Raw genomic sequence first — 47,112 nt, 5'->3', positions numbered from 1 at the left:
CGAGCGCAAGGCCGAACACTTCCTCGCATTCGTCGGCATCGCCAGCACCCTCATCTGCTACCGCCGATGCACCAAATGAGACGACGTCTAAGTGTCACCGTTCACCTGGACCGTTGTCGGACCAGCTCGGCTCATACGGACATCTGGTTGACGAAGCCGAGGGAGCGCAGGCCCTCGGTGATGCACAGCCGGTCGGACGCGCCGCCCACCTCGGTCTGCAGCAGCTGGTATTCGGCGCCCTGGTGATGTCCCCACTGCATCGCGGCCCGCCACAGGGCCCGGCCGTAGCCGTGGCCGCGGTACTGCGGCAGGACGCCGAAGTACTGCGGCAGCAGGCGCAGCGCGCCCGTCGCGTCGGTCATAGTCTCCATGGGGCCGATGGCCCCGGCCACGCGGCCGTCGTGCAGCACGGTGAGGACCGGGCCGACCGCGCCGGCCTGCATCTGCTCGTGAAGGAAGGCGAAGCCGTCCGCCGCCATCTCCTCGGCGAACACGTCGAATCCGGCCTCGTCGGACAGCTCCTTGGAGTCCTGAACAAGTACTTGGGGCGGCACACCGGGGCCCGCGGCGAAGCCCTTGAGCTGCACTCGAGTGCCGCCACTGTGGGCGCGGTCCTCGGACTCGTCGGGGCCGCGGAACCAGACCACGCGGGCCTTGCCCGCACCGTGCACAGGGGCGAGCCTGCCCGCGAGGTCGGCGCCGGCGGACAGGCTGCTGTGCCCGGTCCCGTAGACATGGACCTTGACCGTGCCCGTGCCGCGCTCCAGGAACGTGGGCATGAGGGTGCGGTGCACGTTGTGCTCAATGCCGTGGACCAGGAGACGCTCGGCCTTGGTCTCGGACCAGCGGCGGTCCTTGTCGTACGGGAGAAACCGGCCGGTTCCGGCGGTCTCCACGACGGCTTCGAAAAGGTCGGGGATCGGGTCCTGCGGTCGTACGGGGCCCAGTGTCGGCACGTACGGAACGGGCATCACGGGCTCGATCCAGCCCCACTCGAAATGCATGTGTGCACGCTACTCAGTGGGCGCACACGCCGCAGGCCCTGACGCGCTTCACGTCAGGGCCTGTTCAATCACGACCGGTTCACGCGCTGATCAGGTCAGTGCGGGTTGTCGTCTCCCGCGTTGCACGAGCACTTGGCGCTGTCCATCAGCTCGTCCAGATCCGCGACGACCGTGACCGCGATGACCTTGGGAGTGGGGGCCAGGACGGGGCGTGTGAAGTACGGCGGCTCGCCAGACTGGGACGGTCCGCCGTCCGGGAACGGGCGCCTCGGGGAGATCTCAACTGCTACTGCGGTCATGCGTTCACCCTCGCCTTCTTCTGTCCGTGCTGGCAGTAGCTCGCCAGCGGAGCCTTCGCCTCCTGGTAGTGCTTGGCCAGGGGCCTGCAGACCGTGCAAGAGCCGGAGAGGCTGCAGCCTGTGCAGCCTCCGGTGCGAAGCATCAGGCGGTCCGCGATCGCGCCCAGCCGGGCAAGGCCCTCGATTCCCTCGTGGGGGAGGCTGATCTGGTCGTCGCGGCCGATCTTGCAGATGGACACCAGGCCATGCGGGTCCATGTGGAAGAAGGTGTGTCCGGCGTTGCAGCCGGTGAACTGCTTACGCATCCGCAGGTGTTCCTTGGACTGCGCGCCGAGCACCTCGCCTCCCCCGTAGTTGGTCGGCGTCATGTTCGTGTACACCTCACAGTCCACGCCCCAGGACGTGCACAGATCGACCATCGCCTGCTCCTCGTGGGCGTTGTCGTCCGTGACGATGACGCTGACGCGCAGCGGCAGCCGCGCCGAGCGGGCGGCGTTCATGCCCTGCACGAACAGGTCCCACGCGCCCTCGCGCTGCGTCAGCTCGTCGTAGCTGGCCTTCGTGGACCCGTACATGGAGACGGTGACGCGATACGGCGGGCACTCCTTGAACAGGTTGAGGAGATTCGCCCGCCACAGCAGGGACCCGTTGGTCGAGAGGGTGAGCATCATGCCCAGTTCGTGGGCCTTGCGCCAGGACCGCATGAAGTCCTTGTCCAGGGTGGGCTCACCGCCGGTGACCTGGAGCCACAGCACCCCGGCCTGAGCCATCAGTTCAAGGCAGTGCTGCTTGCTGGGCCAGTCCATGCCCGACTGCACCTTCAGGCCCAGATAGCAGTGCTTGCAGGCGTAGTTGCAGCCAAGGTTGACCTCCCAGCTCGCCTTCGAATAGCCCCACGGCGATGGCTCCCGCACGAGGAGAACGTCACCAGCCGGGTGGTCAGACACGTCGAGGTCTGTCCACTGTCCACGGACGGCCTCCGCGAGCCAGCCGGGGACCGGCTTGGACGGGTCGAGTAAGCGGAGCTGCTCGTAGTTCCCTTCAGGAAGCAGGGCGCCGCCTCGGTGGCCCGGTCGTACGAGAACGTGCTGTTCCAGGAACGGGCTCACGATCAGGGAGTGCATCGGTAGGGTCCTTCCGCTAGAAGTGCCCGCGGCGGCAGTACGACAGGTCTCGGGTTGCCGGGGCGGGTGTCAGGAAGCAGGCCTGAGGCCCTTGGAGACGAAGTGGGAACGAACGTTGTCCGTGGGGCCAGTCATCGCGCGAACGCGCCGTATCCAAGGGCACCCATTGCGATCAACAGAACGGCGAGGTAGACGGCCTGAGCCGAGGCGGTGTGCCATATCGGGATGGCCCCATTCAGCGATTCTGGGGCTACTTCGGGCTCTACCTCGGCCCAGACGCGCTTGCCCCACCGGAACCTGTCGACGCCCCACTGCGCGGCCGTTGCCTCCACCAGGAACAGGCCTCGTCCGTGTTCTTCGAACTCGTCTGCGTCGACGGTGACCAACACCGACGTCGAGGCGAGATCGACGACTGCTACGCGTACTCGGGTATCGGCAACGCGGGTGACGGTCACGCGGATCGAGTGGCCCTTGGCGTGATGGACCGCGTTGGTCACCAGTTCACTCACCACCAACGTGGCCGTGTCGGTGACCTCGTTCAGCCCCCAGGCCTCAAGGGCGCGACGCACGATTTCGCGCGCCGGTCCGGCGGACTGCGCTTCGCGAGGGAAGACGTCGGTGAACAGATGAGAGTCTTCGGATGTGGTGACGTCCCGCATCACAGGCCCTCTCCCTGATTGTCGGCAGCGATGACCGGCCCGCCGTCCAGCACCTGTGCAAGGAAGGCGTCGTCGTCACACTTGGTCCGGCGGATGGGGAGCGCGGTGACCAGCATCCCGCAGCACAGCAATGTCTCCGCGTCCTGGGTCCAATCCCATCGGGAGTGCCGGGGATCGGGGACGGCGGGCAGGAGCCACTGGCCGGCGGTACGCACGCGCTCCTCACCGGTCACCACCACCTGAACGCCAGGTTCCGATCCGGGTCTGGTTACAGCATGTGGGGTCACCGCTCGGCCTCCGTGGTGGAGAGCATCAGCCGATCGACAGACCCGCTTCGGATGGATCCATGCAGAACAAAGCCCACGGCCGGCGGCCTCCCTCTAATCTCGTTTCTGGGGATGACATCGACGGTATGGAGTCGGCGCAGCCTCTTTAAGTGACTGTGAGTACAGGTGACTTGCTGTCCAAAGCACCGGGAAGGGCCTCCATGCGGCCAAGCCTTCACCGAACCCCGACCGGCGGTACGGGTTCGGCTTCACGAGCACGAACAGGCCTGATCAGCGGGTACGTCTTACGGGTCATCCGAGAGCAGCTGGGCTACACGCAGGAGGAGGCCGCAGGGCACCTGCGGGTCAGCATCGACACCATCGCCGGCTGGGAGACCGGGCGGCGTCCACTCCCCTCCGTGCCCGTCGGGCAGATGCTCACGACCCGGTCGCGCCTCATGCAGATGGGCACTCCGCCTGCGCTCCTGCAGGCACTCGAGCGTGGTCTGGAAGCCGACGTCCTCCTGGCGAGTGTCCTCGACGAACAGGACCCCGGCGACGAGAGCCCGCTCGGCGTGATGGTGATGCAGCGGGACCTGGCCGAGGTTCTCGCATGGCCACTCAACGGCGTGCCACCCGGCCCGGTGCGCACACTGCCACCCCCGCCACGCTCACGGCGTGGGCCGGCCCCAGCCGCGCCCGAGCTGACCTCGGCGGAGCGCACCCGCTTCTTCGGCGTGATGCGAGATACCGCAGAGCAGGCCCGCGGTGAGCGCGAGTTCCTTCTGCGCCGTCAGGCGCTCTACCTCTCCGGGTACGACGACGCAGCCGACAGCGCGGACTGGCTCGCGCATCAGCAGCGCACCGAGCGGCCTGGCGACTGGCTCACCTCTTGGCTCAACGAACGTTCCGTCGCCGCCGTCGCGGCCCGGCACGGCGACCGCGACCGCATGGCCCACTTCATCGACCACGTACTCCTGGACGACGATGCCGGCGAGTCCGCCAACCTCTCCTACTGGGCCTACTGGGTCGGCGAAATGACAACACCTCAGCTCAGCGACGACTTCATCGCTGACGGATCCCCTCAGCCATGGCCAGGGGACAAGCTCCTGACGCATCTGGTCGGCGGACTCTCGCCCATGCACGGATACGTGGACCTGAACATCCACACCCTGTGGTCCCTTCTCCAGATCCGCCCCAACCTCCTGCGATCCGGGGCCGCTTCCCGCGCCCTTCGCGACAAGCTGCCGGTGATGTTGGATAGCCGTGAGCTCTCCTCGCGCGGTCAACGCGAGCTGGAGAGCATCCGGTACGCGATCCGCCTCGCCGAGGCGTGAGAGGAGCCCACGGTGGCTGACGACGACCTGACTCCGGTAGCGCGATTCCTGTACGAGGCAGGAACGCTCAAGCACACCAAACGCACCGGCTGGTGGATGGGCGGCGTCAAGGACCCTGAGTCCGTCGCCGAGCACTCCTGGCGGGTCGCCGTGATCGCCTCGATCATCGCCAAGCTCGAAGGCGCCGATCCCGCGCAGGCTGCCTTCCTCGCCGTCTGGCACGACACCGGCGAGACTCGCACCGGGGACGTCAACCACCTCGGAAAGAAGTACACCGGCGGTGCCGAGGCCGACCCTCGCGACATCGCCGACGACCAGGTACAGGGCTTCCCGGCGGGTTTGGCTGGCGCCGTGCGCGATCTGATCGGCGAGTACGAGGACAAGACCTCTCCCGAGGCCGTCTGTGCCCGGGATGCCGACAAGCTGGAGTGCATGATCCAGGGCATCGAGTACCGCGACCAGGGCTACGTCAACATGCAACGCTGGATCGACAACTCCCGCGGCCGGATCACCACGCAGTCCGGCCAGGGCCTCGCCGACGCCGTACTCAAGACCGGCTCACTGGACTGGTTCCGGGCCGCCCTCGGCGAGAAGCCCTGACATGCGCCACCGTCAACGCCGGGACGCGCCATGGAGGCGCGTCCCGGGTACAGGCATTCGCCGACTCATGCGTGACCGCTACGATCACCGCCCATGGTCGATGCCCCGTCCGCGACGCCTCCGTGATCGCAGCCCTCGACGACACCGGCAAAATCGCCATCCTCCGCGCCCCCTTCCCCGACCACGGGGGCGACTTCCTGTTCCTCCCCGGAGGACGACGCGAGGGCGGCGAAGACGCACTCACCTGCGCAAAGCGTGAGCTCAAGGAGGAGGCTGACGTCACCGCATCGTCCTGGACCGCCCTGGGCAACTACGCCATGACGCTGGCCTTAACCGCCCGTATCCATCTCTTCCTCGCCTAGAACCTGACCCTCGGGCCACAGGAACTCACCGAGAATGAGCAGGACTTCAAACTCGACTGGTGGCCGCTCGGGTACCCATCGCGCCGCGAACAGGGGCACCCCCTCGTCGAGGCACGCAGGACGGCGGCAGGCGCGCGCTCCCGGCCCGCGAGCGTATTCGTCACGCGGGCCACGGGATGGAGTCGACCATCAGGCCGAGTTATGGGGAGGCTCCCGGTGGGAGCGAACTTGGCTGCGATGACTCTCTTCCCCAGAGCGCGCGACACCCATGAACCTCGCCGAACCGCTCCCACCCGCGTTCAACCTCTCGATGCAGCCCGCAACGGCCACCGCCGAAAAGCCGCATACCGCCCACCCGAAATCGGAACTGGGGTCAAAATTTCGCATGGCCCCATAACTCAGATTCCAGCCAAGGGGACCCCGCTCCCGACCCCACTCCCACTGGGAGCGACCCCCACCAGCACGAAGAGCGCAAGCACATACCCAAAAAGTCACCCATAGGACGGGGAGCCAGCGGTAACAAACCGGGCACGGATGTGAACACGCGCGCAAGGAATCGAATATGTGCGCATCGGCCCGAGTGGGAGCAAACAGACAAGGGGACAGTGGGAGCCCGCTCCCACTCGCCGCGCTCCCACTGGGAGCGTGGGAGCAACAGAAAAAGGGCCGTTCGAAAACGGCCCTTCACCTGCGACGTTCGATCGTTCGAACTTGTCGGGACGACAGGATTTGAACCTGCGACCCCTTGACCCCCAGTCAAGTGCACGATTCTGGTTCGGAGTTCTGAAGCCCCATTGACGCTAGTTCGACGCCGTATGCAGATTTACATCGCCGCTGGGACCCCTCACGCGGGAGATCTGCCGCCATTGCCGACCCGCCGGGCGCGCGGGGTGGGGCTGCTGTCCGCCACCTACTGGATGGTGCGTCCCTTCCTCGGCGGGCGTCCACTACGCTGATGACGTCAGGCCCCCGAGCGGCGACGCACAGGTCTGCCTGCGCCGTAATCAGCGCGATCTGCCGATTCTGTGGCACATCTACCGGAACAGTTCTTCGAACTCGGCGCCCACTACCGGCTCAACGAAGACATCGACACCCTCGTCGACCTCGGCGGCAACACCGGCCTCTCTGCCTCTTACCTCAGGTCTCTGTCACCGTGATGGCAGGAACCGAGCGCAGAGACACCGCTATGAGAGGGGGAGCTGGTCGGGTTCCGCCGAGAGGCCTGCCGCGTCGGAGAGGTCTGGGTCCAGGCCCTCTGCACCCTCATCGGAGCTGGAGTCATCTGCGCCTTGGGCCGCCGCTTCCCTCTCAGCCGCCTCATCCTCCGTGAACATGGGGAGTACATACGCCTGCGAGAGTCCTGCCATGTGCAAGGGGAGCGGAAGTGAGAGGGGAGCTGGATAGTCCGGCGCCTGGCGCAGTTGATGCATCGCCAGCGCAAGCGCCTCGGGCTCGTCCGGCCTCTCGGCCAGGGTGTCCTCAGCAGCGCTCTCCGGGTGGCACCCGAGAACAGCGATCTCGACAAGAGCCGGGTTCCAGGCGCCGGTCCCGGCCTGGGACGTCAGATTCCCCGCGGCATTGACCCGAGTAGCGATCCTGTCGAGCGCGGGCGAGATCGCGTAAGTGCCGGGGCGCTCCGTAGTGCTGTAGAAGACGCGGTCGTCCGCTGACCGCCGTTCATTGTCTTTGACCGGCTGCGCCCAGAAGCCTGCCGGCTGGCCCTGAGCCTTGCCTGGTTCGGCCAGACCCCACCACTGCGCGGCCTCCCGGCCTCCTCGCCCGCGAATCCTGATCAGGCGCAGCTCGTCGTCCAATCGCCCGGCCGGCGCGTGCCCCAACTTGAGCAAGTCCCGTACCGTGTTGCCGTCCTGCAGCCACGGCCAGTGCAGTCTGCTGTTCTGCGCATGGGTGATGAGCACAGTGGGCTGGTCCCGCAATGAGTACAGCACCCGCTGTAGGAACGTCGCCGTCTCTTGGCGTTGCTCAGCCAAGTTGGTGCGCCACCTCTTGGGGGTGACCCTGAGCTCCTCGTCTTCCTTGCCATCACGCTGCCCTGGAATGGTTGCCGCGCGAACGGCACCGGCATCCGGGTTGATCTCAGCCTTCTTCACCAGTCCGAGGAGAAAGGCCGGATAGGGAATCCACTCGCGTGCGTCGTCGTCCCAACCCTTCACGATCGCAAGGCCCTTGGTCTCGGGAAGCGGGGTGACGAGGACAGCGACAGGCATGTGCTTGGGAAGTCGGGTGGGGCCGTCCTTGCGTCGTTTGACCATCCACAGTGCGACGTACTGAAGTCCGTCGGGGAGATCACCACCCAGCGTGTGCTGGGGCAGAACACGCACCCCGAGCTGCCGCAGTCCGTCGAGCCAGGCGTTGTGGGTCCGGTGATCCAGGTTGTCGGCATTCTTGATCTGCGGATCGGTCGACGGGGTGACGACGAATTGAGTCAGCTGACCGGCGTCGGCGCAGCCAAGCCGGATCGCGAACTTGGGGTCGGCCCCGCTCGGCCGGAATGTGCTGCGGTGGGCGATCTCGACCAAGGCCAGTCCAGGTCGGGACCGATCGGATCCGTCCTCGCTCAGCCACGCTCGTAGCTCGCGACGGCGTGCGCTGATGGCATCAGCGATCCGTCCCTTGCCCCTTACCCCGGTGTCAAGGCTCAGCCGTTCGCCGAGCCCGTCGACCAGCGGAAGGCAGCGCAGACGCAGCACGAGCTCCGGAGTCCGCCACTGCAACACCACAGGAGCGCCGGGCCTTGCCTCGTCGAAAGTCTGGTCCGTAGTGCCCGTATCGCTCGCGTCACCATCGAGTCCGAGTGTCTGAGCGAACGCGATGACGGCCTGGTGCCTCAACTCGACGGTCTGCCACAGCAGCCGAGCCTCCACTACCGGAAGGCCGCCCTGCCCGGAGTCCAAGCCCGTCATACGGGCCAAGGTGGCGAGCGCGGTACGGCGGGCCAGGGCGGCGCGCAGCTCCTCCGCCTTTTTCTCTGCGTCACCTCGCGGTTTCGGGCGCCGGTTCTCGGGAGCACCAATGCCGCGACCACGCCCCCGCACCAGATCAGGCACGCGTACGACGCCTTCCGGCAATGCCTGTTCTGCCCATTCGGTCAGCTGGGACCTCTGGTGGGGCATGAGGCCGGGGCCCACTTCGTGGCTGCCCATACGAGTGCTGTGGACCACTGCGGCGCGTACGCCGGGTCCGTCTCCCATCCAGGCGACCGGTTCGGCCAGGAGTTGGTCGGGGCCCGGGAAGTGGCCCGCAACACTCAGGCGGTGCAGTATGCCCGCCGCGTCGTTCTCCACCCAGGCGAACGTATCGCTCGTGCGCTCGTGCTTGAGCCGGGCCAGGGCGTATCGCTCGGTGCCGGGGGCCCCAGGCAGCCAGGGGGTCTTCGGGCGTAGATACACCGTAGTGGCCTGACGGTACGGGAGTCGCAGACGGCCGCTGTCCGCCCTCGGGTGGGTGGCCCAGCGGCGTACCCCCCAATGCAGATGGAGCCGGGGGCGGGGCTCGAATGGGGTGGTGTGCAAAGAGATGCTGAGGACGATCGAGAACCACCATTCCTTGCGCTTGATCGTACGGTTCAGCGGCTGGGACATCAGTTCCGCACCCTGATCGCGAGGGCCTCGGGGAAGAGCTCGGAAGCGCAGCAGGCCCCCCTCGTACGGATAGGGGTCGAGGGTGAGGATCCGGCGGGCCAGCGCATCAGTGGCGAGCTGGAACTGCCTGGACTCCGGGGCGGCCGTGCCACCCATCGTGACGGCGGTGCTCAGCAGATCCACACCGTGAACCGCTTCCCACGCGGGTAGTTCCCGCTTCAGCTCGGCGCTGGTGCGAAGCAGCAGTGCTCGCAGACCAGGATCGCTGTCCGGCCCTTGCGGACCGAGGGTGCGCATCCAGGTGTCGAGCAACTGTGTCAGCGTGCTGCCGGGCAGCGGGTCGGGGGTGTCGGCGGGCACGTACAGCCAGAAGTCCTCGGCGGGCAAGGGCCCGGCACCGATGGGAGGTCGGGGTCGCGGCCTGACGATGACATCGGGCGCGAGTGTTTGGAGCACGCTGTCCAGGCGCCGGGTGGGGATCGTCTTGTGCCGCGATTCCTCCGTGCGGCCGTAGTTGTGCAGCTCCAGAAGTCCTTCTTGCCGGTGCTCGGGGAATGCGAGGGCGCGAAAGTCCGCGGTCCATGGGGTCGCGCTCCCGGCCAGCTGGTAGGCAGCTCGGCGGATCTCTTGGTACATGTCGATTCTCCCTGATTTCAGGCATCTTCAATGCGAGTCGAGGCTGCGCAAGGCCTCGTACAGCGGTTGGTAGAGCAGCCGCACCAGCGCGGGATCGCCCTGATCGGGAAGGGCGCCCGAAACGTCGTCTCCGGCGAAATAGGGCTCGAGTACGTCCTGGAGCCTGACGAGAAGTCCGGGGTCCTTGAGCCAGCGTGGGCCCCGCAGCGGGGGCGCAGGCGATCCTTTGGCGGCGAGGCGGGGAGCAAATGCCGCGTCGACGAACACCACGCGCGCGGGCACCCCGCCGCGCACCAGTCGTCCGATCACCTGCCAGATGGTGACGAGCTGGTCCCAGGCAAAGGACTGTTTCTCGGCCTCGGACAGTGCCGAGTAGATGTAGGGGCGCGACAGCAGATGCCGCCACACTCCACGCGCAGTCTTCCGGAATGCGTTCCCTGCGTCGTCCAAGTCGGCCGCCTTGCCCACTAGTTCGCTGAAGGTTCCCTGAGGCAGGCCGGGGTGATCGCGCACGAAGCGTGTGGCCCAGTCGTTGATGGCGAAGATGGCGAGGGAGAGGTCATCGGGGCGGGGATGGGGGCGCACCAGGAAGAACACCGTCCCGAAGGCGGCTACCCGCTCCTCGCCGGGCTGTTGTGGATCTGTGAGGATGTTGTGTCCGCGCTCGACGGCCAGCAGGGGTGCCACCAGGAGTTCGGCGTCCACATCGGCCGCGAAGGAGGCCACATCTCCGCGGCGCACCGAACCGGCACGGGATGTGGTCGGCCCGCCCACCGAGGGCTCACCGGCGATGGCGCTCTCGAGCTCGGCGTCATCGGCGGCGAGTACGCGCACCCGGCCGTGCCAGCGCGGGATCTCGTTGAGCAGATCAGCCGTCACAGCGGCCTCCCGATAGCTGCCCACAAGCAACAGGGCCCGTCGTCGACGCTGGTCCGGGATCTGTGCCAGCTCGTACTGCAGCGGGCCGGCGCTGCCGTCCCGGCCCGGCCGGGCCAGCTTGTGGACCAGGGTGCGCAGGACGTCCTCCCGCTTGTCGGGGTGCTGCCCCGACAGACGAATGGGGTTCCCCGCGTCGTCGTACACGAACTCGGTCCGGAACACGGTCCTTCGGATCGCGTGCAGCGCTTCCGGTTGAGGCTTGAGCACAGCCTGGACGGGTGCGAGGACATGGGCGCGCGTGGATGTGCCCGCCCAGCTCGTCCCGGACATCAGAAGTACGTGCGGACCGGCCGCGGGGTGCTCAGGCCCGGCGCCAAGTCGAGGCAAGGACAGCAGGAGTTCACGGCCGACACCGGCGCAGCGGAAAAAGCGAAGCGTGCCGGTGCAGCGCCCATCGCGGTCACGGGCGCTCCCCCGCTCGTCCGGCAGGTACTGGAAACCCAGCACGTTGCCCATCGGAGCCTCGGGCAGCAGAGGAGCGTAATCGAGCGGCGGGCGCCGGGTCAGCTCATGGCCTCCCGGGTCCAGACGCAGGGCCGCTTCCACCTGCGGCCAGAGGAAGGTGAGGCGGTCCAGGCGTTGGTGCAGCGCGGCCAGCACCAGAGTGAACTCGAGCCGCCGCGCGTTGAGTTCAAGCCACTCCTCACTGAGCGCAACGTCCCCCGGAGCGGGTTCCACCTTTCTGGGATGCGCGGACAGCCGACGTTGCTCCGGCCCTGGTGCCTCATCGAGCAGAGCGTCGAGGAGGTCGCGTACCCGCTTGCGTGTGCGCTTCGCGTTGAGCGTGTGCAGAACGTCGTGGGCAAGCCGGACCAGAGCGTCCGTGTCTGTCCCGTACGGTCCGCGATCACCGAGGGGATCGTCACGGAACACATCGAACAGCTTGGTCACTTCGTCGCGGCGACCTGCCCATGGTTGACCGGCAACGGCACCGGCCTCACTCGCTCCCGCGCCGAGCCCTTCCTCGTCCTCATACAGTTCGCTCTCGTCATGGAGTTCGGGCTCGCCATCGTTCTCATGATCGGCTTGCATTTCCTCGTCGGAGGGAGCAGCGGACAGGGGATACCAGGCCTGGAGGAGCTTCTCCTGCAGAGTCCAGGCGCTGAAATAGTCGATCTGCGCCCAGTCCCTGAGCTGTTTGTCGCCGATGAGCATGGCGTAGAGCCGGTCGGCCGCGGAGCCGACCACATCGAGGGCGGCGGACCAGCGTTCGACGTCCTGATCGGACAGTTGCAGCCTGCCCTGCCCTGCGAGCTCGGCGATCTCGTGCGTCTGCAGTTGATCCAGCCAGGACTCGGGTCCGGTGGTGACCAGGGTGGCCGAGGGGGCGAACATCTGGTCCAGTTGCATCTGGACCCGGTCGGCCTCGTCGACGATCATGATGTCGCTGCGCAGACAGGCAAGTTCCAGGTAGCGCAGACGCTCGGCATTGAGCTGGCGTGGCACCGCGGTCTGCACAAGGCTCGCAGGGTTGGCCACCCAGATCAGGGCGTCGACGAGATCACGTGACGTCGAGTGCCGAGGACAGGCGCTCCAGAGTGGGCAGGAGTGCGGATTCCGCAGTTCTGCGGCCTCTGACGTTTCCTCGGCCTGCGGGGTCTTTCCCGCCCCACGGGCCCGCAGCAGCTCCCTGGTGGCGCTCGCTTCGGAAGACTCCTCCGGTACTTCCAGCTGGCGTACAGGGTGCAGCCCTCCGCAGGGGGCATCGGCGTAGCGCAGCGGTTCGCTGGCTTCCAGGCCCCGCAGCGCATCCAGAGGGCATGCGGTGCTCAGGTGAGCGAATGTCCGACTCGTGTGGGCCAGCAGGGAGTGCTGCCCGCGGGCGGCGAGCCGGCGATGCAGCCGTTGGGTGTGTTGTTCCCGGGTGGTACCGCCCTGGACGAGCGCGGCTCGCAGACCTAGGTCACACAACAGATCGGTCAGCGTGAGCTGTTCGGCGACATCACCGACAACGAGCGTGGTGCGCAGGCCCGCGCGGTGGGCCCACACGGCCACAAGCATCATCAAGGTGGACTTGCCGGCACCGACCATGCCGACCAGGTGCGTCAACTGGTCGAGGGTGAGCCGGTGCGCCTCCACGAAGGCGGTCCCGTCTGCTGTACGCGCATCGAGGTGAAGTCTCGACAGGCGGTCGGCCCAGTGGCCTGCCTTGAGACCACGCCCAAGCTCCTCTGTGTCCATCCACCGTGCGGTGGCCTCGAGTTCAGCGAGAGGAATGCTGAGCGGTTCACCCCGGCCTGGGCGGCTCGCGCCGAGGTCGTGGCCGGCGGCCTGGTCGAGCACCAGGTCGGCGGGCACGTCGACGGAGGCATGTCGGCGCCGGTCCATGAAGCGGTAGGCACCTTCGGTCGCGGGCGGGAGCGGATTCTCGGAGAAGTCCGGGAGCCTGCCGAGCGCCTTGTCGTACACGGCCAGTCGATGTGCCGCCACCGGCGGACGGACCCTCCTGGCAGGACCGCCGTTCCCGGGGACCCGGTAGGCACGGAGCCGCTCGGGCAGTTCGAGGTAGGCCTCCAGACTCTGCCGCCACATACGCCCCCGGCGCATCGGCCAGAGCAAATGGCGCGCCGCGGCCAGCGCCAGGCGATCGGCGGGACCGTCGGCGATCCCTGCCGCCTCGGCGAAGGGGTAGCCGCCCAGGAGCACCCATACGCCGTCCGCGGCACGACCGGGGTCGAGGGTCTCCAGGAGCCTCAGTCCAAGCTCGACCTGGCACAGCAGAGCGGGCTTCGTGCCTACGTACTCCGCCGGCCAGGGCTTCAAGTCGTCGACGAGCTGTTGGTACCAGCTGCTGCGATCACGCATGGTCTGATCCGTTCTGTCTGGTGATCGACGGTGCGATGCGCGCGTCCGGGCCGCGTTCGCCCCGCAACCGGGCCTGCGCGGCCTTCTTGAGCCTGGTGTCCGTCAGGAGGCGGAGTCCGCCTGCGTTTGAGCCGCGCTCCGCCGCGAACACATCGAGATAGTCACGGCGCAGCTGCACTCGGAAGTGTGGAACCACCCAGCAGGCCTCGTTGTAGGGCGGTTCCCGGCGCACCACCGTGGCCGCCTGGCCGAGGAGTGCCGGATGGGCCCAGTCCTTGACATCGATCGCCCACACGTGCCCGTCGGGGAAGGTGACCCGAAGGTCGTATGCGTCGAACCCGGGCCACATCTCGACGGTGAGCCCCAACCCGCGCAGCTGGCGTTCGAGATCCACCTCCGCTCGGCCGGGACCAGTGACGAACTGACGGAGTGGACGCCGGAGTTGACGCAGTTCACCCACGTCGACAGCGTGCAGCGCGCGCCCGTGCGGTGGTGCGCCCTGATAGCGGCACTGGTCCCGCTCACACCACCAGCCGCCGTCGGCAAGAGGTGTGAGCAGTGTCAGGCAGCGTCGACAGCACACATAGATGCCACTTCTCTGATGGTTGACGGGCACCGGTGCATAGATCTCCTCGATCAGGAACCTGACCGGATCGAGGAAGAGATCGGTGCTGAGTTCGAACCAGTTCGCCTCGGTCAGTACCGGGCGGGTGACCAGAAGCCTGCGGAATGCCGTGTAGGACTCGGGGGACGACGCGTCGCGGCAAGCGCGCATGGCCGCGCGGATCACCAGCCGGTCGTACTGCCGCCCCGTGCTGTCCCCGCGCCCCTTGACCGCGAGTTCGTGGCAGAGCTGCGTCGGTTCTCCCGAGCGTTCATCGATCAGCCTGTCCTCGGCGGCGAACACCCGATGGGGCAACCGGTTCAGCGGCCAGCTGCCCAAGGGGCGGGCGCGGCACCAACGCATCAGCTCGGGCACCCCGGACGGGGGTTGCGCACCGTTGCGCAGGCACTCGAGTACGAGCGCGTTGAGGGCCCGCTGGGCTTCTGCCGGATAGGGAAGCGTGAACGAGTCGAGCCGCCCGACTTCTTCCAGTCGCGCGACAGCGGTGGCCACGTCGCGCAGCAGGACGACATCGGGGTTGGCGAACCAGTCCGGGCCCGTCTGCTGGTCATCCATGAAGCCGGTGTCCTTCCTCAACAGATCCGGTACCGACGGACGAGGGGGGTGCGCTGGGCAGGCGCGGGTGGTCGGTGACGTACGCCGTACCGGGCTTGCACCAAGTGCGCGCCTGGCAGCCGTGGCAGTGCCGACCGGTCCTGGGCTCGTACGACGTGTCGTCCAGGAGGGGCTGCGCCAGATCGGCGATGACCTCGCGAGCTTCGGCGACGTTCTCTGGTCTACTCGGGTCGATGCGCTCGAGGCGGCTTTGCCCCGGGCCCTCTCGCAGCTGCTCGAATTCGACCCAGGAGCGCCGAGGGTCGGCATCCAGGGCACCTGCCGACAACAGCAGCACCCCCAAGGCGAGTTGGGGATAGGACCGCATGAGGGAGCGCCGCTCCCACAACGGGGCGGACGATGTCTTGGTCTCCCGCCACAGACACCGGCCACGGTGGGTGTACACCAGATCAGGCACAGCCAGGACGACGACGTCGAGCTCGGGCACGTACGCGGTCACACGGTGTTGCACCAGCACCTGCTCGTCGGGGCCGATTCCGTTCAGCGGGCACAGGTCGCGGTGCTCCCGCAGCATCCCTGCCGCTTCCCGCGCGAGCCGGCCGTCCAGGCCATGAGCGGCCGGCATCTCCGCTGCGCCGGCCGCCGGCAGGTCGCGGCAGCCCTGTGTCGGGCGCGTCGCATGCCGCTCGTTGAGCCATGCGTCGACGGCACGGCCGCGGCGCGCGCCGTCGTTCTCCTGAACCAGGTCATCGAGATGCAGCTGCCGTACGAGGTGGTACTGGGCGGGGCACTCGCCGTGCAAGCGCAGGTCCCAGGCGGAAAGGGAACGGCGCCTGCGTGTCGGCACCGTGGGCGAGCCGCCCCACAGGCCAGGAGTCCGACGCAACGCACCGCACTGACTGATGGCCTTGCAGTCGACGCAACTCTCCCCCGGCTGGGTGTCGACCCCTGTCGCAACAGAGTGGAAGGCGGGCGCTGCGGCCTCGGTGAACTGCTGGTGCACGTCGTCCGGGCCCCAGTCGAGCAAGGGGGTCACGCTGCCGTCCGCGCAGCCGAAGTCGAAGACGCGCACTCGGTCTACAGGCCGCGCGACGGCCATCGCAGTCTCGGGCGGTTCAACACCGAAGCGGCGACGTGGAGTTGGCAGCCCTCTCGCCACGACGTGGGCGATGGCCGCCTTCTCTGCCGCGGCGCGGTCCGTCTTCGCCCGCCCGAGGGAGGGGACCCACAGATCCCGTACGGCTCCGTCCGCGGAGGCGTACTGGCGCCCCCAAACGGTGTGCTCGTACTGGCGCGCCCCCCGCATGTCAGGCGTCCGACTCCTCACGGTGCGCCACGTCCAGCTCGGCCGGACAGGCGCGGTGGCGGGCAGACCGCCCGCTTGCGCCTGGGCCTGCTCCGCGCTCCGCGCGGCGGCGTACCGCTGAAACGCCTCGATGGTCCACATCAGCAGTGCGGGGTGCACGGAAGCACCCCGGCCGCGGAACGCCCCACGGGTACGGCGGAGTTCCTCAAGTACGCGCCCGAGTGGCCATCCCTCGTGCTCCCAGAGGTCCAAGGCGGCGAAGAGCGGGCCGGGAGCGAACTGCTCACGGGGCGTGGGACGAAAGGGCACGGGCGGGACGGCAGCGAGCAACGGCCGCACTGCCGTGTACAGGCGCGTCGGGCAGGCCGCGGGGCTCGGGCGGGCGAGCCTAGGGCTCACCTTGATCAGCCAGCTTTGTCCAGTGGTACCCGGCGGGTTCTGCATGGCTCTCCCTGGTAACAGCAGCCGGACAGGGCGCGCGAGACGGCATCGACATCCTCCGAGCGCACAGCAAGAATGGCATACATCTGTGAACTAAGTCCATGCATGACTCTTGATCTCAAACATTCACGCTACTCTGGTGGACGCCAGGTAATGCAGGCGTACGGAGGGGCGCAGCGATGAACATGGGCTCACAGGAGATGCGGGCGGGAGACGTCTTCGCCGGGCGCTACGAGCTGATCGAGCCGATCGGCAAGGGCGGCATGGCTCAGGTCTGGCGCGCCAAGGAGTTGCCGACCGGACGAGACGCCGCGGTCAAGGTGCTGCGCCCGGACTCCGAGGACCTGGAACAGCTGGATACCCAGGAGCAGCTGGCCGAACTCGACATGCTGCGCGGCCGGTTCCGCCGTGAGGCCACCCTGCTCGGCAGGCTCCGCCATCCTGGCATCCCTGAGCTGTACGGACAGGGTTCACACCAGGGCATGCCTTACCTGGCGATGCGCCTGGTGACGGGGCTGACTCTGCACAAGTTCCTTGCCGAGCATGCTCCGCTCCCCCTTGCCGTGGCGGCAGCTGTTGCCGCGCAGGTGGCCGATGCCCTCGCCTGTGCACACACTCACCCCGTGGTCCACCGCGACCTGAAGCCTCAGAACATCATGATCTCCGACGAGGGCGTGGGGACTCTTCTCGACTTCGGCATCGCGAAACCGCTGGAATCCGGCGCCACGCAGTACACGAGGCACGGCTCTACGCTCGGCAGTCGCGGGTATCAGGCGCCCGAGCAGATCCTGGAGAAGGAACCCACCGCGCTCACGGATATCTACTGCTTCGGCTGCGTGTGCTACGAACTCTTCGCGGGCCGCCCGCCGTTCGTCATCGACAACGAGAAGGGGCTGATCGAGCAGCACTTGCGCGCCACCCCTTTGCCGCCGAGTCTGTACGCGGCGGGAATCCCAGAGGTCCTGGACGACCTGATCCTGCGGATGCTTTCCAAACGGCCCGAGCGGCGGCCCGCCGTGGGCGAAGTCCTGGACGTCGTAAGTTCGTTCACACCTCGCCAGGGCGACCCGGAGCCGCGCCCCCGGCTGCACCCCGACCCCACCGCGCCCTTCCGCCTCCCCGCTGCGGCTCCGGCTGAGCGACCGGCTGCGCCTCCGCCTTCCTCCAGCGGATACGAGGAGTGGCTGGACGCCCGTGAGATCGAGGGGCTCTGCGAAGCGGCGGAGGGGGAGATCGACGCCGGAGTTCCGGATGACGCTGTACGGCGTATCGCAGGTCTCGCTCACCGGGTGCGCAAGGAATGGGGATCACGACGACCGCTGGTCCAGCGGGTGTGGAGTCTGGCCGCGGAGGGACTGCGCCTTGCCGGTGACTGCGGCGCGGCGGCAGATCTCTACCGTGGTATCGCCGATGGCCTGGTACACGGCGACGGCCCCGAGGCTCGCGCCGAGCGGGGCATCCTCCGGCTCCGCGTTGCGGAGTGCCGCCTCGCGTTCGGTGAGATCGAGGCGGCGATCGGCGTGATCGAGGAGACCGGGTATCTGGCGGCGAGACTGCCCGCACCGCTGGGTGCGCGGGTCGACGTGGTGCTGCGTGAGGTCGAGCTGGATGTCACCGAGCGGCTCGCGGAGCCGGGAGGCGCCCAGGGCTGATCCGGCCGCGCGCGACGACTTTTGGTCGGACAGGCCGTGAACCGACCGACCTCGTCACGCCCCACCGGAAAGCCGCCCGGCGGCCAACCCGTCGCTGACATCGCGTACAAGCCCCCTGCCGAGAGTGTTCAGCCGAGCGACCAGACCCTCGAAGGCGGCCACCTGCCTGAAGGCTTCGCTGTAGTGCTGCTGCTCGGCCAAGGGAACCTGCCGAACCAGCAGTTTGCGTACGTCCACGCGTGAAGAGCTCGACGCGTGCGTACCCGCCTGCCGCGCGTTGGTCGGTGCGCGCAGAGAGCCGGCGAGGAACCAGGCGTCGAACTTCTCCGGGTGCACACGCAGTGCGTACAGCTGAGCTCCCAGGGCCATCGGCGGGCCTTGATGCACCCACGCGGAGAACGCCCGCGCCACCCCGGCCACGACCACGTCGCCCGGTTCCGCGATCACCGCACCGCCCGCCTCCGCGTCCGCAAGAGAGATCCAGCTGCCGGGCTCCGAATCCTGCAGGAGGTCGGGGACGGTGAGCAGGGATACACCGTTGTCGCCCGGCATCCCCTCCGAGACGGTTCCGCCCGCCGGCTGCTGCCCCCCGCGGAGTGTGAGCGCGCCCGCCCTGGCAAGCTCCCCCACAGTCGTCGTGGGCTGGGCACCCGGCCCGTCATCCGTCAGGTCCAGCGAGCCCAGCCGACCGGCCGTGTCACCGAGGCCCGCGACCAATCGACCGAACTCGTCCCAGGAATCAGCCAGTTGCCTTGCAGAGCCGCGGTCGCTCGGGGAGACGTGACGTCCTGGCGTGAGGTCGACCTCGTCGTCGAGGAGGTCGATGACGGCCACTTCGGCAACGTATTCGGGCAATGCCGCATCACTGCCCCCCGGGGCCTGCGCCACCTCGGCCACGGACCGGACGAACGCGCCCAGCGACTCCCAGTCCAGTACAGAATCCCGCGTCAACGTACGCGGGAACCTGGCGACCCCGTCGGCAAGCAACACCTCACCCGGCCCCTGTGGCCCGTCCCCCGCCGCGGGCGCCCGCAGCACCCACAGGTGCAAGGACACACTGTGCGGCGCGGCACACCCGGCGGGCAGCGCCACGACGGCCCGCAAGGCCCCGGTACGCAGCAGCGAGCCCCGAATGCGCCGGCCCGCCTTGCGTGTTGCCACTGCGGGAGGGAGCAGGACCACGGCGGCGCCGCCGGGCCGGAGTCTCGCAAGGCAGTGCTGGACCCAGGCGAGTTCGGGTTCGGTACGCGGCGGCATGCCGTGCGCCCACCGGGCGTCCGTGGCCAGGTCTTCATAGCCCCAGTCACGTTCATTGAACGGCGGGTTGCACAGCACAATGTCCGCCCGCACACCGGCGAAGGGGTCAGCACGCAGGGAATCGCCTGCCTCGATGACAGAGGACAGCCGCCCGTCGCCGGAGTCCGACATCAGCGCGAGGCGTGCGCCCGCCAGAGCGGCCAGGGTTGGATCCCTGTCGCAACCCATCAGCTCGACCGGGGAGTTGGCGGTGGACGCGGCCAGAAGGTGCCCGGTACCGCAGGCGGGATCGAGCACCGTACGGTCTCCGCCCCCCGAGTCCGCCGCCCGGTCCCGGATGCGGTCGGCGAGGTCGGCCATGAGTGCGGCCAGCGGTTCGGGAGTCGTGCTGATCTGCCGCACGTTGACATCCAGCCAGCGCCGCAGCAGAAACTCGAACGTCTCGACCGGCCCCTCCTGCCTCCCGAGCTCCACAGCCTCGTCGACCAACTGCCGCGCAGAGGCGGACAGTCCACGCGCGTCTACGGGCATGCGCTTCCGGCCCGCGCCGCTCATCAGCCACCCGGCGGCAGCCACAGCAAGACCTGTCTCCTCACGGCTGCCGAGCGCCTCGAACTGGGGCCAGAGCCACTCACGCTCCGATGCGTTCTTGAGCTTCTTGTTCTCCCGCAGCCATGCCTTGATCTCCACCAGCGAGAACTGCGGGCTCACATCCGTGCCGCCGATGCGCGCCGGAAACGACTCGTGCCGACGGCGCCAGTTGCTCACCGCGGCGCGCCCCACTCCCGCAAGCCGAGCAATTTCGGCCAAGGTCACCGGCACAGCGCGGGACGAAGTCATCTGGGCTCTCCAGCCATCTAAGGATCAACTGCCGAACCTCGGCGTACGAGGGGCGCAAACAAGCCAACCGCTCCCCATTCTCCCCGCCAGGCTACTACGATCGTTGACTCTGTTCACAGTTCCTACGCGGTGAATTCGCACCGCTTCTACCCCTACGATCAGTCCCGCACGCACCTGCTGACCAGACGCCCGAAAGGGGAGGCATGCGCGCCATCGGAGAAGGAACCGTGCTCAGGGACCGGTACCAGCTGGACCGCGCCCTCGGCCGGGGCAGCATGGGACACGTCTGGCAGGGTCGCGACCTGCACCTGGGGCGTCCGGTCGCCGTCAAGACGGTCGCCGCGGAGGCACTCGCCGACGGCCAGGAGCGGGAGCGGTTCCGGCGGCGTTTCGAGCGCGAGGCCAAAGCCGCGGCGGCGCTCGACAGCGCGAACGTCGCGAACGTCTACGACGCGGACATCACCGGCGATCTCCACTGGCTCGTCATGCAGCTCGTCGACGGGGCCACACTCGGCATGGTCCTGGACGAACAGGAGCGGCTCGACACGACCTCGGCCGCCGCTGTGGGCGCGCAACTGTGCTCGGGGCTCGCCGCGGCTCATGCCGCCGGCCTCGTCCATCGGGACCTCAAGCCCGAGAACGTCATGATCCGCCGCGATGGCGTGGTGAAGATCTTGGACTTCGGTCTGGTGAAGCTGATGTCGGACGAAGGCCCCCGGCTGACGGAGACCGGGCAACAACCGGGCAATCTCCTCTACGCATCCCCGGAACTGCTGTCCGGGACCCCGGCCCTGGACGCCCGCAGCGATCTCTACAGCGTCGGCTGCCTGCTGCACCACCTGCTCGCCGGCACTCCCCCCTTCCCACCGGGCCAGCCCCTGGACGTACTGAACCGGCACCTGAACGTGGACCCGCCGGCCCTGGCCGACTGCGGGGCAGAGGTACCCGATGAGCTGCAGAGCCTGGTGTCCGCTCTGCTGGCGAAGAAGCCTGCGGATCGGCCGGCCTCGGCCGTCGAGGTCTACACCGCCCTCGGCACCTGGCTGCCCGCCTCTCGACCGGGTCGCGCCGCACTGCGCGAGTTCGGCCCGGAAGACCCACGGCGTCCGTTCGTGCTGCCGCAGGGGCCCTACCTGGCGTGATCGATTCACCGTGTGACCCCTTATTCACGGTGTGACCCCTTTGGCACGACCGAGGGTGACAACATATGCACGAGGCAACACGCGGAGACGGGATTCGGGGGCCGGGGACGGGCGTGAAGCAAGTGATCCACGAGCGCTATGAGCTGCAGGGCCTGCTCGGCCGGGGCGGGATGGGCGAGGTCTGGGCCGCGAGAGACTTGCGGCTCGGCCGACACGTCGCGGTGAAGCTCCTGCGCCTTGACCGCGAGAGCTCGAACCCTCAGCGCCTGGCGCTGCGCTTCGAGCGGGAGGCCCAGCTCACGGGTCGGATCGGGCACCCGAGCGTGCCCCAGGTCCATGAGACGGGCAGGCACGAGAGCGACACGTTGTACATCGTGATGGATCTCGTCGAGGGCCACACTCTTTCCACGCTCCTCAAGGAACGTGGCCCCTTCCCCGTGAGCGTGGCCGCCACGGTCGCGGTACAAACAGCCGATGTGCTGGCGCACGCGCACCGCATCAGAGTGGTCCACCGTGACCTGAAGCCGTCCAATCTGATGCTCACGGAAAACGGCACCGTGAAGGTGCTCGATTTCGGCATTGCTGCCGCCTTGGAGCCCGCCCCCGACGAGCCACGGCTCACCGGCACGAACGACATCCTCGGCACCCCGGGTTTCATCTCACCGGAACAGGGTCTGGGCAAGCCGGCGACCGAACGGAGTGACCTGTACGCCCTGGGCTGCGTCCTGTACGAGATCGTGACAGGCAGACCGCCGTACGAGATCGAACAAGGCGCCTCGCCCTTCTACCTGGTCTACCGGCACCTCCACGAAAAGCCGCCGCCGGTGACCGAACATCGCGCCGATCTGCCTGGGGAATTCGCCGATCTCGTCATGCGACTACTCGCCAAGGAGCCCGCGGAGCGCCCCTCGGCGAAGGAGGTGCAGGAAGTGGCCCGGACGTGGACAGTGCCACAGGCATCGCCTCAATCGGCTACGCCGAGCGTCGCCGAGCCCGACGCCGGACCCGTGCAGCTCCGGCTCACCCGCTGCGAGCTGCTGTTCAAGTCCGAGGACTTCACCCGCGCGTACGACGAGTACTCGGCGTTCGCGAATGCGCTGGCCGAACAGCGACCAGGCACGGACCGCGACCTCCTTGCCTGCCGCGTCGGCGCCGCCCGTTGCCTGGCCGCGCTCGGCCGCACTCCCGAGGCGCTGCATGACCTCGAAGCGCTGTTGCCGGTTCAGGAGCAGGCCTTTGGACCGATGGACAGCTCCGTCTTCGACACGAGGTACGAGATCGCCTCACTCACAGCACGTGGTGGGCGCACCCGGGCCGCCCGCGATCAGCTCGCGCTCCTCCGCGGCGACCAGCGGGGCAACCTGCCGGCTGACGATGCTCGGCATGACCGCGTCGAGCAGCTTCTCGTACGTCTCGACCGTTTCCTCAAGGGCACATAGCCCGCGGCTCGGGCAGACTGTCGGCAGACCCAAAACCTTGCGTGAACTATGTTCACAGCACCACCTCTCTGTTAATCTCCCCCCTGCGGCAGGCTCCCACTTCGTGTCCGGAATTGCGTAGGGTCAATGCCGTATGTGAGCCACATACGAGTCATGGAGAGAAGGCGGCAGCATGGCGCAGGCGGCGCAGCGGGATCGTGCGACCGACACCCCGGAGCAGCTCCCCAAGGAGGAGGATCTCGTCGAGGTGCGCGGGCAGAGCTGGGTCGTCGCTCGTGTCGAGTCGGCGCCGTCCAGCGGTGAACACGCGGCGACACTGGTCCATCTGCAGTCCGTCGCCGACGGCCGGTTCGGCGACACCCTCTCCGTCATCTGGGAGGTCGAACCGGGGCGCCGCGTCCTGGACCGCGGCTCGCTGCCCGACGCCTCGACCGGTCAGTTCGACCCGCCGTCCCGCCTCGCCGCCTTCCTCGACTCCGTCCGCTGGTCGGCCGTGGCCTCCGCCGATGTGAAAACCTTGCAGGCCCCCTTCCGCTCAGGCGTCGCCGTCGAGCCGTACCAGCTCGAGCCCGTCTCCCGTGCCGTCGGCGCCCCCCGCGTCAATCTCCTCCTCGCCGATGACGTCGGCCTCGGCAAGACCATCGAAGCCGGTCTCGTCGTCCAGGAACTGCTGCTGCGCGGCCGGGCCCACCGCGTCATGGTCGTCTGCCCCGCGGGGCTGACCCTCAAGTGGCGCGACGAGCTGCACGACAAGTTCGGCCTCGGCTTCAAGATCGTCGACTCCGAGCACTGCGCCAGGCTCCGCCGCACCCACGGCACGGCCGCAAACCCGTTCCGCGTCCACCCGCTGACCATCGTGTCGCTGCCCTGGCTGCGCGGCGCGAAGGCCCAGCGTCTCCTGGACGAGGTGATCGGGGCCAAGGAGGAGACCAGCGAGGACGGCTCCCGGCAGCGCCGCTTCTTCGACCTGCTCGTGCTCGACGAGGCCCACCACGTCGCGCCCGCCGCCCCCAAGCAGGTGTACGCCGTCGACTCCCAGCAGACCAAGCTGATCCGACGCCTGGTGCCCCACTTCGAGCACCGCCTCTTCCTCTCCGCCACCCCGCACAACGGCTACCCCGAGTCGTACACCGCACTGCTCGAACTCATCGACAACCAGAAGTTCGCCCGCGGAATGGACCCCGACGAGCAGACCCGCAAGGAGACGGTCGTACGCCGCCTGAAGGCGAACGTCACGAACCCGGACGGCACCCCTCGCTTCCGTGCCCGCCGCACGCGCGAACTCCCCGTCGAGTACACCAACTTGGAGCGCGAGGTGCACGGCCTGCTCAGCAGCTTCGCCGACCTGCGCAAGAAGCGCATGACCCCGAAGGCACGCGGCGGCCGCCGCGCCGCCGACCTGGTCACTCTGCTCCTCAAGAAGCGCTTGTTCTCCTCCCCCGCGGCCTTTCTGCACACGGTGCAGATCTACCTCTCCCACCTGGACGACGCCAAGGGCCGCCCGCGCTCGGCAGCCGCCGAAGTCCCCGACTGGCTCGACGACTTCGCCGACCTGGCGGCCGAACTCGACGACCTCGGCCTCGCGGACGCCGAGGACGACGCCCTCACCCGCTCCACCAGCCTCACCCCGCAGGAAGACGGCGACGAGCTCAAACTCCTGCAGCAGATGGAGCGTTGGGCCCTCACCCATGAGGCCGCCGCCGACTCCAAGGCAGACGTACTGATCAGCGAGCTCAAGGCCATCTGCCGCCCCGACCGGCACTGGACCAATGAGCGAGTCGTGGTCTTCACGGAGTACCGAGACACCCAGAAGTGGCTGCTCAACCTGCTCCAGCAGCATGAACTCACCGACGGCGGCCGGGTCGCCGTCCTGCACGGCGGTCTGAACCGAGAGGAACGGGAAGAGATCCGCCTCGGCTTCCAGGCCCACCCCGCCACAGACGAGGGCAAGGTCCGCATCCTCCTCGCCACCGACGCCGCCAGCGAGGGCATCGACCTCCAGAACCACTGCCACCGGCTGTTCAACTACGACATCCCCTTCAACCCCAACAAGCTTGAGCAGCGCATCGGCCGTATCGACCGCTGGGGTCAGCGGACGGACCCGGAGATCGGCCACTTCATCGGCTCCGGCTGGGAGAAGGCCATGGCCGGTTCCTACGAGGCCGACCTCGAGTTCCTCTCCCGCGTCGCCCGCAAGGTCGCCAGGATGGAAGAGGACCTGGGCTCGGTCAACGCCGTCATCGCTGACGCCGTGCAGCGCCGGATTACGGGCGACCAGACACCCGTGAACATCGAGGAAGCCAAGCCGAAGCAGATCGCGGGGCGCCGCACCGGCGGCACCATCGCCGCCGAGCAGAACGTCACGGCCCAGGCCAAGCGCCTCGCCGACCAGTACCAGGAGACGGTCGACACCCTCGGCCTGACCCCGGCCAACATCAAACGCGTCGTGGACACCGCACTCGCCCTCGACCACCAACAGCCTCTGGCCGCGTACCACCACGAAGACTTCGAAGGCGGCCTGTACGAGGTCCCGCCTCTGTCCGGCACCTGGGAGCGCGCCACGCAGGGCCTGGCCCACAAGCTGCGCCCGACCGAGCAGCGCCCCGTGACCTTCGATCCGCAGGTAGCCTCCCTCGGCCGCGACGACGTCGTGCTCGCCCACCTGAAACATCCGCTGGTCGCCCTCTCCACCCGGCTGCTCACCGCCGCCGTGTGGAACGCCGACACGGTGGGCCTGCGCCGCGTCACGGCTGTGGTCAGCGACGACGAACGGCTTGAGACGACGCTCGTGTCGGCCTATGCGCGCTACGTTCTCGTGGCGTCGGACGGCACCCGCCTGCACGAGGAAATCCTGTACGCGGGCGGCTGGTTCGGAGACACGGGACGCTTCCGTCGCTGGAACTCCGTGAACGAGCAACGCGATGTCCTCTCTCACGCGCTCACCTCAGGAACCGAGGCCGCGCCCTCCCTGCGCCAGGAGCTGACCGACGCCTGGCCCAAGCTCAACCAGCCGCTGTACGACTCCCTGGCGGCCCGCGCCGTGGAGCTGCGCAGGAGCCTGGACCGCCGACTCGACGAACGCAAGGCCGAGGAAGAGCGTCGTATCAACGCCACCCTCGACCGCTTCGACGCCATGCTGCGCAAGAAGCTCAAGGAGGAGGGCGAGGACGCGAACGAGCAGATCGCCCTCTTCGGCACCCGCGAAGTGACCACCGCCGAACAGCGCCAGTACCACGAGGACCGCGAGCGCTGGAAGGCCCGCCTCGAAGCCCTCTCGGCCGAGCGCGACCGTGAACTCGCCACAATCTCCGCCCGCTACGACGACCCCCGCTCCCACCTGTTCCCCGTAGCTGTCGTCTTCGTCATCCCCGCAAAGGAAGCCCGCCGATGAGCCGCCGCCCCGTCTCCCGAGGACTCGCCGCCGCCCAGGCCAAGGCGCTCGACGGCCGCGCCCAGCACCAGGAGTGGCTCGACCTCACGGAGGTCTCCGGCCCGTTCCTCACCATGCCGGTACTGCTCCAGGCCTGGCCCCAGCTGGACGCCCTGGACAAAGAGGAGCGCGCCCGCCTTCGCGCCCACCACGCCGACTGGCAGACGGACACTACGGCAGGGCGCGACGAGTGGGTGGCGTATGTGCTGCGCTCGCTCCTGGAGTGGGGCGACGCGCTGACCTTGCGCCAGGGCGAGCCCGACGACGAGACCCCGGACCTGGTCCTGTCCCGCTTCACGCTCGACGTCCCCGAGCACGGGGCCCGCCTGCACGCGGACTTCGCGCTTGCGGAGCCGGGTGCAGACCTCGCTTCTGAGCCCGATGCGGAGTCGGCGGCCAAGCGTGTTCGTGTGCTGGGGATGACGGTGCCGAGCGGTACGGCTCCTACGGCGCGGGCGAGTTGGGGCGGCGACTGGGCGGCGAGCCCGGCCGACCGCTTGGCGCGGCTGCTCCGGCACCACGGCATTCCGCTCGGCCTGCTGACGGACGGGCGGTGGTGGTGCCTGGTGTGGGCGCCGGTGGGTGGGGTTACGACGACTTCGGTCTTCGACGCGATCGGTTGGAACGAGGCGGCTGAGCGCAATGTGGTGCGCGCGTTCGTGTCGCTGCTGCGGCGTCGCCGGTTCTTCGAGTACGACGAAGGCGAGACTCTGGTCGGGCTGCTGAAGAAGAGCCTGGACGCCGGCGACGAGGTCACGGATGCGCTGGGCGTGCAGGTCCGCCAGGCGGTCGAGCTGCTTGTCGATGCGATCGGACGGGCGGATGTCCGGTCGATGCAGAACGGCGCCCCGGGCTTGCGGGCGAGCGGAGTTGAGGCCGGGGCGGTGTACCGGGGCGCGGTCGCGGTGATGATGCGGGTGGTGTTCCTGCTGTTCGCCGAGGAGCGGGGTCTGCTGCCTGCGGACAACGAGGTGTACGCAAAGTCGTACTCGGCGCGGTTCTTGCGTGCGGAGTTGAAGGCGCGGGCGGACGCGGAGGGCGAGTCGGCCCTGGAGCACACGACGGCGGCGTGGCATCGGCTTATTGCTCTGTTCCATGCGGTGCATGGGGGTGTTGACCACCCTGAGCTGAAGCTTCCCGCGTACGACGGTTCGATCTTCGATCCGGACACGTACCCCTGGCTGGAGAAGGGTTCGCCGCTCCTGCCGATCGACGACCGGACTGTGTTGCACATGCTCCAGGCCGTCCAGGAGGTCCGGGTCGGCACGGGCAAGCATCGGGAGACTCGGACGCTGAGCTTCCGGGCGCTGGGTGTTGAAGAGATCGGGTATGTGTACGAGGGTCTGCTCTCGTTTGACGGAGAGCGTGCCACAAAAACAATGGTGGGGCTGATCGGCCCGGCGGGCATGGAACACGAGGTTCCCTTGCGGGAGTTGGAGTCCCTGGCCGCATCCGCGAACGGCAGCGTCAAGACGCTGGCGAAGAAGATCCACGACACGTGGAAGGAGCCCAAGCCACCGGCGAGCGTGGCGAAGCTGGAGAAGCAGCTGGCTCCGGCGAAGGGGGAGGCTGTCGGGGAGGGGCGGCGGCTGTTGCTGGCGGCGTGCCGGGACGCGGAGCTGACGGAGCGGCTGTTGCCGTTCTTCGGGATCATGCGCAGGGATCTGCGGGACCTGCCGGTGGTGATCGCGAACGGGGCGCTGTTCGTGACGGAGTCCTCGCTGCGGAAGAACACAGGGACGCACTACACGCCGCGGCGTCTGGCGGAGGAGGTTGTGCTGCATGCGCTCGAGCCTCTGGTGTATGAGCCTGGGCCGCTACAGACGGCGAACACGGCGGAGTGGGTGCCCAAGTCCGCAGAGCAGATCCTGGAGTTGAAGGTCGCAGACATCGCGATGGGGTCGGCGGCGTTCCTAGTGGCGGCGTGCCGTTATCTGGCGGACCGGCTGATCGAGGCGTGGGTTCGGGAGGATCGGGCGGACGCTGTCGCCTACCAGGCGGGGCGAGCCGTGGACGCAGTGACGGCTGCGGATGCGGAGTCCGATCGGGTGGTGGTCGAGGCGCGACGGCAGGTGATTGAGCATTGCCTGTACGGGGTGGACATCAATCCCATGGCTGTGGAGATGGCAAAGCTGTCGCTGTGGTTGGTGTCGATGGACCCGAAGCGGCCGTTCACATTTTTGGATGACCGGCTGGTGGCGGGGGATTCGCTTCTTGGCGTTACGTCGCTGGAGCAGTTGAAGGCTGTGCACCTGGATGTGGAGCGAGGGGATCTGCTCGGGGCGGCGGTTGACGTGGAGGGGCTGCTGCGTGAGGTGGTTCAGCTTCGGCATGACATCACGGAAATAAGGGGGGATGGGCCGGAGGAACTGGCCGAGAAGCGAGAGCTTTTGGGGAAGGTTCGCGCGAAGACGGCGAAGTTGCGGCTGGTGGGGGATCTGGTCGCGGGAGCGGCGTTGGCTACCTGCGCTTCGGGGCGGGTGCCTTGGTACGAGGAGGAGGGCGGCGAGCGGCTTCGGGACCTGTTCCCGGTGGCGGCTCGGGTGGCTCGGTGGATTGTTCCGAAGTCTGTGACCGAGGACTCGGATGTGGTGCGCGAGGCTCGGGGGCAGGCGCGCGCGTGGCTGGCTAGTGAGCTGCCGGAGGGGAGCTTGGAGCGGGCGCCCTTGCATTGGCCGTTGGAGTTTGCGGAGGTGTTTGCTGAGCGGGGTGGGTTTGATGCGGTCGTGGGGAATCCGCCGTTTGTCACGGGCCGGGATCTCCCCTCCAGCGTGGGGTCCAGCTATCGCGAGAACCTGGTGGAGCACGTCGCGGGCGGTGTGCGAGGGAGTGCAGACCTCGTCGCATACTTTGAGCTGAGGATCCATCAACTCCTGAATTCCAAGGGGCAGACGGGTGTGGTCGCCACGAATTCCCTCGCACAGGGAAAGTCTCGCGCCGTGTCCCTTGACCAGATCGTGTCGTCCGGCGTGCGGATCCGGAGAGGGATCCGTAGTGCCCAGTGGCCAGCTTCAGCAGATGTCTGGTATTGCGCAATCTGGACGAGCATAGCTCCCGTGGAGGCTAGCTCCGCGTTCGTATTGGATGGCAAGCGAGTTCAGGTTGGGATCACTGCGTCACTCCATCCCGAATCCAGGATCCCCCTCTGGGGAGAGTCCTTGGTTCGCAACCACAGCCTGTCGTTCGTCGGGTCGAAACCACTGGGCGAGGGATTCGTGATCGACGAGCCCACGGCGGTCGCGTGGATTTCGCAGAATCCAGAGAATCGTCGCGTCCTGTTTCGTTACGTCAACGGCAAAGAATTCAATGCAAGCCACGATCAGATCGGTGATCGATGGATCGTGAACTTCGGCGGTATGGTTGAGGAGCATGCCCGGAGGTTTACGGAGCCGTTCACCCGCGTCGAGCAGGAGGTGATGCCTGGGAGGCAGCGACGCAAGCGCGACGGGACATTCGTGGTGGGGGAGAAGGTTGCCCAGCGCTTTTGGGTGTACGAACGCCGGAGGGAGACACTCTACGAGAAGATCGCTTCCCTCCCGAGGGTCATCGCAATGGCACAGACGAGCAAGACCCTTGCTCCCGCACTTGTTCCGAACGGCGTGGTCTTTGACCAGAAGGTCGTGGTGTTCGCTTCCGACGACCCTGGCCTGTACGCCTTCCTATCGTCCTCCGTGCACTACTGGTGGGCTTTGCTGAGCGGTGGCACGCTCAAGACGGACGCCAGTTACACACCCACCGAGATCTTCGAGAAGCTGGTGAGGCCTGACTTGACCCCAAGGTTGAGCGAGGTAGGGGCTCGCCTTGATGAGCACCGACGTGAGCTGATGCTGCGCCGTGACGCTGGTCTAACCACGACGTATAACCTCGTCCACGATGAGTCCTGTAACGACGACGACATCATCGAACTCCGCCAGATCCACCAGGAGATCGACAAGGCCACCGTTGAGGCCTACGGATGGCACGACCTCCTGGACGAAACCGGCGAGACGGCCCCCGCCGACCCCACCCACGAGACCTTTCCCCTCGACCACGGCTTCCACGAGACCGACCAGGGCGACCGCTACACCATCGGCCTGCTCGCCCGTACCGAGATCATCGATCGGCTCCGCCAGCTGAACCACCAGGCGTACGCCGACGAGGTGTTCCTCGGGCTACACAAGAAGCCGAAGAAGCACCCGGACATGCCCCCGGCCTCTGCCGAGGCCCACCGCAAGAAGGCAGAGCAGAAGAAGCCCGGCGGCACCGTCGACTTCGAGGACGACGCGCTCTTCCGCCCTGAGGGCACCATCTTCTGACGGCAGCCCACCCCTGCCATGTTCCTGGAGCGGCGGCACCCGCCCGCCGGCCCAGGAACACGCACACCCACAGGCCATCACACCCGCCCAACAACAAGGCAGACGCATGTCGACGACGCACATCCTCGACCACCGCCGCGTACAGACCGCCGTCATCGGCGACAAGAACTCCGACCACCCGGTCATCCTCCCGATGGACGCCCACGAGCTGGACCTCTGGCGCAGGGCCCACCCGAATTACAGCTACTGGTGCGGCAACCAACTCGGCGGATGTGGCGGCGAGTTAAGTGACCGCCGCTACACCAAGAAGGTCTGCCACTTCGCCCACCACGCCAGCACCCTCGTCTGCCACCGCACCGCCAACGACGAGTCCAGCGCCGACCACCTCTTCATCAAGCGCGGCGTGCAGCGTCTCCTCGACAAGCAGCAGGTGCGCGGCAAGGTGCAGACGCAGGACCTCGGCACCGGCCCCGGTGACGCCGTCGACGTATACCTGCCGCACACCAGCCGACTGATCCGCTTCCAGCTCGGCCGCTGCGACTACCCCGCCTGGCGCCGCGAAGCCGACACACTGCGCCCCAAGGCCAGCGGCGGCATCGACTGGGTCTTCGGCACCGACGGGCCCGCTACCCGCGAACTCCGCGACCGCGACGGCTACTCCTTGCGCGTCCGTCTTGAGACCGTCGGCGGCGAGCGGTACGTCCACATCGGCACGGAGGCACGCGACCGGAGCATCTCGTGGACGCCGCTCGGCGACTGCGCCCTGACGCCGACCGGCCTGACCACCCCGCACGTCGAGACGATCCGCCTATCCCGCCCCCGCCCCAAGCTCCCTGCGTTCCCCCTGGCGGGCGGCCTGGTCTTCAAACCCGTGCCTGAGGCCAAAGCTCCCTCGGCCTCCCCCTTCACCATCAACAGTCGCCGTCTCCTCATCGCCGACGTCAAACCGGTCGACGGCCCCATCGTCCGCGCCCTGCTCTCGCTCCCCGGCGACACCGACGCGCCACCATCCGACCACGTGTACCGCGTGCCCGACTCCGCCCGCATACTGGTCCTGGAGGACAGCCAGGGCTGGGCAGTTGAAGCCAATCGCTACGTACGGCTCAATGCCCACGAGGCGCAACGCACCGGGCTGTGGACTCCTCCCCCGGGATCACAGACCGACCCAACGCCGCCGACACCTGCCCCCACACGCAGGGCCGAGAAACACTCCCCGTCCACCGCCACCGCACCACAGCCCAACCGTCCGGTGAACAAGGCCACGGCCAAGTCCCAGCCCCACACTCACACCGACCTGGTGACCGAAGTCCGCGACGCCCTCGCGGACTTCGCCCGGCACCACTCCACCACGACATGGAACGTACTCGCCCGCCGGCTCGGACCGGATCTCGCAGCACTCTCCGACACCGCCCGCCGCGATCTCCTCGTGGAGGTGGACACCCCGCCGTCCGAGTACCTGCCAGTGCGCTCGGCTCTCATCCTGCACGGCGCCGGTCCCCTGCCCTACCTCGGCGAGATCCTCGACCGACTCAGAGTGCCGCACCCCAACAGCCCGACCCGCTTGCGGCAATGGGCCGTCGTCGAGAGGGAGCGCGCCTACGCCGCGTACGCGCAGCCGTCACGCGCCATGCCCCCTCGGCCGACACTCTCGCCCACCCAACCCGTCCAACCCAAACAGCTGGCACAGGCACTGAACGGCCGGATGGCACCGCCGAATTCCGCGTTGGCGCGCCGGGCTCCCGTCGTGACCGTAAAGCGCCAGGATGAGCGCATCAGCAACCTGATCGCCGAACTACGCGACTTCGGGCTCATCCCGGACAAGGCGATCCGCAGGCAAGTCAACCGAGCGGTGTTGGGCGCAGAGGTATGGCTCGGTGACAAGCCTGCCGGTTACGGAGCCAAAAGGGTCAGGGCCGCCGGGCAGAGCCGCGAGCATCACATCCGCACCTTGGAGCGCGCGCTGACCGCCGTTCGCACGAGGAACAGCACTCATCCCGACCCCGGCACGAGGAAGCCCCTCTCTGTTCTCCAAGCGGAATTTCTGGCGCGGCACGAGGCACAGCAGAAGGCGGCGAGAGCGAAGCCCAAGGCCTCGGTCCCGGCCCAGTTCTCGTCCGCCCCGGAGACGTCGACCCATCGTCCGGTCGAGCAGCTCACCCGCGAACTGATCCACGTCGCGGCCCAGGGGCGGACCGTCTCCATGACAGATCTGGAGAACGCCGGGACCACACCCACTGTCCTGGAACTGCGACTGACGTTGATCGACCGTAAGCTCACCGCCGATACGCCGATGCTGTCCGCGCTGGTCACGACCCCGGATGGCGACCCAGTCCCGTTCTTCCGGAAGCTCCTCAACCAGGTCGGCCTCGCGGTGCCGCAAACCGACCAGGCCCTCGCCGCCATCTGGCGCCGTGAGCAGGAACGCGCCCACGCGGCCTACGGCAACCCGCCGCGTCCTCTGCCGCCGCGCCTCGTCCCTCCAGCCTGAGCCGTCAGGGGAGCCGACGCGCCACGGCGTAGGCGAGGAAGGCTCCCCACGGCTCGGAGGTGACCGCCAGCTCGGGGCCCCGCTTGTTCTTCGAGTCCCGGACGTGGATCCCACTCTGGGCGGTGGCTACCTCCACGCAGTCACCACCACCCGTGCCGCTGTAGCTGCTCTTACGCCACTGCAACTGTCCGTTGTCGTCCGTGGCTTGCTCCGTGTTCATGCTGCTCCTGCGAGACGCTCGATGAGGCGCGCAGACTCTTCCACGTTCAGGGCCTGCGACCGCAGCTCGCCATACCTCAGGCCAAAGGCGCTGACCTTTGCAGGGTCGCTGATCACCATGCCCACTTGCTGTGCCTCAAGGTAACCGAAGTGCCGGTGCTCAAGCGTCTCCAGGAGGACGAAGGCGCCATTGAGTCCCGTGTGAACACCGCTCTCGATCGGCATCACCTGGAGTTCGACATTCGCCGAGGAACCGACCCTGAGCAGATGTTGAAGCTGACTACTCATCAACTCGGCGTCGCGGACGGTATTGACGAGTGCCGATTCACCAACGATGAACGAGAACTCCACCGGCGGCGTCTGAAGGAGCAGCTTCTGCCTGTTCAGACGACCCTCCACACGGTGCTCGACCGTCTCCTCGTCGAGCACCGGGCAGTGGGCAGTGGGCAGTGGGCAGTGGGCCAATAGCAGCGCCCGCGCAAACTCCCCCGTCTGCAACAACCCCGGCACCAACAACGGGTCATACGCGAACCGACTGACCGCCTCCGTCTCGATCAACGCGAAGTCCTGGAAGAACTTGGGCAACTTGGCCCGCTCCACGTCATCCTGCAACTCCGCGAGCACCCCGCCCGCCTCAAGCACCCGCTCCGCCGCCTCGGTGAAGGCCACCTTCGCCGGGCGTCTGCCCTGCTCGATGGAGGCGACCTGCTCGTACGAGTAGCCCGTCGCATCCGCGAGTTCCTGCTGGGTCTTCGACCGCTTCTTGCGGAACAGCTTGCCGTACGCGACCCAAATGGCCGGGTAATCGTCCTCGCCCGCCTGCCTCTTCGGCCGGCAGCCTGCCTGCGCATCCTCGGTCGAGCCCATGTGCCGCACCCCAATGTGCCGACGTACAGTCCCAGTTGAACGCGCCCCGGCCACTTCCGTCACGGGCGGCGCCCCGTACAAACCCGCACCCGCCCCGTACAAGACACCCAGGTACGCCCATCCGACCTGGTCAGCGTACCCGCGTGACGGGATGGTTACCGTATGAAGTCAGAAACCGCCACCCCCGCCCAACTACCCTCCCCACCCCCAGAGTTCCGCGTCCGACTGAGCTCCACCCGGCGAGGAGTCCGCCTCGCCCGCCTCCTCGTCGAGCGGCACCTCGAAGAGCAGGGCATCTCCCCCGGGGACCCGACCGCCGTCGCGCTCGTCGCCATCACCGCGGAACTCGCCGCGAACGCCATCACGCACGGGCGTACTCCAGGAAGAGATTTCGAGGTCCGGCTCCACCTCACCCCCACCCTCGCCCGCGTCGAAGTGCGCGACACTCGCCCCGACAAGCCCCTGCCACCACCCTCGCCGACCGCACCTCCCGCACCGGAAGACCACCTCACCTCAACAGACGGACGCGGCCTGCTCCTTGTCGACCACTTCGCCGACCGCTGGGGCTGCGAGCCGCATGATGCTTACACCAAAACCACCTGGGTCGAGGTGGCCCGCCAGCCCACAACTCTCTTGTGAACATAGTCAACGCATGACATACTCTCGATCGAGCAGCGTCGCACACCGTGACCCGGCGCGGTAGCTCGGTAACCTCGCTCCTGGTGGCTCCCACCGCACCCGCAAGACTCCCGCTCGCAAGGAAGGGCTTCACCAATGCCGTCCCAGCCCGCAGCCGCTCCCGGCGTGCCGCACCCGCTCGACGAGGTGCCGCAGACCTTCCTGCCCGGCGACTCGTACGACGTACGGGACGGCCTGGTGAAGTACATCCGCCGGGACCTGCTCGGCCCCTGGGACGGGGAGACGGAGGCACTGCCGCACCAGTCGGCCGGGCCGCGCGACCGCTACCTCGTGGGTCTGCTCGGACCGCGCCCCGACAGCGGTGAGAAGACGAGTCAGATCGCCCGCACCGCCGCGCAGGTCGCCGACGTCGAGCCGGGAAGCGACGACGGCCAGGAAGAGGGCGGGCCCGCCGAGCGGCTCACTCCGCAGGCCGCCGGGCGGATCTGGGCGTCCTCGATGGGTCTTTCGTTCGTGGTTCCCGCGTCGATCGGCGTGCTCAGCGTCGTCGCGTCCTGGGGGCGGTACTCGCTCAGCCACGGGCTCACCGATGACGGGCGCACGATGCAGGTCTGGGGGCGCGAGCCCGTAAAGCATCCGTGCGACATCGATGTGACCCGGACCGGCGATCAGAGCCGCGTACTGGAAGGCGATGAGGCGTCGGGCATCTGCCTCGATGTGCAGGTGCGGGAGCGCGCCACCGGGCCCGAGGGTGAGGACCTCCGGGTCGTGGAAGTAGCGCTCGTCAACCGGCTGCGGGAGGACGGAGCCGACCGGCGGGACGCGCAGTGGCTGTTCCAGACCCGCCTCACCGTGACCGCGTTCCCCGATGAGCAGGCTGCCGTCTTCCTGCCCATCGACGATCCGCTGGAACCGGCATCCGGGGGCGGCTCCGAGGACGTGGAGGAGCGGCGGCTCCGGCTGCTCTACCGGGACAGCCTGCGGCATGCCGTCGGGCGCAACGTGGCGGTCCGGGTGGATGTGCGGAAGGGCGAGCGGCGGGCTTACCGGCTCCGCACGGACTGGCTGCCCAAGTACGACGTGGCCGCCACCTCGGCGCCCAACGCCGAGGAACAGCCGTTGCTCACCGGACTCGAACTCGGCATGGACGAGTTGGCGGCCCTGGCCGTACCCGCGCGCCGCAAGGAGCTGATCACCGCTCTCGCCCCGCTCGCCGAGGGCTACAGCACCTGGCTGCGGGAGCAGCGCGACAAGGCACAGGGGCTGCCCGAGGACCTGCGGATCTCCGCCGAGACCGCCATCGACCAGGCCGAAGATGTCTGCCATCGCATCACCTTCGGTATCGATGCGCTCGACGCTGACCCCGTCGCGCTCGAAGCGTTCCGGTTCGCCAACCAGGCGATGGCGCTGCAGCGGCGCAACACCGCGATCGCCGGGCTGCGGTCCGGTCAGGAGGGCGTCTCCTACGAGGAGGCGTACGAGCGCGTACACAAGAAGGGGAAGGAGGGGGCCAGTTGGTATCCCTTCCAGCTTGCCTTCGTGCTCCTCAACCTCGCCTCGCTCACCCACCCCGGCCACCCGCACCGCGGCACCGGACGCGAAGCCCTCGTGGATCTGCTGTTCTTCCCGACCGGTGGCGGTAAGACCGAGGCCTACCTCGGCCTTACCGCGTACACCTTCGCCCTGCGGCGCCTGCAGGGCGTGTGGGGCAGCGGGGCCGAGGCGCGTGACGGCAGTGCGGGTGTCGGCGTACTCATGCGGTACACGCTGCGGCTGCTGACGGCCCAGCAGTTCCAGCGGGCCGCTGCGCTGGTGAGTGCTTGTGAGGTGTTGCGGCGTGCGGAGTTCGCGCAGGACAAGCGGTGGGGCGAGACGCCGTTCCGTATCGGTCTCTGGGTGGGTAACTCGGTGTCGCCCAACTGGTTCTCGGACGCGCAGGAGCAGATCGCAGGCGCCAAGGAGAGCTCAAGTGACAAGCACGCGCGGGTGATTCAGGTACTGAGCTGCCCGTGGTGCGGTGAGGGCCTGACCGCTCACTCAAACATGGACTACAACGAGGACCGGCGCCGCGTCCTGCTGTACTGCCCGCGCGGCGAGGGCGAGAACCGCTGCCCCTTCTCACGGCTCGGCTCACGTGACGCCGAAGGGTTCAGCGAGGGCATTCCCGTGATCACCGTGGACGAGGAGATCTACCGCCTCGCCCCCGCGATGGTGATCGCCACCGTGGACAAGCTGGCCCAGCTCCCGTGGAACGGATACGCGGGACTGCTCTTCGGGCGGGTCACGGACTGGTGCCCGCGGCACGGCTATCGTCATGCCGACCTGGACGAGCGCACCGGCTGCCGCAGCCGGCACACCAAGAAGGGCAAGCTCCCGGCGGTGACCGCGCGGCCCGTCACGCGGCTGCGGCCCCCGGACCTGATCATTCAGGATGAGCTGCACCTGATCTCCGGCGCTCTGGGCACCACGGTCGGGCTATTCGAAGCCGCCGTGGATCAGCTGTGCAGCTGGGCTTACACGGACGGGGACGGCAGCCGCCACGAGGTGGGGCCGAAGATCGTCGCCTCCACGGCGACCACGAAGCGCGCCGCCGAGCAGGTGCGCGGGGTCTTCGCCCGGAACGTCGCGGTGTTCCCACCGCAGGTACTGGACGTCGGTGACACCTTCTTCTCCCAGCAGGTCGAGCTGAGCCGTGCCCAGCCCGGCCGCCGCTACCTCGGCGTGTGCGCCCACGGCATGCGGCTCAAGGCGGCCGAGATCCGGGTCTCGGAGATTCTGTTGCTCGGTGCGCAGCAGCTCTTCGACGACCACGGACTTCCGGCCGATCCGTACATGACGCTGGTCGGGTACTTCAACGCCACCCGTGAACTCGCCGGTATGCGCCGCTACATGGACGACGACATCGCCACGCGGGTGCGCATCAACGGCCACCGCAAGGGGCACGAGACGATCTCCGATCGCATCGTGACCAAGTCGGGGATGCTCACTGTCCAGGAACTGACCTCGCGCATCTCGTCCTCGGACATCGGCGCCACGCTGAAGCGCCTGGAGACTTCCTTCGACCCCGAGAGGGACACCTCGGAGCGGCGCAGGGCGCTGTTCGCGGAGTACGCGGCGGCGCGTCGCGACAAGCGTGAGCCGCGGGTGCGGCTGACGCGCACGGAGAAGCAGGCCGTGGATGTCGTTCTCGCCACCTCCATGCTCCAAGTCGGTGTGGACGTATCCCGGTTCGGTCTGATGCTCGTCGTCGGGCAGCCCAAGAACACCGCCGAATACATTCAGGCGTCGTCGCGTGTCGGCCGTGATGCCAAGCGGCCCGGCCTGGTCGTCACCCTCTACAACTGGTCCCGCCCCCGCGACCTGGCGCACTTCGAGGACTTCGAGCACTACCACGCCACGTTCTACCGCCAGGTCGAATCCCTGTCCGTGACCCCGTTCACCCGCCGTGCGCTCGACCGGGGCACCGCTCCGACGTACATCGCGGCGCTTCGCCAGGCCACGTACGAATACTCACGCAATACCGACGCCCACGATGTGGACCTGCACGGGCCCATCGCCGCGAGCGTCGAGCAGCGGCTCCTGGAGCGGGCGGACCGGGTCGGCGGTGAGCGCGCCCAGCGGTATCTGACCGAGCGCATCACTGCGCTCAAGGATTCTTGGGCCGAGCGGCGTGAAGGCGGTGGCGTGCTCGCCTACCGCAAGGAGAAGAAGAAGGACACCCTGATCACTGCCCTGCTGCGCCGGGCCGACGGCTCGCACTGGGACGAACGCACCGTCCCCATGTCGATGCGCGAGACCGAGAACGAACTCAACCTCCTGCTGCCCGGCGGAGGGAACTTCGTGGACCAGTCCACGAACGGCGGGCCCGGCTGGCGCTTCACGCCCGTCGGCGACGAAGACACCGACGGCATGGACACACCGGTCGACTCCGACGAGTACGGGGATGCCGCAACCGGCACGGCCGGAAAGGGACGATGATGAGCAACTACTACCGGCGGGTGGGCGCGGCACGACCCAGCCACCTGATGTACACGGCGGGCATCGGCTCCCTGATCGACCTGCCCAATTTCTCCGTACTGGTCAAGGGACTTGAGTCCTGGAGCCACGCAGGTCTTACCGACTATGTCATCGACGAGCCCCGGCTGCGTACGGCCGTCAACCGCTCCCTGCAGCTCTTCGGTGACGCACAGATCAACGAACTGCGGTCCGCTCCCTGGATGGAGGGCGCGGACAACTCCCCCAAGGACTTGGCTGCGCAGGGCGTGGGCGTGCCCGTGACACCCTTTCCGCAGTGGCTGCGGTGCACGGCGTGCAATCTGCTCGCTCCCGTCGACGCCTCGGCTTTCGCCCTCGTCAACAACAACCCGCGTACCCCGCACGAGGCCAAGTTCGTCCACGACTGCAAGCCAGGCAAGCCGTTGGCCGTCGCGGCCCGCTTCACCCTCGTCTGCACCGACGGACACCTCGATGAATTCCCGTACACGCCGTTCGTCCACCACGGCAGCGAATGTACGAAGATGCCAAGGCCGCTGCTGCGCATGAAGGATCACGGCGGCAACCAGGCGGCCAATGTGACGCTGGAATGCGTCGCTTGCGGAGAGAAGCGCAACATCCGCGATGCGATGGGAGACAAGGGGCGGCGCAATCTGCCCGCGTGCCGCGGACGCCATCCGCACCTCGGCTCGTACGAGGCGGAGGGCTGCGATCGTGAAGCGACCCTGATGGTCGCCGGCGCGTCGAACCAGTGGTTCCCCATGACGCTGAGCGCGCTCGCACTCCCGGCGGGCCGCAACGCCAACCTCGCCGAACTCGTCGAGGAACGCTGGGTCGAGCTGCAGAACGTCACATCACGCGTGGTCTTCGACGCGTTCGCGGGCACGCCTGCGTACGCCTACCTCAAGGAGTACGACGCCGAAGCGCTCATCGCTGCGGTCGCCACCCACAAGAGCCGTCTTGAGGGCAACACCCCCGAGGCCTCGGAGGCGGCCCCGGCCGATCTCCTCAGCCCGGAATGGACCGTGCTGTCCTCGTCACCCATGCCTGACCCCACGGACGACTTCACGCTGGAAGACGTCCCGGTTCCCGACGCCCTCACCGGTCTCTTCGCCGACGTACGTCAGGTGCAGCGGCTCCGTGAGGCCCGCGCGCTGATCGGATTCACCCGGCTCGACGCGCCGGACCCGGAGGCGCCGGAGATCGCCACTCCGGTCCGCCTCTCCCGTACCTCTCAGAACTGGGTGCCTGCCAGCGAGGTCCGGGGCGAAGGGATCTTCCTGCGGGTGCGGGACGACCTCATGGCGGGGTGGGAGGAGCGCATGCAGAAGTCGTCCGCGATGCAGGCGCACCGCGATGCCTTCGCACGCTTCCGCACCAACCGGAAATCGGACCGGCTCACCGGGCCCTTCGACCCGATGCGGGGCTGGCCCGGGGAGCGGTACATCGCCCTGCACTCGCTCTCCCACCTCCTGATCCGCACCATCTCCCTTGAGTGCGGCTACAGTTCGGCGAGCCTCGGCGAGCGCATCTACGCGGGCGACGAGGAGAACCCCACCACCGGCATCCTGATCTACACGGCCGTACCCGATTCGGAGGGCACGCTCGGCGGCCTCGTCTCGCTCGCCGAGGACCCGCACTTCGAACGCATCGTGCGCAGGGCGCTGCGGGACGCGGCACGCTGCTCCTCCGACCCGCTGTGTGCCGAGCGGCTGCCGCGCGATCCGGCGGACTATCTGCACGGCGCTGCTTGCCATGTCTGCCTCTTCGTCTCCGAGACGACGTGCGAGCGCGGCAACCGCTTCCTCGACCGCCGCTTCCTCGTGCCGCTGGGCGACGAGACGGACCAGGTCCTGACGCCGGTTGGTCTGCAGCCGTGAGCCGTGCGGAGTTCGAGGCCGCGGCGGAGGCCGTCGTCGCGGCCCTCGGGGCTTCGCGTACGAAGGACTTGGTGGGGGTGCTCGCCCGGGGGCGGAGCGTGGAGCATGCGCTCCTTGCCGTGCAGGACCCGGGTGCGAGCGAGGCGATCCGCGCGCTGTACGAGGCGTTACGTCGGCACGGCATCGCGCACACCGAAGCTGCCGCGTACTTGCGGGGGTTCATCGCCGGACAGCACCGGCAGCGGGACGAGATCGAGGTCAGTACGGTCTGGAGCGGGCCCGGCACGCCTCAGGTACCCGTGCGCGCCACCGCCAGAGTGCTCGCCGAAGTCGTCGGCCGGGCGGAGCGGGAGCTGCTGGCCATGACGTACGCCGCACGCCCGTATGAACCGCTGTCCTCGGCCCTGCGAGCGGCGGTCGCGCGGGGCGTCGACGTCCATGTCGTGGTCGAGACCAAGGCCGGAGCCGGCGGACTCCTCAGCGGGCCCGAGCCCGCGGACGCCTTCAGGGACATTGCAGGCGTGCGGCTATGGCACTGGGCACCCGAGGCTCGCGAGGCGCCCGGGGCCCGCAAGCACCAACGTGGGCGGCAGCACGCCAAGTTGGCGGTCGCGGACCGGCGTGTGCTGTTCCTTGGCAGTGCGAACCTCACGGAGCCGGGCGTTCGCAGGAACCTGGAAGCCGGAGTGCTGGTCACGGGCGGCTCCGCTCCGCAGCGAGCGGCCGAGCACATCAGGGAACTCCAGCGGCGGGGTGTGCTGCGGCCGCTCACGGCCTGAGGCGCCGGCGCTTCCGTCCGGCGCCCGACCTCAGGCGGCCACGCCGCTCAGCGCGTGCCGACCGCGTCCTACATCGGTCGGCGGGCTTCCGCCAGCGCGACGACGTGAACGAACCACTCCAGGACCGCGCACAGTTCCTCGCTGTGGCCGGCGAACACCTCCAGGGGAAACGAAGGGCGCAAGTCCAGCTTCGCCTCCGCCAGTTCGATGCCGTCGATGCCATTCAACCGGGACATCAGCTCGCGACGCAGCGGCTCGTCGTCGAACGGCCGCCGCCGCTTCAGATGCTGGAAGACGACTTCGACCGTGCCCGTCACCGGGTAGATGGCGATCGGCCACAGGGTGTGCGAATCGAGAGAGGTTCCGGCCTCCAGGTTCGGGGAGCAACTCGTCTCGCTCGCCTTGCCATAGGCGCGGTAGCCGCCCTGTCGCTCCCAGAAGCGCAGCGCGCTCAGCACACCGTCCGCCGCTTCCGGCGTTTGGTTCTCGCGCAGGAGCACTTCGAACCTGGCCGCAACGGCCTGCTGCTCGTCGTCCGCTGCACGGGCCGGTGCGGCATCCTCCGCGACTTCCTTACCCAGGAGGGTCCCGAGATCCCCAGTGGTCAGCCGATGCGAGCGGCGGGCCCGGCCCGCTCCGTCGAAGGGAACTCCCTCAGCTTCCAGGAGGTCTTTCGGGTCGCCGGAATGCTGGTCGTCGGTCCAGCGGAAACCCGCCGAGATCCGGCCGTCGGCCGTCAGGACCCGGTAGGCGCCGTGCAGTCCCGGCTTGGATCCCACATGATTGCCCACCGCGACGGCATGCGTGCCGACGAGCGCCGCGAGGTCGCCGTACGTGGTCCAGGTCCCTGCGGGCATCGCGAGGAGCGCCTCGCGCAGCTCCTTCCAGCCCGCCCACTCGTCGTCCGCATGGACCACGCCCTCAATGGGGCCCGGCCACAACTGCACGGCGCGTTCGGCCAGTTCATCGGCTCGGGAGTGAATTTCAGCCCGTCCCCAGCGCTCCTTGGCCGCGATGTACTGGTTCATCCTCAGGGCGCTGGAATCGAGGATCTCCTGCTTGCGGCGGAAGGGGTGATTCGAAAGCCGTGCGTTGTCGCCGGAGAGCGTGAGATTGCCCAGCGTGTGGACGATCAACGCATGCAGCTCGTCCGGGCTCTCGTCGTCCTCGGTCTCCTCGGCCAGCAGGTCGAACCACTGCTGCGCGGGGCGCTGCGGGAGCACATGCTCCACAGTGAGTCTCGCCTTGGCGTAGTCGACCGGCTCGCTCGCGCTGTAACTCTCCTCCAGCCTCCGCAGCACTTGGAAGCGCTGGTTGCTCCGGCCCGCCTTGTAGAAGGGCCGGGTTCGGATCGCCTCACGGACCGCGTCATCGCTGGGCCAGGACCGCGCCCCGGTCCTGTTCCTCGACAGGAACCGGCGTACGGCTTGTGCGGGCGAGCCGTCCTTGTCCAGCTCCTTGGGGAGCTCCATGAACACGCGGTTGCTGCCCGTGGTGGACAGGCCGGCGAACAGCCGCCGCACCATGTAACTCTCGGCGTACGACAGCGCCTCGGTCACTTCGGCGGCGGTGGAACGGCCGCTGTCCACCAGGTCGAGCAGGTGCAGTGCCAACGGGTAGTGGGTCTGGCCGCCCCAACGGGAGAGCCGATCCAGCACTTCTCGCAGCTCAGGATCCGTCTCCCGCGCGGGCTCCAGGATGCGCATGAGACGGTCGGCCCGCTCGGCGAGTGCGGCGATCTCGGCCTGGAGTGCCCCTTCGTCTCCGCTCAGCGGCTCGAGGCGCTTCTTCTGATCGCGGTAGATCTCGCTCTGCTTGGCCCGGCTGTTGCCGGCGACGACGAGATCGAGCCAGACCAGCAGTTCGAGACGGTCCGGGCCGAGCAGTTCCTGCATCGGCAGCCAGAGGTTGCGGTAGACCGACTCACCTCGCGTCGGCAAGTACATGAAGAGGTAGTTGCGCAACAAGTCGCTCTGGCTCAGGCCGACACCGGTGTTGTTGATGGACTCGAAGATCCGGTAGACGTTGTCACCCTCGGCCGCGGTGATCGCGACGATGGACAGGAGGTTACTCAGGACGGCCTCCACCGCGTCGGCCCACGCCTCGCCGCCGGCCGCCTCCCCCTCGGTCAGTGCTCCGAGGAAGAACCGATAGGCCGCGCCGACATTTCCCGAACCACCCGCCTTGGGCAGGGACTCGACGCACGCGGTGAAGGCCTCGCGGTCGGCCTGGGTCGGCAACAGCCGATAGTGGTCGTCACCGTCCTGGTAACCATTGACCAGGAGGAGATCGTGGATGCGGTCGGCCTTCTTCGCTGCGCCGCGCTCCCGGTGGCGGTCCCGCAGCGCGGTGAAGACGAGCATGAGCGTGGTGAGCCGCTGTTGGCCGTCGACAACAAGCCAGCGCTGCATCCCTCCCGCGGCGACCCGTTCCGGGGCCAGTACCACAGAGCCCAGGAAGTGGGCGGCGGGAGGTCGGCCCTCCAGCTGGTCCTCGACCAGTTCCTGGACGTCGTCCCACAGCTGCTGCAGTTCTTCCCGCTGCCAGCTGTAGGTGCGTTGATAGAGAGGCACTTGGAACTGCATCTCACCCTGGACCAACTTGCTGAACGTGATCTCCCGAGCCTGCACGTGCGTCCTCTCCGCCAAGTTGTCCGGGCCGGCGCAACATTCTCTCCCATCCGGGTACGGTGATCAGACATATCGACGGACTGCACGACGGGAGCCCTGATGGCGACGCTGGGAATCCACAAGGACTTCCTGATGGAGTTCGCCAAGTTGGAGAAACCCGTCCAGAAACGCGTCCATGAGGTGTTCGACAAGTTCCGGGAACACCGGCATGCCGGGCTTCATCTCGAAAAGCTCGAGAAGGCCCGGGACCCGCGTATCCGCACCATCCGTATCAATCAGTTCATGCGGGGAGTTGTGCTGGCCCCCGGATCAGGAGACAGCTTCCTGCTTCTCAAGGTCATGCCTCACGACGATGCCATCGCGTGGGCCATCAAGCACCGGGCAACCGTCAACTCGGCCACACAGGGCATCGAGCTGCGCAATGACGTCGCTCTTGAGCGAGCGACCGCTGGCGTTCGGGCCATCGCCTCCGCTGACGCCGAGCGGCTCTTCGCGCACGTCTCCGACAAGGACCTGACCCGGCTCGGCATCGATACCGAACTGCTGCCTCTGGTACGTCATCTCAGCGACGAGTCACACCTCGACGCACTGCACAAGATTCTCCCGGAGCAGCAGTACGACGTCCTGGCTGGTCTCGCTGCCGGCATGGAGCCGGAAGATGTTTGGCGCGAGGTTGTCGTCGTACAGCTGGCACAGGCTTCCTCCAGCGTCTCCCAGCAGGTCACCGTCGTATCGGACGATGACCGGTCCGCGTCGCCCGCCGAGCGTGACGAGCTCTCTGTCGCCATGGCACATTCCCAGGGGAGAATCGCCCTGGTCTCAGGATCCGACGAGCTGATGGAGATGCTTGCGCGGCCCTTCGACACCTGGCGGACCTTCCTTCACCCGAGCCAGCGGAAGATCGCCTACCGGCCGTCGTACAGCGGCCCGGCGCGGGTGGCCGGCGGCCCGGGGACGGGCAAGACCGTGGTGGCCCTGCACCGCGCTCTCCACCTGGCCCGGCATCTGCCGGCCGACGCTCCCGACGGGTCGATCCTGCTCACCACGTACACCCGAGACCTCGCCGGCGACCTCGGACGCAGCCTCGAACTCCTCATCCCAGATGCGAAGTTGCGGGCAAAGATTCAAGTCATCAACGTGGACGCGCTCGCCAACCAGTTCGTCCGAGAGAACCGCAGCACCCCGCTGGCCATGATCACCGGGCAGAAGGAAATCACCGCGCGCTGGGCGCGTATCGCCCGGAAGCTCGGCATCGACTTCACGGATGTCTTCCTCGACCAAGAGTGGCGACACGTCATCCTCGCCCAGGATCTGCGCTCCCCCGAGGCGTATCTCAAGGCATCCCGCAGCGGGCGCGGAACAGCCCTCGGCCCGTTGAAGCGCGCCCAGGTGTGGCGGGCGGTCGAAGCCTTCACCAAGGAACTCCGCCAGGCCGACGAGTGGACCTTCCTCCAGGTGTGCGCGGAGGCCGCGCGTCTCCTCGACCAGCGAAGCGACGCGCCTCCGTACCGCCATGTGGTGATCGACGAGGCACAGGATTTGCACCCGGCGCAGTGGCGGCTGTTGAGAGCGCTGGTCGCACCAGGGCCTGACGACTTGTTCATCGCGGGCGACACCCGTCAGCGGATCTACGGCAACAGGGTGTCGCTGCGCAGCCTCGGCATCTCGGTGGCGGGCCGCTCGACTCGCCTGCGCATCAACTACCGGACCACCCAGGAGATCCTCGCCTGGTCCACTGGCCTGCTCACGGACGAGCGGGTGGACGACATGGAGGGCGGGGACGACGTCCTCACCGGTTATCGATCCACCTTCCACGGCGCACGACCACAGACAAGCGGGGCCGCAGACAAACCCGAGGAGATCGCGGGTGTCGTGACCCAGGTCAGCGAATGGATCAAATCCGATGTCGCCCCGCGCGAAATCGGGATCGCCGTGCGCTTCATCCAACTGGGTAAAGACATCGCACAGGCGCTGGAGGCGGCCGGGCTGCCGACGACGGTTCTGGGCACCTCATCAGGAGCACGGGACGGAGTCCGCATCGGAACAATGCACCGGATGAAGGGACTGGAGTTCCGTTGCATGGCCGTCGCCGGTGTGAGCGATGGCGTCGTCCCCATGCGCAGCGCGGTCACGGCCAAAGAAGTCGATCTTCAGCAGCACGGCGAAGATCTGCTGAGTGAACTGAGCCTCCTCTTCGTTGCTTGCACCCGGGCACGCGAAGCCCTGCGAGTCTCGTGGCACGGCAGCCGGAGCCAGTTCCTTACCTCGATCGCACCCTAAAAGGTTGTCCCGTATGGGGTGGGAGTTACCCCGTGAGAGCTAGTTGTGAAGGCGGGGTTGGCGTCGATCACGACCTGCAGAGTGGTCGAGTAGCGGTAGTTCTTGCTCGACGCGGAGATGCTGCGGTCCGGGGTGGGCACCAGTGTGCCGTCCACGATGTACACGGTGTCCTTGCGGGGCCGCCGGGCCGGTGAGGTCGCCAATAAGGGTGCGAGGTGGTCCAGGGTCCGGTTCCGGTCCGGCGCCGCACCAGCGCCACCAACTGCTCAAACTGCGACTGACTCAATCCGGAGAACGGCTCGATCTACCGGCCCTGTCCGGATGCTCGCCCGGATGGACGCAAGTCCTTCGCCTGGACCGACTATCGCGACCTCATCCAGGTAGCCCACCTCCAGCTCGGCGGTCCGATGTTGCTCGCGTGACTCTGGTCCGTCCCACGCGCACCACCCTGGCCAACCGCGCGTTCACCGACCCTGAGGACCTCATCGCCGCCGTCCGGCGGGGCTTGCGACAGCTCCAGTGCCGCAGCAAGGTCCTGGACGGCTGCCTCACCGCCGCCGGACTCATCCCCGCTTCACCCTGACGACATCACCTATTCCAGGTCAGTAGTGCATTGCCGTCCCCAACACACTTAGACGTCGTCTCATTTGGTGCATCGGCGGTAGCAGATGAGGGTGCTGGCGATGCCGACGAATGCGAGGAAGTGTTCGGCCTTGCGCTCG

29 protein-coding genes, 1 tRNA gene and 1 pseudogene are annotated in these 47,112 nt (G+C 67.8%); 16 read left to right on the top strand and 15 right to left on the bottom strand.

The window, feature by feature from the left end:
* Positions 1-131: 131 nt before the first annotated feature.
* The 5 genes from ACFYWS_RS39025 to ACFYWS_RS39005 form a co-directional block, all read right to left on the bottom strand.
* On the bottom strand, positions 132-1,004 hold the full coding sequence (locus ACFYWS_RS39025; RefSeq protein WP_389284433.1) for a GNAT family N-acetyltransferase: 873 nt from the start codon (positions 1,002-1,004) through the stop codon (positions 132-134).
* 95 nt (positions 1,005-1,099) lie between these two features.
* A complete protein-coding gene (locus ACFYWS_RS39020; protein WP_389284432.1) occupies positions 1,100-1,303 on the bottom strand; it encodes a hypothetical protein in 204 nt (67 codons plus the stop codon).
* Positions 1,300-2,427 carry a radical SAM protein gene (locus ACFYWS_RS39015; RefSeq protein ID WP_389284430.1) on the bottom strand — a complete coding sequence of 376 codons (1,128 nt, stop codon included), beginning with the start codon at positions 2,425-2,427 and terminating at the stop codon, positions 1,300-1,302. Before ACFYWS_RS39015 ends, ACFYWS_RS39020 begins: the two co-directional genes overlap by 4 nt.
* Before the next feature lie 131 nt (positions 2,428-2,558).
* Positions 2,559-3,086: an ATP-binding protein gene (locus ACFYWS_RS39010; protein WP_389284429.1), complete on the bottom strand. Its 528-nt coding sequence runs from the start codon at positions 3,084-3,086 to the stop codon at positions 2,559-2,561.
* Positions 3,086-3,319: a hypothetical protein gene (locus tag ACFYWS_RS39005; protein WP_389284428.1), complete on the bottom strand. Its 234-nt coding sequence runs from the start codon at positions 3,317-3,319 to the stop codon at positions 3,086-3,088. The genes ACFYWS_RS39010 and ACFYWS_RS39005 overlap by 1 nt, the downstream gene beginning before the upstream one ends.
* 254 nt (positions 3,320-3,573) lie before the next feature.
* Between ACFYWS_RS39005 and ACFYWS_RS39000 the strand changes: the two genes are divergently transcribed.
* From ACFYWS_RS39000 to ACFYWS_RS38990, 3 genes are all read left to right on the top strand, one after another.
* Positions 3,574-4,689 carry a helix-turn-helix domain-containing protein gene (locus ACFYWS_RS39000; protein WP_389284427.1) on the top strand — a complete coding sequence of 372 codons (1,116 nt, stop codon included), beginning with the start codon at positions 3,574-3,576 and terminating at the stop codon, positions 4,687-4,689.
* Between the two features lie 12 nt (positions 4,690-4,701).
* Positions 4,702-5,289: an HD family hydrolase gene (locus ACFYWS_RS38995; protein WP_389284426.1), complete on the top strand. Its 588-nt coding sequence runs from the start codon at positions 4,702-4,704 to the stop codon at positions 5,287-5,289.
* Positions 5,290-5,411: 122 nt separating this feature from the next.
* Positions 5,412-5,651 (top strand): NUDIX hydrolase, encoded by a 240-nt coding sequence (locus ACFYWS_RS38990; RefSeq protein WP_389284424.1) that lies wholly within the window; start codon positions 5,412-5,414, stop codon positions 5,649-5,651.
* A gap of 714 nt (positions 5,652-6,365) precedes the next feature.
* Here the strand turns inward: ACFYWS_RS38990 and ACFYWS_RS38985 are convergent.
* A tRNA-OTHER gene (locus ACFYWS_RS38985) sits at positions 6,366-6,485 on the bottom strand.
* A gap of 191 nt (positions 6,486-6,676) precedes the next feature.
* Here ACFYWS_RS38985 and ACFYWS_RS38980 point away from each other — a divergent pair.
* Positions 6,677-6,808 carry a hypothetical protein gene (locus ACFYWS_RS38980; RefSeq protein WP_389284422.1) on the top strand — a complete coding sequence of 44 codons (132 nt, stop codon included), beginning with the start codon at positions 6,677-6,679 and terminating at the stop codon, positions 6,806-6,808.
* Positions 6,809-6,835: 27 nt separating this feature from the next.
* Here the strand turns inward: ACFYWS_RS38980 and ACFYWS_RS38975 are convergent, their stop codons facing one another.
* From ACFYWS_RS38975 to ACFYWS_RS38960, 4 genes are read right to left on the bottom strand one after another with little or no spacing between them, the layout of a single operon-like run.
* A complete protein-coding gene (locus ACFYWS_RS38975; protein WP_389284421.1) occupies positions 6,836-9,889 on the bottom strand; it encodes a pPIWI_RE module domain-containing protein in 3,054 nt (1,017 codons plus the stop codon).
* Between the two features lie 27 nt (positions 9,890-9,916).
* Complete coding sequence (locus ACFYWS_RS38970) at positions 9,917-13,633, bottom strand: hypothetical protein (protein ID WP_389284420.1); 3,717 nt, start codon at positions 13,631-13,633, stop codon at positions 9,917-9,919.
* The gene (locus ACFYWS_RS38965) at positions 13,626-14,813 is read right to left on the bottom strand and encodes a hypothetical protein (protein ID WP_389284419.1); all 1,188 of its coding nucleotides are present in this window, start codon (positions 14,811-14,813) and stop codon (positions 13,626-13,628) included. Before ACFYWS_RS38965 ends, ACFYWS_RS38970 begins: the two co-directional genes overlap by 8 nt.
* Positions 14,806-16,278 (bottom strand): PD-(D/E)XK nuclease family protein, encoded by a 1,473-nt coding sequence (locus ACFYWS_RS38960; RefSeq protein ID WP_389284417.1) that lies wholly within the window; start codon positions 16,276-16,278, stop codon positions 14,806-14,808. Before ACFYWS_RS38960 ends, ACFYWS_RS38965 begins: the two co-directional genes overlap by 8 nt.
* Positions 16,279-16,739: 461 nt before the next feature.
* Between ACFYWS_RS38960 and ACFYWS_RS38955 the strand changes: the two genes are divergently transcribed.
* A complete protein-coding gene (locus ACFYWS_RS38955) occupies positions 16,740-18,212 on the top strand; it encodes a serine/threonine-protein kinase (RefSeq protein WP_389284416.1) in 1,473 nt (490 codons plus the stop codon).
* Positions 18,213-18,266: 54 nt separating this feature from the next.
* Here ACFYWS_RS38955 and ACFYWS_RS38950 read toward each other — a convergent pair whose 3' ends face one another.
* Positions 18,267-20,309 carry an N-6 DNA methylase gene (locus ACFYWS_RS38950; protein WP_389284415.1) on the bottom strand — a complete coding sequence of 681 codons (2,043 nt, stop codon included), beginning with the start codon at positions 20,307-20,309 and terminating at the stop codon, positions 18,267-18,269.
* A gap of 203 nt (positions 20,310-20,512) precedes the next feature.
* Here ACFYWS_RS38950 and ACFYWS_RS38945 point away from each other — a divergent pair, with 203 nt between their 5' ends.
* From ACFYWS_RS38945 to ACFYWS_RS38925, 5 genes are all read left to right on the top strand, one after another.
* A complete protein-coding gene (locus ACFYWS_RS38945; RefSeq protein ID WP_389284414.1) occupies positions 20,513-21,451 on the top strand; it encodes a serine/threonine-protein kinase in 939 nt (312 codons plus the stop codon).
* Between the two features lie 113 nt (positions 21,452-21,564).
* Positions 21,565-22,890 carry a protein kinase gene (locus tag ACFYWS_RS38940; RefSeq protein WP_389284412.1) on the top strand — a complete coding sequence of 442 codons (1,326 nt, stop codon included), beginning with the start codon at positions 21,565-21,567 and terminating at the stop codon, positions 22,888-22,890.
* 172 nt (positions 22,891-23,062) lie between these two features.
* Entirely contained in the window at positions 23,063-26,281 is a 3,219-nt protein-coding gene (drmD, locus tag ACFYWS_RS38935; protein ID WP_389284411.1) for a DISARM system SNF2-like helicase DrmD, read from the top strand.
* Positions 26,278-30,615, top strand: coding sequence for an Eco57I restriction-modification methylase domain-containing protein (locus ACFYWS_RS38930; protein ID WP_389284410.1), 4,338 nt, complete (start codon positions 26,278-26,280; stop codon positions 30,613-30,615). Before drmD ends, ACFYWS_RS38930 begins: the two co-directional genes overlap by 4 nt.
* A gap of 106 nt (positions 30,616-30,721) precedes the next feature.
* Positions 30,722-33,103 (top strand): hypothetical protein, encoded by a 2,382-nt coding sequence (locus ACFYWS_RS38925; RefSeq protein WP_389284408.1) that lies wholly within the window; start codon positions 30,722-30,724, stop codon positions 33,101-33,103.
* 4 nt (positions 33,104-33,107) lie between these two features.
* Here the strand turns inward: ACFYWS_RS38925 and ACFYWS_RS38920 are convergent, their stop codons facing one another.
* Complete coding sequence (locus tag ACFYWS_RS38920; RefSeq protein WP_389284407.1) at positions 33,108-33,323, bottom strand: DUF397 domain-containing protein; 216 nt, start codon at positions 33,321-33,323, stop codon at positions 33,108-33,110.
* On the bottom strand, positions 33,320-34,189 hold the full coding sequence (locus tag ACFYWS_RS38915; RefSeq protein ID WP_389284405.1) for a helix-turn-helix transcriptional regulator: 870 nt from the start codon (positions 34,187-34,189) through the stop codon (positions 33,320-33,322). The genes ACFYWS_RS38920 and ACFYWS_RS38915 overlap by 4 nt, the downstream gene beginning before the upstream one ends.
* 162 nt (positions 34,190-34,351) lie before the next feature.
* Here ACFYWS_RS38915 and ACFYWS_RS38910 point away from each other — a divergent pair, with 162 nt between their 5' ends.
* The 4 genes from ACFYWS_RS38910 (at position 34,352) to drmC (ending at position 41,480) form a co-directional block, all read left to right on the top strand.
* Complete coding sequence (locus ACFYWS_RS38910) at positions 34,352-34,828, top strand: ATP-binding protein (protein WP_389284404.1); 477 nt, start codon at positions 34,352-34,354, stop codon at positions 34,826-34,828.
* Between the two features lie 135 nt (positions 34,829-34,963).
* Positions 34,964-38,806: a DISARM system helicase DrmA gene (drmA, locus tag ACFYWS_RS38905; RefSeq protein WP_389284403.1), complete on the top strand. Its 3,843-nt coding sequence runs from the start codon at positions 34,964-34,966 to the stop codon at positions 38,804-38,806.
* Complete coding sequence (drmB, locus tag ACFYWS_RS38900) at positions 38,803-40,701, top strand: DrmB family protein (protein WP_389284402.1); 1,899 nt, start codon at positions 38,803-38,805, stop codon at positions 40,699-40,701. Before drmA ends, drmB begins: the two co-directional genes overlap by 4 nt.
* Positions 40,698-41,480, top strand: a complete 783-nt coding sequence (drmC, locus tag ACFYWS_RS38895; RefSeq protein ID WP_389284401.1) for a DISARM system phospholipase D-like protein DrmC — start codon at positions 40,698-40,700, stop codon at positions 41,478-41,480. The genes drmB and drmC overlap by 4 nt, the downstream gene beginning before the upstream one ends.
* 68 nt (positions 41,481-41,548) lie before the next feature.
* Here the strand turns inward: drmC and ACFYWS_RS38890 are convergent, their stop codons facing one another.
* Entirely contained in the window at positions 41,549-44,110 is a 2,562-nt protein-coding gene (locus ACFYWS_RS38890; RefSeq protein WP_389284399.1) for a DUF262 domain-containing protein, read from the bottom strand.
* A 99-nt stretch (positions 44,111-44,209) separates the two neighbouring features.
* Between ACFYWS_RS38890 and ACFYWS_RS38885 the strand changes: the two genes are divergently transcribed.
* A complete protein-coding gene (locus ACFYWS_RS38885) occupies positions 44,210-46,390 on the top strand; it encodes a UvrD-helicase domain-containing protein (RefSeq protein WP_389284397.1) in 2,181 nt (726 codons plus the stop codon).
* A 56-nt stretch (positions 46,391-46,446) separates the two neighbouring features.
* Here ACFYWS_RS38885 and ACFYWS_RS38880 read toward each other — a convergent pair.
* Positions 46,447-46,623 (bottom strand): annotated as a pseudogene (locus ACFYWS_RS38880) (IS5/IS1182 family transposase); the annotation flags it as partial.
* A 185-nt stretch (positions 46,624-46,808) separates the two neighbouring features.
* Here ACFYWS_RS38880 and ACFYWS_RS38875 point away from each other — a divergent pair.
* The gene (locus ACFYWS_RS38875) at positions 46,809-46,973 is read left to right on the top strand and encodes a hypothetical protein (RefSeq protein ID WP_389284395.1); all 165 of its coding nucleotides are present in this window, start codon (positions 46,809-46,811) and stop codon (positions 46,971-46,973) included.
* Positions 46,974-47,112 lie beyond the last annotated feature (139 nt).

Source organism: Streptomyces sp. NPDC002795, from assembly GCF_042888725.1.
Taxonomy (GTDB): domain Bacteria; phylum Actinomycetota; class Actinomycetes; order Streptomycetales; family Streptomycetaceae; genus Streptomyces.
Note: the sequence above shows the minus strand (reverse complement) of the source record. Positions and strands in the feature narration are given on the sequence as shown.

Bases quoted from the DNA above. Each gene is read 5' to 3' on its own strand.
- ACFYWS_RS39025 (WP_389284433.1), bottom strand. From the start codon at position 1,004: ATGCATTTCGAGTGGGGCTGGATCGAGCCCGTGATGCCCGTTCCGTAC.
- ACFYWS_RS39020 (WP_389284432.1), bottom strand. From the start codon at position 1,303: ATGACCGCAGTAGCAGTTGAGATCTCCCCGAGGCGCCCGTTCCCGGAC.
- ACFYWS_RS39015 (WP_389284430.1), bottom strand. From the start codon at position 2,427: ATGCACTCCCTGATCGTGAGCCCGTTCCTGGAACAGCACGTTCTCGTA.
- ACFYWS_RS39010 (WP_389284429.1), bottom strand. From the start codon at position 3,086: ATGCGGGACGTCACCACATCCGAAGACTCTCATCTGTTCACCGACGTC.
- ACFYWS_RS39000 (WP_389284427.1), top strand. From the start codon at position 3,574: ATGCGGCCAAGCCTTCACCGAACCCCGACCGGCGGTACGGGTTCGGCT.
- ACFYWS_RS38975 (WP_389284421.1), bottom strand. From the start codon at position 9,889: ATGTACCAAGAGATCCGCCGAGCTGCCTACCAGCTGGCCGGGAGCGCG.
- ACFYWS_RS38970 (WP_389284420.1), bottom strand. From the start codon at position 13,633: ATGCGTGATCGCAGCAGCTGGTACCAACAGCTCGTCGACGACTTGAAG.
- ACFYWS_RS38965 (WP_389284419.1), bottom strand. From the start codon at position 14,813: ATGGATGACCAGCAGACGGGCCCGGACTGGTTCGCCAACCCCGATGTC.
- ACFYWS_RS38955 (WP_389284416.1), top strand. From the start codon at position 16,740: ATGAACATGGGCTCACAGGAGATGCGGGCGGGAGACGTCTTCGCCGGG.
- ACFYWS_RS38950 (WP_389284415.1), bottom strand. From the start codon at position 20,309: ATGACTTCGTCCCGCGCTGTGCCGGTGACCTTGGCCGAAATTGCTCGG.
- ACFYWS_RS38945 (WP_389284414.1), top strand. From the start codon at position 20,513: ATGCGCGCCATCGGAGAAGGAACCGTGCTCAGGGACCGGTACCAGCTG.
- drmD (WP_389284411.1), top strand. From the start codon at position 23,063: ATGGCGCAGGCGGCGCAGCGGGATCGTGCGACCGACACCCCGGAGCAG.
- ACFYWS_RS38930 (WP_389284410.1), top strand. From the start codon at position 26,278: ATGAGCCGCCGCCCCGTCTCCCGAGGACTCGCCGCCGCCCAGGCCAAG.
- ACFYWS_RS38925 (WP_389284408.1), top strand. From the start codon at position 30,722: ATGTCGACGACGCACATCCTCGACCACCGCCGCGTACAGACCGCCGTC.
- ACFYWS_RS38920 (WP_389284407.1), bottom strand. From the start codon at position 33,323: ATGAACACGGAGCAAGCCACGGACGACAACGGACAGTTGCAGTGGCGT.
- ACFYWS_RS38915 (WP_389284405.1), bottom strand. From the start codon at position 34,189: ATGGGCTCGACCGAGGATGCGCAGGCAGGCTGCCGGCCGAAGAGGCAG.
- ACFYWS_RS38910 (WP_389284404.1), top strand. From the start codon at position 34,352: ATGAAGTCAGAAACCGCCACCCCCGCCCAACTACCCTCCCCACCCCCA.
- drmA (WP_389284403.1), top strand. From the start codon at position 34,964: ATGCCGTCCCAGCCCGCAGCCGCTCCCGGCGTGCCGCACCCGCTCGAC.
- drmB (WP_389284402.1), top strand. From the start codon at position 38,803: ATGATGAGCAACTACTACCGGCGGGTGGGCGCGGCACGACCCAGCCAC.
- ACFYWS_RS38885 (WP_389284397.1), top strand. From the start codon at position 44,210: ATGGCGACGCTGGGAATCCACAAGGACTTCCTGATGGAGTTCGCCAAG.